Origin of the sequence: Micromonospora sp. NPDC049891 (genome assembly GCF_040660295.1) — a bacterium.
Lineage (GTDB): Bacteria > Actinomycetota > Actinomycetes > Mycobacteriales > Micromonosporaceae > Micromonospora.
Genome location: NZ_JBFAML010000021.1, coordinates 57,672 through 115,342, shown reverse-complemented (window position 1 = coordinate 115,342; position 57,671 = coordinate 57,672). Strand labels below are relative to the sequence as shown.

The 57,671-nt window shown below is 70.0% G+C and carries 43 protein-coding genes and 1 pseudogene; 32 read left to right on the top strand and 12 right to left on the bottom strand.

Annotated elements, in window-relative coordinates; genetic code table 11:
- Positions 1-188: 188 nt before the first annotated feature.
- Both AB0I71_RS23755 and AB0I71_RS23750 read right to left on the bottom strand, forming a co-directional pair.
- Positions 189-752 carry a hypothetical protein gene (locus AB0I71_RS23755; RefSeq protein ID WP_357588080.1) on the bottom strand — a complete coding sequence of 188 codons (564 nt, stop codon included), beginning with the start codon at positions 750-752 and terminating at the stop codon, positions 189-191.
- 710 nt (positions 753-1,462) lie between these two features.
- Positions 1,463-2,059 carry a helix-turn-helix transcriptional regulator gene (locus AB0I71_RS23750; protein WP_357588078.1) on the bottom strand — a complete coding sequence of 199 codons (597 nt, stop codon included), beginning with the start codon at positions 2,057-2,059 and terminating at the stop codon, positions 1,463-1,465.
- A gap of 119 nt (positions 2,060-2,178) precedes the next feature.
- Here AB0I71_RS23750 and AB0I71_RS23745 point away from each other — a divergent pair, with 119 nt between their 5' ends.
- Positions 2,179-2,418, top strand: a complete 240-nt coding sequence (locus AB0I71_RS23745; RefSeq protein ID WP_357588076.1) for a hypothetical protein — start codon at positions 2,179-2,181, stop codon at positions 2,416-2,418.
- A gap of 1,125 nt (positions 2,419-3,543) precedes the next feature.
- Here AB0I71_RS23745 and AB0I71_RS23740 read toward each other — a convergent pair.
- Positions 3,544-7,323 (bottom strand): NAD-glutamate dehydrogenase domain-containing protein, encoded by a 3,780-nt coding sequence (locus tag AB0I71_RS23740; protein ID WP_357588074.1) that lies wholly within the window; start codon positions 7,321-7,323, stop codon positions 3,544-3,546.
- A 675-nt stretch (positions 7,324-7,998) separates the two neighbouring features.
- On the opposite strand from AB0I71_RS23740, the gene AB0I71_RS23735 reads away from it, so the two are divergent.
- Positions 7,999-8,487, top strand: a complete 489-nt coding sequence (locus AB0I71_RS23735) for an endonuclease/exonuclease/phosphatase family protein (protein ID WP_357588072.1) — start codon at positions 7,999-8,001, stop codon at positions 8,485-8,487.
- Between the two features lie 492 nt (positions 8,488-8,979).
- On the opposite strand, the gene AB0I71_RS23730 is transcribed toward AB0I71_RS23735, so the two are convergent.
- Complete coding sequence (locus AB0I71_RS23730) at positions 8,980-10,116, bottom strand: tyrosine-type recombinase/integrase (protein ID WP_357588070.1); 1,137 nt, start codon at positions 10,114-10,116, stop codon at positions 8,980-8,982.
- Positions 10,117-10,181: 65 nt separating this feature from the next.
- Positions 10,182-11,282, bottom strand: a complete 1,101-nt coding sequence (locus tag AB0I71_RS23725) for a helix-turn-helix domain-containing protein (protein WP_357588068.1) — start codon at positions 11,280-11,282, stop codon at positions 10,182-10,184.
- A gap of 79 nt (positions 11,283-11,361) precedes the next feature.
- Between AB0I71_RS23725 and AB0I71_RS23720 the strand changes: the two genes are divergently transcribed.
- The 3 genes from AB0I71_RS23720 (at position 11,362) to AB0I71_RS23710 (ending at position 15,429) form a co-directional block, all read left to right on the top strand.
- Complete coding sequence (locus AB0I71_RS23720; protein ID WP_357588090.1) at positions 11,362-12,027, top strand: site-specific integrase; 666 nt, start codon at positions 11,362-11,364, stop codon at positions 12,025-12,027.
- Between the two features lie 296 nt (positions 12,028-12,323).
- Positions 12,324-12,650, top strand: a complete 327-nt coding sequence (locus tag AB0I71_RS23715) for a trypco2 family protein (protein WP_357588066.1) — start codon at positions 12,324-12,326, stop codon at positions 12,648-12,650.
- A 7-nt stretch (positions 12,651-12,657) separates the two neighbouring features.
- The gene (locus AB0I71_RS23710; protein WP_357588064.1) at positions 12,658-15,429 is read left to right on the top strand and encodes a hypothetical protein; all 2,772 of its coding nucleotides are present in this window, start codon (positions 12,658-12,660) and stop codon (positions 15,427-15,429) included.
- A 343-nt stretch (positions 15,430-15,772) separates the two neighbouring features.
- Here AB0I71_RS23710 and AB0I71_RS23705 read toward each other — a convergent pair.
- The 3 genes and pseudogenes from AB0I71_RS23705 to AB0I71_RS23695 form a co-directional block, all read right to left on the bottom strand.
- A pseudogene (locus tag AB0I71_RS23705) lies at positions 15,773-16,255 on the bottom strand (DNA cytosine methyltransferase); the annotation flags it as partial.
- The gene (locus tag AB0I71_RS23700; protein WP_357588062.1) at positions 16,252-17,253 is read right to left on the bottom strand and encodes a DNA methyltransferase; all 1,002 of its coding nucleotides are present in this window, start codon (positions 17,251-17,253) and stop codon (positions 16,252-16,254) included. The pseudogene AB0I71_RS23705 and the gene AB0I71_RS23700, both read right to left, overlap by 4 nt.
- Positions 17,246-18,181 (bottom strand): hypothetical protein, encoded by a 936-nt coding sequence (locus tag AB0I71_RS23695; RefSeq protein WP_357588060.1) that lies wholly within the window; start codon positions 18,179-18,181, stop codon positions 17,246-17,248. Before AB0I71_RS23695 ends, AB0I71_RS23700 begins: the two co-directional genes overlap by 8 nt.
- A gap of 790 nt (positions 18,182-18,971) precedes the next feature.
- Between AB0I71_RS23695 and AB0I71_RS23690 the strand changes: the two genes are divergently transcribed.
- The 8 genes from AB0I71_RS23690 to AB0I71_RS23655 all read left to right on the top strand — a co-directional run bounded on the left by AB0I71_RS23690 (position 18,972) and on the right by AB0I71_RS23655 (position 30,304).
- A complete protein-coding gene (locus AB0I71_RS23690; RefSeq protein ID WP_357588058.1) occupies positions 18,972-19,856 on the top strand; it encodes a hypothetical protein in 885 nt (294 codons plus the stop codon).
- A 559-nt stretch (positions 19,857-20,415) separates the two neighbouring features.
- Positions 20,416-20,796 (top strand): pilin, encoded by a 381-nt coding sequence (locus AB0I71_RS23685; RefSeq protein ID WP_357588056.1) that lies wholly within the window; start codon positions 20,416-20,418, stop codon positions 20,794-20,796.
- A 3-nt stretch (positions 20,797-20,799) separates the two neighbouring features.
- Complete coding sequence (locus AB0I71_RS23680; RefSeq protein ID WP_357588054.1) at positions 20,800-21,714, top strand: conjugal transfer protein TrbL family protein; 915 nt, start codon at positions 20,800-20,802, stop codon at positions 21,712-21,714.
- The gene (locus AB0I71_RS23675) at positions 21,711-22,688 is read left to right on the top strand and encodes a PrgI family protein (RefSeq protein WP_357588052.1); all 978 of its coding nucleotides are present in this window, start codon (positions 21,711-21,713) and stop codon (positions 22,686-22,688) included. Before AB0I71_RS23680 ends, AB0I71_RS23675 begins: the two co-directional genes overlap by 4 nt.
- The gene (locus AB0I71_RS23670; RefSeq protein WP_357588050.1) at positions 22,685-24,460 is read left to right on the top strand and encodes a DUF87 domain-containing protein; all 1,776 of its coding nucleotides are present in this window, start codon (positions 22,685-22,687) and stop codon (positions 24,458-24,460) included. Before AB0I71_RS23675 ends, AB0I71_RS23670 begins: the two co-directional genes overlap by 4 nt.
- A 383-nt stretch (positions 24,461-24,843) precedes the next feature.
- Positions 24,844-26,034, top strand: a complete 1,191-nt coding sequence (locus AB0I71_RS23665; RefSeq protein ID WP_357588048.1) for a hypothetical protein — start codon at positions 24,844-24,846, stop codon at positions 26,032-26,034.
- A 732-nt stretch (positions 26,035-26,766) separates the two neighbouring features.
- Positions 26,767-29,199: an ATP-binding protein gene (locus AB0I71_RS23660; protein WP_357588088.1), complete on the top strand. Its 2,433-nt coding sequence runs from the start codon at positions 26,767-26,769 to the stop codon at positions 29,197-29,199.
- Positions 29,200-29,410: 211 nt separating this feature from the next.
- Positions 29,411-30,304, top strand: a complete 894-nt coding sequence (locus AB0I71_RS23655; protein WP_357588046.1) for a replication-relaxation family protein — start codon at positions 29,411-29,413, stop codon at positions 30,302-30,304.
- Positions 30,305-30,311: 7 nt separating this feature from the next.
- Here AB0I71_RS23655 and AB0I71_RS23650 read toward each other — a convergent pair whose 3' ends face one another.
- Together AB0I71_RS23650 and AB0I71_RS23645 are read right to left on the bottom strand one after the other, a co-directional pair.
- Complete coding sequence (locus AB0I71_RS23650; protein WP_357588044.1) at positions 30,312-30,677, bottom strand: hypothetical protein; 366 nt, start codon at positions 30,675-30,677, stop codon at positions 30,312-30,314.
- Positions 30,678-30,745: 68 nt separating this feature from the next.
- On the bottom strand, positions 30,746-30,955 hold the full coding sequence (locus AB0I71_RS23645; protein ID WP_357588042.1) for a hypothetical protein: 210 nt from the start codon (positions 30,953-30,955) through the stop codon (positions 30,746-30,748).
- Positions 30,956-31,644: 689 nt separating this feature from the next.
- Between AB0I71_RS23645 and AB0I71_RS23640 the strand changes: the two genes are divergently transcribed.
- The 18 genes from AB0I71_RS23640 (at position 31,645) to AB0I71_RS23555 (ending at position 51,393) form a co-directional block, all read left to right on the top strand.
- Positions 31,645-32,457, top strand: a complete 813-nt coding sequence (locus AB0I71_RS23640; protein ID WP_357588040.1) for a hypothetical protein — start codon at positions 31,645-31,647, stop codon at positions 32,455-32,457.
- A 304-nt stretch (positions 32,458-32,761) separates the two neighbouring features.
- Positions 32,762-33,595, top strand: a complete 834-nt coding sequence (locus AB0I71_RS23635; RefSeq protein WP_357588038.1) for a hypothetical protein — start codon at positions 32,762-32,764, stop codon at positions 33,593-33,595.
- A 552-nt stretch (positions 33,596-34,147) separates the two neighbouring features.
- A complete protein-coding gene (locus AB0I71_RS23630) occupies positions 34,148-35,302 on the top strand; it encodes an FAD-dependent monooxygenase (protein ID WP_357588037.1) in 1,155 nt (384 codons plus the stop codon).
- 32 nt (positions 35,303-35,334) lie between these two features.
- Positions 35,335-35,679, top strand: coding sequence for an Lsr2 family protein (locus AB0I71_RS23625; protein ID WP_357588035.1), 345 nt, complete (start codon positions 35,335-35,337; stop codon positions 35,677-35,679).
- Positions 35,680-35,857: 178 nt separating this feature from the next.
- Entirely contained in the window at positions 35,858-36,838 is a 981-nt protein-coding gene (locus AB0I71_RS23620) for a MarR family transcriptional regulator (RefSeq protein ID WP_357588033.1), read from the top strand.
- Between the two features lie 96 nt (positions 36,839-36,934).
- Positions 36,935-37,582: a GGDEF domain-containing protein gene (locus tag AB0I71_RS23615; RefSeq protein WP_357588031.1), complete on the top strand. Its 648-nt coding sequence runs from the start codon at positions 36,935-36,937 to the stop codon at positions 37,580-37,582.
- A gap of 312 nt (positions 37,583-37,894) precedes the next feature.
- Complete coding sequence (locus AB0I71_RS23610; RefSeq protein WP_357588029.1) at positions 37,895-38,308, top strand: hypothetical protein; 414 nt, start codon at positions 37,895-37,897, stop codon at positions 38,306-38,308.
- Positions 38,309-38,331: 23 nt separating this feature from the next.
- Positions 38,332-39,378: a hypothetical protein gene (locus tag AB0I71_RS23605; RefSeq protein WP_357588027.1), complete on the top strand. Its 1,047-nt coding sequence runs from the start codon at positions 38,332-38,334 to the stop codon at positions 39,376-39,378.
- Between the two features lie 182 nt (positions 39,379-39,560).
- Complete coding sequence (locus AB0I71_RS23600) at positions 39,561-40,229, top strand: hypothetical protein (protein WP_357588025.1); 669 nt, start codon at positions 39,561-39,563, stop codon at positions 40,227-40,229.
- 68 nt (positions 40,230-40,297) lie between these two features.
- A complete protein-coding gene (locus AB0I71_RS23595; protein ID WP_357588023.1) occupies positions 40,298-41,386 on the top strand; it encodes a DUF4314 domain-containing protein in 1,089 nt (362 codons plus the stop codon).
- A gap of 207 nt (positions 41,387-41,593) precedes the next feature.
- The gene (locus AB0I71_RS23590) at positions 41,594-42,751 is read left to right on the top strand and encodes an AAA family ATPase (RefSeq protein WP_357588021.1); all 1,158 of its coding nucleotides are present in this window, start codon (positions 41,594-41,596) and stop codon (positions 42,749-42,751) included.
- Positions 42,752-42,789: 38 nt separating this feature from the next.
- Positions 42,790-44,427 (top strand): VWA domain-containing protein, encoded by a 1,638-nt coding sequence (locus AB0I71_RS23585; protein WP_357588019.1) that lies wholly within the window; start codon positions 42,790-42,792, stop codon positions 44,425-44,427.
- Between the two features lie 60 nt (positions 44,428-44,487).
- Positions 44,488-44,616 (top strand): hypothetical protein, encoded by a 129-nt coding sequence (locus AB0I71_RS23580; RefSeq protein ID WP_357588017.1) that lies wholly within the window; start codon positions 44,488-44,490, stop codon positions 44,614-44,616.
- Positions 44,617-44,829: 213 nt separating this feature from the next.
- Entirely contained in the window at positions 44,830-45,996 is a 1,167-nt protein-coding gene (locus tag AB0I71_RS23575; RefSeq protein ID WP_357588015.1) for a hypothetical protein, read from the top strand.
- Positions 45,993-46,541, top strand: coding sequence for a hypothetical protein (locus AB0I71_RS23570; RefSeq protein WP_357588013.1), 549 nt, complete (start codon positions 45,993-45,995; stop codon positions 46,539-46,541). Before AB0I71_RS23575 ends, AB0I71_RS23570 begins: the two co-directional genes overlap by 4 nt.
- A complete protein-coding gene (locus AB0I71_RS23565; protein WP_357588011.1) occupies positions 46,538-50,554 on the top strand; it encodes a hypothetical protein in 4,017 nt (1,338 codons plus the stop codon). The genes AB0I71_RS23570 and AB0I71_RS23565 overlap by 4 nt, the downstream gene beginning before the upstream one ends.
- 110 nt (positions 50,555-50,664) lie before the next feature.
- Positions 50,665-50,916 carry a hypothetical protein gene (locus tag AB0I71_RS23560; RefSeq protein WP_357588009.1) on the top strand — a complete coding sequence of 84 codons (252 nt, stop codon included), beginning with the start codon at positions 50,665-50,667 and terminating at the stop codon, positions 50,914-50,916.
- A 15-nt stretch (positions 50,917-50,931) separates the two neighbouring features.
- On the top strand, positions 50,932-51,393 hold the full coding sequence (locus tag AB0I71_RS23555; RefSeq protein WP_357588007.1) for a DUF4262 domain-containing protein: 462 nt from the start codon (positions 50,932-50,934) through the stop codon (positions 51,391-51,393).
- 167 nt (positions 51,394-51,560) lie between these two features.
- On the opposite strand, the gene AB0I71_RS23550 is transcribed toward AB0I71_RS23555, so the two are convergent.
- A complete protein-coding gene (locus AB0I71_RS23550; RefSeq protein WP_357588005.1) occupies positions 51,561-53,048 on the bottom strand; it encodes a hypothetical protein in 1,488 nt (495 codons plus the stop codon).
- Positions 53,045-56,095 (bottom strand): BTAD domain-containing putative transcriptional regulator, encoded by a 3,051-nt coding sequence (locus AB0I71_RS23545; RefSeq protein ID WP_357588003.1) that lies wholly within the window; start codon positions 56,093-56,095, stop codon positions 53,045-53,047. Before AB0I71_RS23545 ends, AB0I71_RS23550 begins: the two co-directional genes overlap by 4 nt.
- Before the next feature lie 355 nt (positions 56,096-56,450).
- Between AB0I71_RS23545 and AB0I71_RS23540 the strand changes: the two genes are divergently transcribed.
- The gene (locus AB0I71_RS23540) at positions 56,451-57,245 is read left to right on the top strand and encodes a hypothetical protein (protein ID WP_357588001.1); all 795 of its coding nucleotides are present in this window, start codon (positions 56,451-56,453) and stop codon (positions 57,243-57,245) included.
- Positions 57,246-57,671: the final 426 nt, after the last annotated feature.

Below are 57,671 nucleotides of genomic sequence, written 5' to 3'. Positions count from 1 at the left end.
GGTCCGCCGTCTCCTGGCACACCTGATCACCACCATCCGACCCTTCGACCACATCCATCGATGGTCACAATGGCGACGCCGACACCAATACCGCGCCAGAACAGCCCACTACCAGCGAAGACTCCAACTTCATCAGGTGCGGCTGGAGTACTAGATCGTTTGCCAGCATCGACCCGGGGACGCCCGACTCACCCGCCCTCGCCGCAGTCCTCGGCTTCGCTCCGTTGCTTGACGTCCTCCTGAAGCGGTAGCGTCGGGTCCAGGGCCGGCTCGGTTGGCTCGAGGGCCCGGATGCCCGTCGTGTTGCGCATCCATCGGCCGACGCTGTCGGTGAACTCCAACTGCTCCTCGTACGGGAGAATGACCACCGAGGCCGCGACGTCCGTGAACTTCGGCTCCGTCAGTCGGTAGGTGCGCACCGCGCACGGCGGAAGATCACCTGGTGCCGCAGTCACAGACACGGTCTCGACGGCTTGCAGGTTGTCCCGGAAACTGGCCTTGAAGGCGAACCTGACAAACCTGATCGGAACGGGCGACCGATTCTGAATTACTAGAGCCGACAGGGCCTTGCCCACCGCTGGATTGCCGTCCCACCAGTAGACGACCCGGCTGGCGTAACGCTGCTGCTGACGCTGTTCAGCCAGTTCGTTGAGCCAAAGCTGACTGCGGTTGATCTGTTGCTGATCGCGCAGCGTCCCCAGCGCGACGATTCCCGCCCACGCCGCCAACGCTGTGGCGGCGATCGCCGCCACAGCCTGGATCCAGTCTGTCGCCGAAGGACCGTCCAGAGTCGTCCGCCGGTCAGCGCCGGTGGTCGCGTTGGACGGCCGTCGGTTCGCGAGCTTCTTGCGCCTCGGCCACCTAGCCATCGGTGCTGTAGTTTACGTCCACGCCGTCCGGCTCCTCCACTCCGCGGGAAGCATCAAAAGACGGTGCCGACCGCGCGCTTCCTCGTCAACGAGTTGGCCGCGCACGTCGCCGGGCAGTGCCGCGACGAGCTGGTGTTCATCGCACCCAACCCGGGGGGCCACTGCGCAACACGAACTCCCGGACGCGGGTTTTTGGGCCGGCGGCGGCATCGGTCGGGCTTGCCGGGCTCACGCCTCAAGACCTGCGGCACACGGCGGCGAGTCCGGCCGTGGCGGGCGGCGCGAACGTCAAGGCGTGCAGCGGATGCTCGGGCACGCCTCGACGTCGATGATGGTGGACGTGTACGCGGGCCTCTTCGGTCACGACCTGGACGCCGTTGCCATTCGGCTGGACGAAGGCGGTCGCCACACGCAACAAGGACCACTCAAGGACTCGACCGACCGACGGCGACGTGATCGACCTCGGAAAACAGCGAAGCCCGGCCTGTGGCCCCGGCTTTCTCACCGAGCCCATGCTACCGGGCTTGGATGCTCTCTTGGTGCCGGTCAGGCGGTTTGATGCGCCGGCGCCGGCGCTGGCGGGAACACAACGCTCACGTTCCATTGCTTGCTCGACCCGGGTAGCCGAGTTCCTCCTCAAGCGTCTCGCGGATCTTGCGGAGCGCGCTGTCGTCAGCTTGCGTAAGCAGAGAGATCACCACACCGAGCTCGACTGCGCGACGAACGGATGGCCGGTCATGGGCCCGCCGCTTCGGTTGGTCCGGGTCTACCTGCCTATCCACCTCGCCCGGAGGGCCGCCGAGCGCGATGCGCCGCGCCTCGCGGATCCGGCTTATGAACTGGACGAGGACCGGATCATCATTCATCGGGTCGATGACGATCAGGTGCGGCCGGTAGCCACCAGGCTGGACCTTCTCGACCGCACCGTCCGCACCGTACGCATCCAGGAACTTCGACACTTGCCCGAGGGCAGGAGTGCGCTTGCCAACTTCGATCAGGCGCAGGTACTCGGAGGAGAACCCGAGTTTGGCCGCCGCATCTGCGCGGGACATGCCAGCCTTCCATCGCAGACGTTCTAGCAGCTCCCCGAATCTGCGGTTGTCTGATTCCCGCCCCGGCCCGACGGTTAGGTCGTAGGGAGGCGTGAAAGCCTGCCGGTGGGCGTCCAACTGCCTGTCGCCATCGTCCACACCTTCACCGTACACCAACAACTAGATTCTTTGTTGCGAGTAGTTGCGAGACTCCGCTCCCCCGCCTACGCTCCAACTACTGGCAACACGGCCAGCCACCTTTGTTGGAGAGGTTCGAGATGGGGACTGACATGTGCCACTTCGGGAACGACGACGCCGTGCCCGCCGAGCGCCCCAAGCCGACGGGCGGGATCTACTCGCTGCCGGTCGTCGGGAATGCCGCCGCAGGAGTTCGCCAGTTCTACGACGACATGGCCCCGTCGGACACCGACCGGACCGAGCAACGAGTCGCCAAGGAGCTGCTTCGCTGGTCCTCGGCGGTCGCCGGGGCGGCGGCTGTTGCGGTGATGGTGCTGTGAGCCGGCCAGGTCGGCATGGACGGGGTACCGACGAAACGGCGCTGCCCATCGGCCGAACTCATAGCTGTTCGAGGTCGACATGGCGGGCCAAACCCTGGGCTGGTCGGCGAGGCGCTGGCGACGGATGGTACCACTTGGCCGTCCGAGCCGAGTTTGCAACCGCATGACACACCGCGCTACCAAGGCAAAGGGCACCTGGCCATCGGCCAGGTGCCCTTCGGCAACCTACATCCGGATGCCACGAATTCGGGAACATTTTGGCCGTTTCGGGAACGTCCCTACGTGGCCGCCAGGGACTCGGACCCTGAATCCCCCCGGCCGTCGGTGAATCAGCTCAAACCGGAACGATCGACGTCTTGACCTCGGCGAGGTTTCTCGTTGCCTTCCAGTGGTTGCCAGCCCTTGTCGGCGTCAGTGGTGCGCGGCCTGTGCCCGATGATCACGCCAGTCCATCGCTAGCCCCCAGGTTGCGGCCCGGGCATTACGAGTCGGTTCCCGACTTCGGGTTGCCTTGGTGATCGACGGACGGTTGCTGCTAATCACGCCCGCGGCTGTCCGCCAGTGGTCGTTGATTGGCTGCTTGGTCGGCTGCTCGTTGGCCGGCTACGGCCTCAATGCCGCCGGCGCTTGCTATCAGGGAGCCCGCTAGGGATTTCCCGACGACGACCGTCCGGCCCAACCGGATACTCGCGCCCGACGTTCCTCTGAGGTAAACCGCACCGGATCTTGTAGAGCCTCCGCAGAACCCGGGGCGGTTCACTGCTGCCAACACCTTGACACAGAGAGGTGCCGTTAGATCCACACGTCCCCACCGAGTTGGTGAAGTGCAAGGCCGACCTGGCATGCACACCGCTGGTGCCCTTAGTCGGTCGTTGCCGACGGCGTGATGAGTTCTCCGGACTACCGTAATGCTCCGCCGGGTGAGAGTCGTTGGTTCCCGCATGCTGGGCGGGTAGATCCATGCCTCGTCGCGTCTTGACCGTGTCCGGGCGGTCGGGGCCGAGCGCCTCGGCTTGGGTAGGCAACACCGACCGGTACTCCTCGGCCGCCTCGTCGTGGCGACCCTGGTCGGACAGCACCGCGGCCCAGGTTAGGGGCTTGAACCCTAACCTTCCGATCCGTAGGTCACGACGCGCTTATGCGTACGAGGGTGCGAATCTGTCGGAGCAGGATCGACAGGGCCGCCAGATCCGCTTTAGAGGCGAGAAGTTCTCCGATTGCTATTCTCACTCTAGCGATTGCGTTGGCATTGTTCTGTTCCCAGGTAACGACGCGGACGTCCGCGCCGTCACTGCGGCGAGTGCCCTCGAGCACCTCGATGGTGAGTGCGGCGAGGGCAGCGTATAGATCGAAACGTAGCGCCATGCGCGCCAGCGTCTGCCATCGGTCTTCACGGGGCAGCGCGGCAATCCTCGCCAGAATCTCGTCAACGTCGAGGCGATCAGACACGATGTAATAGACGGCTGCCGTCTCGGCGACATCAACACCGGTCGCATGGGCGATCTCGATGACATCGAGGAGCCCGAAACCATTCGTCGTGTGGGTAAGGGCTCCTGCCAGCGGCGCCGGAACACCGAGCTGCACCAGGTTCTCGGTCTTTGCGCGCAGCACGTTGCGCTCTCTTTCCCCCCGAAAAGTGTCTAGCTTGAGCGTCAGCTCACGTATGGGTTCTAGTCTCCTGACTTCGCTAGCCACCTCGAGTGGTGCGCGTCGGTTGGTGACTAGCCAGCGCACCGCTCGGTCAAGAAGTCGTCGCAGCTCCAAGTGCAGCGCCGTCCGGACCTGCACCGGCAGGTGGTCCGACGCCTCGATATCGTGGAGCAGCTTGTCCAGTCCGTACGTTTTATTGACGATAACAACGGCTCGCAGTACGTCGTCCAGGTTGGCAGCCGTCTCTTCTACAACCCGATAGACGAAGGTTATGCCACCGAGATTGACTGTGGCATCGACCAAGACGGCGGCGATGATCTCCCGCCGCTGTGGGTGTCCCTTTAGATCCGAGGAATAACGACTACGGACCGAGGACGGGAAGAAATTCCGGAGCACCTCGGTTGCCCAGTCATCGTCCGGCAACTGGCTCTGGTTGAGCACTTCTGCCTTCAACTGGGCCTTCACGTTCGCCATAAGCACGGCGAGTTCTGGGGAGGTGAGGCCCGAGCGCACTACGAGCGCATCATCGGTTGGCAACCGTTGCAGGGCTCGGTCGAGGTGCCCGTATTGCTCAAGATGGGCTATCAAGCGGCGGTGCACTGGCAGTAATGACGGCGCCTGGGCTCGCGCGGCCGCCATGGCGATGTCCTGCCAGAGGCCGCCACGCAGTGACGACTCGCCGATCTCCTCCATGATTCGGGCCGAATGCTCATTGGACTTTACACCGAAGAGATGGTCGCGGGAGGCACCGAGCCGGTCTAGGAGAATTTGGGTGTTCGCCTGCCGGCTCAATGCCTGATCCCAGGCCGACTGATCCAGAAAATCAGTGTTAACAAGGCCCCCGGACAGAGAGAATTCCACCCTGCCACTCTGCGTGATGCCGTTAACGCTACCCTCCGCGACGGTGCGGGCCCGGAGGTCGCGCCCGTCGACCCTGATTGTCCGGTTCGCCGGATCCCCGACCTCAGCATCGTGCTCGTGGCTCGACTTGATGAATGTGCCGTTGCGGGCGACGAAAATCGCGTCGGCTGGTGCGGTGAGAATCGCCCGAATCAGCTGGTCGGGCTCTAGGGTTACAATCTCACTAGGAATGCCGAGAACTTCGCGCATCTCGGCGGAGACGAGAATGACTGGTACCGTCCGCTGCCAGATTCCGCCTCCCGAAGAGATTGCCGAACGAGAGTAATCGTGCCACGACGACCTTGGCAGCTTCACGAAGCGCTGCCGCTCTTGGTAGGACACGTCGGGATCAGGGTCGGGATCTACAAATATGTGGCGATGATCGAAGGCGGCGATCAGCCGAATTTTGCGGGAGGTCTGCATAGCGGGGCCAAGCGCGTCCTCCGACAGGTCGCCAATGCCGATTACGTCGATGGAGCCGGCTGGGTCGATGCCCAATTCGGCGAGGTGACGAATGGCGATTGCCCACACGCCTTGTACGGCGAGGTGTCTCCGGTTCAGCAATTCGCTGTCGGAGCCGGCGGCCAAGTGATCTGTGTTCGGCCAGAAGCAGTGTGCGTGGGCAGTCGCGCCCACCTCGCCGGTATTGGTTATCAACGACTCAGGTCCCTCGGGCGCGAGTGAGCCGCCCAAAACGGATGCGTGCCGTTGTGTTTTCCCGTCGTTGATCATGGATATGGCGTCGATCCAAGCTGACCGGTACAGCCGGGGGTTGAGCCGCTGCAGGCGTTGGATGACGGCCTGCGCCTTGTCGGCGACATCGTGTGGCGCTGACAAAGGATCGGCAGCATATCCGGCGATGCGGCAAAGAACCGTCATGGCATGAGTGGCGCTGGCGACGTCTATATCCCCGTGTATGCGGACTAGTTCGTCCGCCATCCGCTCGGCGCTGGGTGCGGCACGCACGACATCGGCAACCAACCGTTCCCCTAACCGGTCCGGCACCAGTGCGCTCCAGTAGTGCCCCTCGGTCCCCGGGTACAGGTCAGCTAGGGTGCCCGCCAGGTATTCGGCGGCACAAGGAAGATCCTCGCCTGGATCGGGAAGGCAAGATACCGCTCGCTCCGCGGTGTGCGCGTCGGCCGAAGGGTAAAGCGTCGGAAGCGCGAGCAGGCGATCCCGTAGCCTGCTGCCATCCGCGAACGTTGCTCTCGCTACGGTGGCGGCCGCCCGCGCCCAGTAGAACCGTTCGTGATGCAGTGCTGCCTCAAGCGGATCTGTGTCCGGCACGCCATCGCTGCGGTCACCATCCAACACGTGGACAAGGGCAGCGGCATGCAAGTCCAGCGTCCTCGAGTGACGGTTCGCGACCGACGAGAGCTGCTCTGGAAGAGCCTGACTGTCTGCACCCGCATCGCCCAGGATCCGGCGACGATAGTCGCGGTACGCAATACCCATCGCGCCAACTGGATCGTCCTGTCCGATGCTGGTCAACTCGATCGGCTCGCGGTGTACAAGGTCGACGGCGTTGGTGTTCCGCTCCAGGTTCTCCCACCAGCGCCCCGGTGTCCGCGCCAGCAGGAGGATGCGAACCTGGTCCGGTCGAGTATGTGCGAGCGCGTCGAGTAAGAGTCGCACGTGGTGCAGCTGCGCTTCAGCGTAGTCGACAGCAATGAACGCACGGTGGCCAGCTCCTACGATACGTGGTATCGCCGGCGCGATGCGTTCTGCGAGATGTTCTGGAGGAAACAGCCCGGAGATCTGGCCCTCTTGGTCGAGCACGGCGGCCAACTGCATCGCCAAGCGGGTCTTGCCGACGCCTCCGGGAGCGTGAACCAAGCACACGCATGGCCCGTCCGTTCCTCTGGCCCAGCGGAGCAGTGTCTCGTACTCACGTGGTGGCGAGAACGTGACCACGTGGTTTCGCGGGTTGAGCCACCAGGACGGCGGCGGCACGGGCGGTGGGGGGACGGCGACAAGAGGCCCCTCCACACCAAAAATTTCCCGCGCGAACTGCCGGTGCCGAATGGCAGGTTTGTCGGCGGCTCGCCCTCCGTCCACGCGTGCATACTCACGTGCACGCTCGACCAATCCATGTTCGTACTTCCAGTAGTCGGTCTCAGTACTGACACCCGGCAGACGGCCGCGCGCGGCGGCGTTGTTCGCGCATACGTCAACGAACGCCAAAACCAGATCGAGCGAGGGCAGCTGGGTCTTGCCGTTGAGCATGTCGCCCAGCTGGGTGTCGCTGCGGTGCAGCTTCTTCGACAATGCCTGGAGGGTTAAGTTGCCTGCCTCCATACGCAGCTGTCTCAGTCGTCCGATGAACTCGCCTTGCAGCCGCTGCGCCAACAACGCCCAGTCATATGAAGAAGGTGTCCCCCTCGGTGGGATTGTCCCGTCGCCCACGCGCCGCCCCCCGGCTTATCCGGTCCCGTCCGGTCGGCGCGGCCCACTGGCCCCGCCGTGCGCTGCTGAAAGGCAACCACTTCTCCGGGGCTGCCCTACTAACCCACACTACGGCTCCGGGGCAACGGACCATGGCGTCAGTCGGCGCCGCACGGCGCCGGCTGGTCCCCTGCCCCCACCAAGGGAGTCATCATGGAACTCCGGCTCGCCCTACTCGTACTTGCGCTCGCTGTGGCGCTGGCACTTTCCGCCATTGTGGGTACCATCGCCAGCCTCCTTGCTTGGATGGGAGGGACGGCGCCAGCGAAGGCAGCGCTGCAAGGGGGAGGGGCTATGGGCGGTACCTTCGCGTTGGCCGTCGCCGTGGTTGGCCTCCTGCTGACCCTCCTTAACTGACCTGCCCCGCACTGACGACTTGCATGACGATCAAGGTGGCTACGGTCCTGGGCAGCAACGTCGGCCTGGCGTGCATCCTCGCCGGTTGCCCATGTGGACTTCATCTGCGGCTTCGTCTGGGACGGCAACGACCTAAAGAAGTCACCTCGACGACGACGGAGCCAGCGGGGCACCAGCAGGCTGCGCAGCGACCACCAGGCGCGGATTACGTTCCGGCCGACGTCAGTGCCACAACCCGGCGAGGAGGTCACCGAGACGTTCCTTGTGCCCGAGGGTCAAGATGGCCAGGTCGAACTGGTCGCTGCATGCAGGGAGCCGCCGGCTGGCAGGGCGGCCAGCGCGATCAGGCAGATCCTGCGTCGGCAGCGGCTGACCCGCCGGGTCGTGGTCACCGGAAACCTCAACGACGCGCCCGACGCCGAGGCCCTCGCCGACCTGCGGAGTGCGAACCTCGCCGAGCAGATCCAGCGAGGTTCCACCGTTGCCGGCCCTAACCGCGGCGGCGCTCTGATCGACGATAAGTTCGCCGACCTGTCCCCCACCATCTGGACGCACCGGCACCGGGCGAAGGGTGTCACCACATTCGCCCTCTACGACCAGATCTGGACCACCCCGGATCTGACGGTCACGGCGGCGCATGTCATGCGCCGCACCCAGATCAGCGGCGACGGGTCCGACCACGACCCCGCCTACGTCGACCTCGACCTTGACTGACCGCCGAGCAGGTCGGGGAGGCCGAGCTAGAGGGTCGTCGGGCCGCCAAAAGGGGTCGAGGCTCTTGCTGTGGCCGCGTGGGCAGGTGCCGTATGCGCTGCTAGGGACGTTCCAGTGGTGGTGGCGGTACGGGGCATCGCAGGGGCCGCAGAACCCGGCGTCGTCGTAGAACTCGGCTGCTCTCACCGGGGTGTAGTGGTACGGCTCGGCGAGAGCGTCGGCGATCCTCTTTGCTTCCGCCGGGTCGACAGGGTGGCCGTATCCGTTGCCGGCCTCGATGCCGGAGAGCAGCAGCGACCCTTGCTGGTCGTCGTGGCGCTGACGGGCGGTGTCGAAGGCGTCGCGCTGCTGCGGTGGCTAGGGCTGCCAGGCGGCGGGGTTCGCGCCGGGCGCGACGAGTTCCACGTGCGATGCGGGTCGCCCACACACCGTGTAGCGCGGGTCGGCTACGAACCGCCTGCAGCAGGTCCTCATCATCCCTGACGGCAGATGTCAGGCGGCGGGGCGCAGGCGTCGCACGGTGCCGTCTGGGCGGTCGGGCTGGGTGGTTTCCCAGCGTCGTTGCAGGGCGTCGACGAGGTTGGTGATCATCGGTTCGGTGACGTGGCTGTAGATGCCTCTTACGCCGGGGAGGCGGTGGCCGAGGCGACGGGCTTGGGCGATCTCGGGGATGCCGTCTTCGATGAGCCAGGTCTTGTGGGTATGGCGCAGATCGTGAAAGTGCATGCCGGGCAGGATCGGTGGGATGCCTCGTTTCGGGTCGCCAGCGACGGCCGGGGTCCAGGCGCGGCGGTTGAAGTTGGATCGGCGTTGGTGGTGGCCGCGGGCGCCGGGGAAGACGGTGCCGTGGGGGTGTTCGGCGAGGTGGGTGGCGAGGAGGTTGGTGGCGAAGCGGGGTAGGCGGATGTGGCGGACGGAGTCGTTGGTTTTGGGTGGGCCGAGGTACAGCTTGCCTTCGACTTCGTGTAGCGCGCCGACGTCGGGGTGGACGTAGATGCTGCCGGTGCTGAGATCGAGGTTGTCTCGGTGCAGGCCGGCGAGTTCTCCCCATCGCATGCCGGTGTAGGCGGCGGTGAGGATCATCAGCCCGTCGGATGGGCGGGCCTGGCGGGCGACGATGACGGCGACCTGGTCGGCGGTGGCGTGGGGTCGTTCGGCGCGGATGCCCTTGGGGATCCGGATGCCGCGGCAGGGGTTGAAGGGGATCCGGCGGTCTTCGACCGCTTCTTGAAGGATCATCGACAGGACCATGATCACGTCGGCGACGGATCGGGGTGAGAGTCGCTTGCCGAGCGCGAGGCTGAGGGCCTTGGCGTGTTGGCGGCGGATGTCGACCAGGAGCAGCGAGCCGAGGGTGGGCAGGATGTGCAGCCGCAGGTGGCTGCGGTAGGCGGCCCAGGTGGCGGGCGATGCCTGGTGGGTCGACTCCCAGATCGGCACCCATTCGCTGAGGGGGATGCGTCCGCCGCGGGGGTCGATGAAGGTATCGCGGGCGACTTCCACGTCGATTTCCTTGGCGCGCAGGACAGCGTCGGCGCGCAGTTCGTGGGTGGAGTCGGTGGTGACGGTGCCATCTGGCATACGGAGGCGGACGCGGTATCTCGTGCCGCGCTTTTCCACCCAGGCCATGGTTATGTCTCCGATCGGTTCGTGTCCGTTGCGTCGGTGATGGACGCGTGACTTTCGGGGTTTGGTCAAGTCGCTGGGGTAGGTGGGGATCGGCGTCGGCGGTGGGGCCGTCGTCCGGTGGCGGGTTCTGCGGCGGCGGTGATGATGGCGGCGAGGTCGGCGGTGGAGAAGCGCAGGTGTTTGCCGAGGAAGGTGCAGGGGATCTGGCGGCGTCCAGCGCGGCGGCGTAGCCAGGACTCCGCCACGCGCAGTAGCACCGCGGCCTCGGCTGGGGTGTAGAGGCGCGGCTCCTCGTCGTCGCTGCCACCGGTGCGGCGGGTGGGTGGGGGTGCGGCTGGCGGTGGCCGCCGTCGGGATCGGGGCGGGTTGGAGTGCATGGACGGCTCCTCGTTCGAGGTGAGGCCGGGGTGGTGGCTCTTCGCGGATAGGCGTGTGGACTTGCGAAGAGCCACCAGTGCCTGGCGGGTTCGGTGGTGGTGGCTCAGCAGGAGACGGAGAGCGGTCGCGGCTTGGGCGGGGACGACCCCGTTGCCGAGGACGCGCAGGGCGCCCGTGCGTGGTAGATCGAGGGTGGGGTCGGTGACCCAGTGGGCGGGTAGGCCCATGAGCCATTCCACGAGCGGCGGTGCGAGAACCGGTTTGCCGTGCTGGCCGGGTTGGGTGGGCGCGGGGACCGGTCGGCCAATCAGGAGTTCCCAGCGGGCGATGGCGGATGCGTAGATGCCCCAGGTGGCCTCGTCGGGTGTTCCGAGGCTGCTGTTGGCCAGGTGGGTGACGGTGGTGCGTAGGTCGAGGCCGCCGTCGCCGTGGTGGCTGGGGCCTCGCGCGTCGGAGGCGCGTGGCGTGGGCAGGCGGCGTGGTGGGATGCGTACGGCGGCGGAGGGCAGGGTGAGGTCGCCGTGGGAGCCTCGTTGTCCGGGGCAGCCTTTCTCCCCGTCGGTGGCCCGCGGGGTGGGCAGGAGTATTTGCGACAGTGGTGGCCGGAAACCGGTGCCGGCGCGGTGGCCTGGGGTGCCGGTGTCGCTGGCGCGTGGCGTCGGCAGCAGGTCGTGTCGGGTGCCGTGGGGTTCGATGACGTCGGGCAGTCCGTGCTGGTGTCCGGGTCCCTTGCCGTCACGGGCGCAGGGCGTGGGTAGGGTCGCCAGCCGCGTCCCTACCTCAGGCACGGGTGGCGACCTTCTTATCTGGACAGTTGTGGAGTCGTGGGTTCGTGAGCTGGGGCGTTGATCCTTTACGTTGGCCGGCGTGAAGGTTCGCGAGATCGTTGACGCGAGTCCGGGGCAGCCGAGTGTCGAACTGGTAGACGCAGCCGGCGTGCCGGTGACCGAGGTGACCGGATTCCTACGGCTGTTGATGGTGCGGGACTACTCGCCAAACACGGTGCGGGCCTACGCGCACGATCTGCAAAAGCTGTTCGTGTTCTTGAAGAGCCGCGGTCTGACGGTGCAGCAGTTCACGCCGGCGCGGGCGGTCGATTTCATCGTGTGGCTGCGGACGCGGTCGTCGGCGCGCAAGGTCCAGCGGCTGGAGCTGGCGTTGACGGACGGCGCGGGTCGGCTGTTGGCGGCCAAGACGTGCAACCGGGTGCTGGCCGCGGTGTCGTCGTTCTACGAGTACCTGATCAGCGTGGAGCGATACGGCGGCTCGGACAACCCGATCGTCACCATTGCCGACCATGCGGCTGCCCGGGTGCCGGGCCGCCCGCGTGCGCCGCTGGTGATCTCGCGTCCGCGGCGGGCGTTGCGGATCGAGACCGTCGAGACACTGCCCAGGCCGATGGCAGACGAGACGTACGTGGCGCTGCTGCGCGTGTTGCGCAGCCGCCGGGACCGGGCGTTGCTGGAGCTCATGTGGGAGGGCGGGCTGCGTCCCGGCGAGGCGCTGGGACTGCGGCTGGAGGACATCTCCTAGGGCCGCCGCCGGATCGTGGTCCGCCACCGCACCGATCACCCGGCCGCAGAGGACTCGAGGTTGTCGGCGACATGGCAGCCGTCTGATCTAGGTGAAACAGTCGCTTCTTCCGGCAGCGGCGCCTCTCGCAGCAGCAGCGCCTGAGAGGGATAGGTCTCAGTCGGATACTCGATTGCGCCGGTCAACGCAAGGCTACAAGGTGACATCTAGTTGTGCTTCCCGGCGACGGGTCGCTTTGGCCAGGCGAAGGCCTAATACATCAAACGCTTCGGTTTCATGGACGGAGGGTGACGCGGGTGGATATTGACCTAGCCACGGCGGTCGCTACGGTACGCGATGAACTGCTGTACGCAGCAGCCACCGGCGCGTCGGAGGATTTGAGGTTCGCGGTTGGTCCTATCGAGATGGAGTTTGCCGTCGAACTCAAGGAGGATTCGATCGCCAAGGCCGGCTTCAAAGCCTGGGTGGTGTCGGCCGAAGCTCAGGCTGGTACGTCGGATATCCAGACCCATCGGGTCAAGTTTACATTGACGCCGAAGCTGCCGACCGGCCAGGATTTGCTGATATCCGCCGATGAGGGGGCGGTCCTTAGGGACGGCGGCGCGCCTCGAATAGGACGATAGGCTCGAGATGAGCGCCGGGCGAGTCGTGATGGTTGGCGGCGCCGGTCGCGGCTCGGGATACGTGGTTGCACCGCGATTGGTGTTGACCGGCGCGCACGTCGTCAATGATGTCGGATCGGCAGTCAGTGTGAAGACGCTAACCAAGGGAATCACCTGCCATGGTCGTGTCGCGTGGCGTGGCGTGGTAGGGAGCACCGACGGCGCGCTGGTCGAGATCTTAGACCCGAAGTGGGTCGATCCACCGGGACGGGCACCCGAGTGGGGTCGGATAGTCACCAACCAGCCCGGCATCTCAGCTTCGGCTTGGGGTTATCCGAACTGGCCCCAGACGGATCGGGATAGTCCGGACGCATGGCAGCCCAGTGGAGTCATCAACCCAGGCAGCCGCTACGGCGCGGACCGTTACGTTTTCAGCGTCGTGCCAACAGCACCGGCGAAGTCGGCCGACCCCAATAAATCACCGTGGGAGGGGTTATCCGGTGCCGCATTGTTTTGCGATGCCCTCTTGGTGGGTGTCGTCACCACCGACGTCGCGAGAGGCGAGCACTGGCACCTGGACGTGACGCCAGCGTACGCGTTGACGAATGAGGCCACGTTCGTCGAGACGGTAGAGCAGCATCTGGGCTATGCACTTCACCTGCAACCAGTCGAGGTGCGGCGGCTGATCCAGGCCGAGCCGGTCCGAATCGGTTCGATCAGCGACTTGCTCCGGGCGCGTCGGGAAGTTGTGCGCTTCCGGACGACAGGCGGGCGAGCCGAACTCATTGGGGCGCTCCGCGAGTGGTGCCGTGGAGACGATTTCGACGCCTGGCTCCTTCATGGGCCGGGCGGTCAGGGCAAGACCCGCGTGGCGGCCCAACTCTCCGACGAACTGCGCCAGGACCCGGAGCGTTGGACGACGATCTGGCTCAGCACCACTGCGACCGACCTTCAGAACTTACGGCATTTGGCGACGCCTACGTTGCTGATCGTCGACGAGGCGGAAGGGCGACTACCCCAGCTCCGCCGCTTGCTGGACATATGCGCCGACCATCCCGGCGACGTGCCCCTCCGATTGCTCATACTTGCCCGCACGGCAGGCTCGTGGTGGAAGGAGTTACGGCACCACCAGCTACTGGATGGAACCACAGTTCAACGGTTGGGCGAACTCGAGACCGAGCCGGCCGGTTGCGCCAACGCGTATCGCGAGGCGGTCTACGATTTCGCGCGCACACTTCCCTCCATCCGTGAACTTGCGACGCACCCATGGTCAAATATCTCGAAGCGGCTCGTGGCGGACCCGCCGTCGTCGTTGAACACCAAGACGTCGGTCCTAACGCTGCACATGACGGCGTTAGCTGACCTGCTCGACGCAGCCGAACCGCCCGCCGCAACACGAACAATTGGTGCGGTCGAGCAACGCCTGCTGGACCACGAGCATAAGTACTGGAGCGAAACCGCGCGGGCTCACGGTCTGACGAATGCCCAAATTCTGGATCCGTGGCTCCTCGAAGCACTGAAGATCGCCATGTTCTTCGGAGCGGACAATCAGGTGGAAGAGCACAGGATCCTCGACCAAATGCCCGCGCTCAAGCAGCATCCGGACCGGATCATGTCTGTCGCCCAGTGGCTCGCCGCGCTCTATCCGTTGCCCGGCGCCGAAGTGTCGGGATGGAACGCCATCCAGCCCGACCGGCTTCAGGAGTGGCTCATCGGCAGTTACCTTACCTCACGTGCCGGAACTGATTTGGTCGAAACGTTGATACAGTCGGCTGCCGAGCCGCAGCGAGCACGTGCGATCGCGAACTATGTCAGGGCAGCGGCGCATCCAAGCTTCGCGGGCACCTTGGACCAGCAGTTAACCGCATTCTGCATACGTCACCGGGAGCTCGTCGGTGACGCGGCTCTGCAGAGCGCAACTCAGGTCGATCGGCCAGGCCCTCTCGTCGACGCGCTGTGCGCCGTCGCCGAGCTACACGGCACGGACCTCGACAAGCTCCAGGACCTATTCCGACGGGCTGTGACAACTCCTCATCCGGGGGACGACATCTCGCCCGAACTGGAGCCTTTTTTATTGCGACTGTACGAACCGATCGTAACCGAGCTTACGAGACAGTATGGCGGATCTGGATCACCACTCGATGGCACTCTAACGATTCCGGAGAACTTTTTGTTCGAGGCGATTGAAATCGCCGAGTACCTCAAGCGTTGGGCCATGTCATTGTGTGCGGTAGGCAAGTACGACACCGCGAAGACCGTTATGTCGCAAGCTATCGAGATGGTTCCAGATGCACCCGGGCAGCGATATCTCGACATGTACCTTGTCAGCTACGCAACTATCCTTCGTGCCGCTGGCGAGAAGGGCGGCGCGCTGGCCGTATTGCGCGATAGCTATTCCCGCGCGCAACACGCGATGGAAACAGATCCCTCGCTGGGCCTTGGAGGCTATGGAATACTTAGCGCCAGATACGGGCATACGATGATTCACTTAGTGAGCGCACTTGAGGCGCAAGAGCAGTGGGACGAAGCGATCGAGATCGCGGATGAGAACATCTCTATACGGCAGTGGCTGAGGAACGAGGAGGTTCCGTCGACCGTGGCGAATCTCGCCGTGGCGTTCTTCTTGAAGGCCCGACTCCTCAACAAGCGTGGACACGCGGGTGATATCGAGTCGGTGTCTGCAATGTGTGAAACCGCAAGTCAGCTACTGCGTGACCGGATTGCGGTCCTGCCGATCCGGAAGACCAAACGCCTGCTACGTGACATCCAAGAGGTCGTTGCCGCCGTTGGTAGCCACTAGCCCCAAAGACTAGTTCAATCAGTCGGCATGCCTGATTGCGTGAGCGGCAAAGGCCGTCGCCGCCCGCGCGGCCCGACGCGCTCACAGATGAGCTATGGATGCGGCTGGGGCCGCTGATCCCGGTCTGTGCGCGGCGTTTCCGTTCCACGTTCGGCCGCCGCTGATGGACGGTGCCGTGTTGGAAGAGCCTGCTCGCGGCCTCGATCGGGATCTCGTGGAACGCGTCGCCGACCACAGCGGCGGGCGTGTCCGGCGCCCACTTGCGCCTGCTCTCACTGCTCTCGCCGATGCTCCGATTGTGTGATCTCCACCACGACGATTTGAAAGTGTCCAGATAAAGCAGGAACAGCCGGTCTCGTCGATGTGGGGCGCCGATGTCGGATGCGCGTAGGCATAGCCAGCTCGTGTCGTACCGGAGCGCGGCCAGGTCGGCGTGGACGACGTCGAGTCCGCGTCGGCGGAGGGCGGCCACGTTCTCCACGAATACGAGCGGTGGTCGAAGAAGGCGAAGGGCGTTGGTGATGTGGTGCCAGAGGCTGGAGTGGGGGCCGGTGATGCCGGCGCGTTTGCCGGCGTCGGAGATGTCCTGGCAGGGGAAGCCGGCGGTAACGATGTCGACGGGCGCGACGCGGGTCCAGTCGACGGTACGGATGTCGCCGAGGTTGGGCACGCCGGGCCAGCGGTGGGTGAGGACGGTGCGAGCGTGTCGGTCGACCTCGGCGTACCAGGTGAGCCGGCCGCCGAGCACCAGTTCGACGGCCATGTCGAGGCCGCCGTAGCCGGTGCACAGCGAGCCGATGCGCGGTTCGGGTTGGCGGTCAATCACTCGCCTCCCGGCCCGGTTCGGTCTGCGCTGCCCCCGCCTCGCCCCAGTCGCGGCAGCGCAAAGACCAGGACGTCCTCGTGGGTGATGAGGTGCATCGGCACGCCGCCGGCTCTGGCTTTGCGGACCTGCTGGAGTTGGAAGAACGACGGTCGGGCGACGAGGTGCCCGTCGCGGACGGCGGCGAGCAGGGCGACGCACCGTTCGATGGGGATGAGGCCGGCGCGCTGGCCGGCGGCGATGACGGCGCTGGGCAGGTCGACGAGTTCGCCGCGTTTGCGCCACGGGCGGGCGGTGACCACGACGACGCCGCCGGGGCGCAGCAGGGTGGCGCAGCCGGCCAGGATCTGGGTGAACCCATCGGCGAGGCCGGTCAGGTCGCGGTAGGCGAGGTTGCCCCGGTCCTCGCCGTCGTTGTACCGGTCGTCGTACTTGACCACCCCGTCCGCCCCGGGGCGGACGAGGCCGTGCACGGTGGGCCCGTAGGGCGGGGAGGTGACCACGAGCGCCACCTGCCCGGTGAGTGCGGAGGGGACCAGGGTGGACAGGCGGGTGGCGTCGCCGCGGATGACCGACGCGCGTCCGGTGGCGCCCTGGTCGTGGGCGTGGCGGATGTTGGCGTCGGCGATGTTCGACCAGCGCGGCTCGTACTCGATGCCGAAGGCGTCACGGCTGGCGTGGACCGCCTCGACCAGGGTGGTGCCGATGCCGCACATCGGGTCGAGGACCAGGTCACCGGGCTGGGTGTAGGCGTCGATGGCGTGGGCGGCGATCGCCGGCAGCATCCGGGCCGGGTGTTTGACCGACTCGGGCACGTACCGGCCGCGTCGCTGGATCGGGCCGGTGGACTGGGCGGTGGCCCAGACGGACAGGTCGTCGGCCTTGGCGCGGTGTCCGCCCTCGTACGGGCGATGCCGGCCCTGGTAGTCCTTCCCGGCGGCGGTGCTGTGGGTGTCGGGGTCGTGTGGGTCGCGGTGTCCCGCGGTGGTGGGGTCAGGCACGACGGTCACCGCCGTCCCGAGGGCGGCGCCGTCCGTGTGCGGGCGGCGCAGGTGACTGACGTTGGGTGAAGATCATCAGGTCGGCGTGGACCCGACGGTGGGCGACCCGCCACTGCTCGGGGTTGGCGTGCACGAGAGCGAGCAGTTCCTCGTCGGTGACGTGGTAGATGAACTGGTCGCCGTCGGTGTCAGCCGCGACGGCGACGATGTGTTGCAGGTAGCCCAGCCCCGCGCGAGAGGTGGCGGCCACGAGCGGGCCGAAGTCCTCCGGGGTGGGCTGGGTGCCGGCGGGTACGCCGACGACGAGGACGAGGCAGCCGCCGGGCCGTAGCAGCCGCGCGCAGGCGGCGAGCAGCCAGGCGAGCCGCACCCGGGCGGTGGTGTCCGTCTCGTGCAGCGGCCAGCAGGCGACCACGAGGCTGGTGGCCGTGTCCAGCGGAGCGTCGTCGGGCGGCCGGGCGATCGCGGGGTGGTCGGTGTCGGATGGGTCGGGGTCGGTGAGGTCGTCGCCGAACCAGTCGGTCAGCTCGGGCGGGTCCTGGCCGTCACTGGTGTCCGGCTTGCGGGACGAGGTGACCGGGTCGTTCTCGGGTGTCGGTGGGAGGGCGGTGGTGGCGGGTCCGACGATCAGGCTGGAGCTGTCGGTGAACCAGGCACGGTGGTGCCGCCGCCCGCCCCGGGCGCAGGCCGTGGTCAGGGCGTGGTCGGGGGTGAGGTCGATGACCGCCTCCCCGGGCCGGCTGTAGGCGGCCACGAGGCGGTAGGCGAGACGGGTGGGCAGGCTGGCGTGGGTTTCGGCGCCGGTACGGGCCGTGCGCCAGACCGTGATCGGGACCGGCGGGTCTCCGGCGACCAGGTCGATGAGTACGGGGCCGGCCGGCTCGTTGCGGTCGGCCTGCTGGGTGCGGTGCGGCGGGTGCTCGCTCATCTGGATGTCGGCTCCGCGCCGCGCCGTGACGCGCTGACATCCCCAAACCGGGGCTTGTGAGCCGTGGCGAACACTCGCCGCGCCCACAACCGCTCACACCGCCGTCCGGGGTGCCGGCCCGTCCTGGTTCGTGTCGCTTTCTCGATCGGATGCGACGGTGGTCAGCCACGGCAGCCGGTGGGCCCTCACTGGCAAGGGCGGGTCCGTCCCCACTCCTGTCAGTGACGCCGGGTCACTGACAGGAGGCGCTGTCAGACGCTGACGCCGGTGGCGGGCAACGCCCGGGTGTCGACGTGGGATGAGAGCGTCTGACCAGCGCTGTGAGACCCGCCCGGGCTGTCACCGCTCCGGCCCGACGACCGGCAGGAGCCGCCGCCAGGCGTCGGGCTGTCACAGGTTCGTGGCGGGGTGGCGCGGCCAACAGGCGGTGAGCGGTGACAGTGGCGCGGTGAACCGACCGGGCTTGTCACCGGTGCGGGGACATTTCTGCGGTGAGGACGTCGGCACCGTGTCACCGGTTGCCGTGCGAGCCCGCGCCACCGTCGCCGGTTCTCCTCGTCGCGGGCCTCTGCCGGGGTGTCACAGGGCAGATCAGACCGCCTTTGTCAGACCCGCCACCGACAAGAGAGGTCGATGGCATTGCCGGGCGGATGACGACGACACCCGGGGTCCTGAGCGGCGTTGTCAGAGGCTCGTGAGGTCCCTGTGGCGGAATCGATGGCACCGGTCGCCGGTGACGTAACCGGCGACCGGTGCCATCGAGTCTCTTCGTTGTCATAGGAGTTCTGTCATGAGTGTGTCCGACGCTTCGGACTGGCCCACCTCCGCCCTTGACGCGGCGGCGACCGCCTTCGCCGCGCTGACGTGCGAGCCCGATCCGCCGTTGGTCCTCGACTGCGCCGGGTTCGGCGCCGACACCGGCCTGCCGCGGCGGGTGATGCCGCTGTCCGTGTTACGGGACTGGTTGTTGCGGCATCCCCGCGCCTATGAGGCGCGTGACGAGGTGTGGCGGGAGCTGATCCGCCGCGCCCGGCTCGACGGCCCGCACTGGGTGGTGGGGGCGGTGGGGATGGCGTTGCCGGCGCTGCGGCAGTACGCGGCCCGACTGTGCGAGGGCTACGACAGCGATCCCGGCGACGTGGACGCCGAGATCCTGACCGGTTTCCTGACCGCGCTTCGCGACCGGACGGACCTGGCCAGACCGGCGCCGTACGCGAGCCTGTGCCGGGCGGCGTGGCGGGCCGGCCGGGACCTGCGGCTGCGGCAGCGGGAGTACCGGCCGGTGGCGGATATCGAGCACATGGCGGCCGGCTCCCGCACTCCGGGGGTGCCGTATGGGCATCCGGACCTGTTGGTCCGCCGTGCGGTGGTCCTCGGCATCCTCGACGCGCAGGACGAGCAGGCCTACATCGACGTGCGGCTCGGCTGCCGGTCGATCGAGCCGATCGCCGCCGCGCTCGGCGTCAGTGTCGACGCCCTGCGCATGCGGCTGTCGCGCATCGACCGCCGCCTCGCCGACGCCCTGGCGGAGGGCCTGTTGTCCGGGGTCGCGTCGCCGCAGACCGTGGCGCGGCTGCGGACACGGGCGCGGCACCGCGCCCAGCGGCGGGCCGGTCGCGCCGCCGCGACGGCCGGCGTCGACGCCACTGTGGAGCGCGCTACCGCGGCTGCCTGACGAGCCTTCCAGCCGAGACAGCGGTGGCCCGACGTCTTGTGACGTCGGGCCACCGCCCTTTCTGTCGGTTCCGTCGGACCTTGCCGTGTCAAGGGCGGTGAGCCCGGGCGGCACTCACACGGTCTGACCGGCAGCCGTCCCCGCCGCTGTGTGCGGGTTCTCGTCCCGACCACACCCCGGTCCGCGACAAGCGCCGTGACCTGTCCTGTGAGCCCGTGGGGGTCGGTTGTCAGCGAGGCAAGTGTTCGTCAGGGATCACACGGCCCGGTTTGGGGGTGCGGGACCGTCACCGAGCCGTACCGGCCGACGGTCCTGTCCGCCGCCGGGCGACACGGGGAAGCGACGCGAACGCGCGTGCCTCGGGTGCCGCGCCAGTTGATGCGCTGACACCACATCGATGACCGCAACCCACCCACGAGGGAGGACGCGCTCCTCCCGGGCCCACGCGGTTCGCCCGCCCCCGCGCCCGGCGGCGGCCTTACCTGACCGCTTCGAGTAATCGTCACACCCCGACGGAACACCACTCGTGCCCGAGGGGTGTGGCGGGAGGTGAATCGCCATGTCCCCCACTCCCCACCCCACGTCTCGCACCCGACGCGCCGGCCGGCTTGCTCTTCGCGTGGCCGTGCCCCTGGCCGGCGTCGTCCTCACCCTCGCGCTTCCCCGCGCCGCGCTCGCCGATCCTGGCGAGATGACGTACCTGGCGGCGAACTCGCTGCCGGTGGTGATCGCCAACCTGCGGGCCTGGATCATGGGCATCCTCGCCGCGATCGCCAGCCTCTTCCTCGTCCTTGCCGGCGTGTACTGGGCCACCGCCGGTGGTGACCCGTCGCAGGTGGAGAAGGCCAAGCTCGCCCTGCGTAACGCGCTGGTCGGCTACGGTCTGGCCGTCCTCGCGCCGGTCCTGCTGCAGGTCGTCCAGGGCATCGTCGGGGGCTGAGCCGTGCCGGCATGGTTCCTCGACCAGGCTCTGGGCTGGCTGACCGAGGCGCTGCTGGCCTGCCTCACCGCGATCTTCGACCTGATCACCGGCGTCCTGCTGACCACCCCGAAGGTCACCGGCATGCCGCAGGTGCAGTCGCTCACCGGCCGGTCGGTGTGGATCGTGGACACCGTCTTCGTCCTGGCGTTCGTCGCCGCCGGCGTCCTGGTCATGGTCGCCAGCGGCGACGAGCGGTCCCGGTACACGGTCAAGGACCTGCTGCCCCGGCTGGTCGTCGGGTTCATCGCCGCGCACTTCTCCCACCTGCTCTGCGCCCAGCTGATCGACCTCGCCAACGGCCTCACCGGGGCGGTCGGCGACGGCGGATACGACGGCGACGGGGCACTGGACGCGATCCACAGCCATGTGCGGGCGGCGCAGGACCACACGGTGCCGCTGCTGTTCCTGGTGCTCGTTCTGATCATCACCGTGCTGGTCGTGACGACCGCGTTCCAGATGATCGGCCGGTTCGTGACGCTGCTGGTGATGACGGCCATCGCGCCGCTGGCGCTGGCCTGCCACGCGTTACCGGCCACCGACGGCGTCGCCCGACTGTGGTGGCGCGCCTACACCGGATGCCTGGCGATCCCTGTCGCGCAGGCGTTCCTGCTCACCGCGGGCGAGCAGATGCTGCTCGACCCGGCGGCCCTGCTGCCCGTGTTCGGCCTGCCCGTCGACCCCGGCGGCACGCTGAACCTTTTGGTCGTCGTGGTCCTGCTCTGGACCACCGTCAAGATCCCCGCCCTGATGGCCCGCTGGGCGGGCCAGACCCCAGGTGGCACTCATGTCCTCGGCGCGGCCGTGCGCGTGGTCGTGGTGCAGCACCTCGCCCGCACCGTTCCCGGCCTCCACAGCATCCGAAGGAGCATCAGATGAGCCGAACAGAGCTCGACGAGCCGTCGACCAGGGCACGGATGCCCGCCGACGTCGACGCCCCCGACAAGGTCGCCTACGGGCTGACGTTCCACCAACTGGCGATCGTCGCCGTCGGCGCGCTCGTCGTCTACGGCCTGTGGCAGGCGCTGCACGACGTCGTGGCGATGCCGGTCCTGGCCGGCGTCGCGGTGGTGATCGGTGGGCTGGCCTGCGGGGTGGCGCTCGGCCGCCGTGACGGCCTGGCGTTGGATGTGTGGCTGCTGCACGCGGTACGCCACACCCGCGCCCCCAGGTCGCTGACCACCACCTCCAGCGCCGATGGCGACGGCGGTGTGCCGGACTGGGTCGCGGCCCCCAAGACCGGCCGGCAGGCGTTGCCCGCACCGTTGACGTTGCCGGCCGACGCCATCGACGACGACGGGCAGATCAGCCTCGGCGGCGGGCGGGCGGCGATCGTCGGCACCACCACCGTGAACCTGGCGCTGCGCACACCGGCGGAGCAGGCGGCGTTGATCGACGGCTGGGGACGCTGGCTCAACAGCCTGTCGACCCCGGTCCAGATCGTCGTGTCCGCGCAGCCGGTCGACCTGGCCTCCCACAGCCGGACCCTCGCCGCCGCCGCGGCCGCCCAGCCGCATCCGAGGCTGGGCGCGGCGTGCGCCGACCACGCCGACTTCCTCGCCGACCTCGCCGAGCGCCGGGACCCGCTGCGCCGGCAGGTCCTCATCGCCACCCGCACCCCCGCCGGTGAACGCGGTCCGCACGCCGCGCGTCGGCGCGCCGAGGACACCGTCCGCGCGTTATCCGGCCTCGGCGTCACCCCCCGCGTCCTGGACGGCCCGGCGGTCACCGCCGCCCTCACCTGCGCCGCCGACCCGTACCGGCCGCCACGCCCCGGGGGGCTGGCCGCCCCCGACGCCGTCATCACCACGACCACCCCACCCCGCGACCGCGAGAAAGGACAGAGGACATGATCAGAAGAATGCGGTCCGGCGACGTCGGGCAGCCGCGGCCGGCGTCGGTGGCGTCGACGGTCGCGCCCGCGTCGGTCGAGGTCACACCCCGATGGCTGCGCGTCGGCGACGGGTACACCGCGACCCTGGTGGTGACCGGCTACCCGGCCGAGGTCGGTCCGGCATGGCTGGAACCGCTGCTGTCCTGGCCCGGCCGCCTCGACCTCACACTGCACATCGAACCGCTGCCCGCGCCGGTCGCCGCCGACCGGCTACGCAAGCAGCAGGCCCGCCTGGAGTCGTCCAGACGCGCCGACGCCGACCGCGGCAGGCTGGCCGACCCCTACGTCGACGCCGCCGCCCACGACGCCGCGGACCTCGCCGAACGACTCGCCCGCGGTGCGGCGAAGCTGTTCCGCGTCGGCCTGTACCTGACCGTGCACGCCCGCACCGAAACCGAACTCGTCGAGGCGTGCACCCAGGTGAGGGCCGCCGCCGCGTCCACCCTCCTCGACGTCCAACCGGCGACCTGGCGGCACCTGGCCGGCTGGACCACCACCCTGCCCCTCGCCACCGACGGGCTGCGGATGCTCCGCACCATGGACACCCAGGCCCTCGCCGCCGCGTTCCCGCTGTCCAGCCCGGACCTGCCTGCCCCGCTGCCCGGCGACCCGCCGGCCACCGGTGGTGTCCTCTACGGCGTCAACCCCGCCAGCGGCGGCGTCGTGTGGTGGGACCGGTGGGCGCAGGAGAACCACAACTCCATCGTCCTGGCCCGCTCCGGGGCCGGGAAATCGTACTTCGTGAAACTGGAGATCCTGCGCAACCTCTACCAGGGCGTGCGGGTCGCGGTCGTGGACCCCGAGGACGAGTACCCGCGCCTGGCCGACGCGGTCGGCGGCAGCATCGTCCGACTCGGCGTGCCCGGCGTGACGATCAACCCCCTCGACCTGCCCGCCGGCGACCGGCGCCCGGACACGCTGACCCGCCGCGGGCTGTTCCTGCACACCCTCATCGCCGTGCTGCTCGGGCAGCAGCCGCCACCGGCCGAACGCGCGGCGCTGGACCGGGCCATCCTCGCCGTCTACCGGGCCGCGGGCATCACCGCCGACCCGGGCACACACCACCGGCCCGCGCCGCTGCTCCGCGACCTGGTCGACACCCTTCGCGGCGACGACGACCCGGCGGCGGCGACGTTGGCCGCCCGGCTGTCACCGTGGGTGTGGGGCAGCTTCTCCGATTTGTTCAACGGCCCCACCACCCACCCGCCGGCCGGACACCTCGTCGTCTGGTCCCTGCGGCACCTGCCCGACGAGCTCCGCACCGTCGGCACCCTGCTCGCCCTCGACTCGATCTGGCGTACCGTTGACGCCCCCACCCGCCCGTCGCGACGGCGGCTCGTGGTGGTCGACGAGGCATGGCTGTTGATGCGCGACGGCGAAGGTGCCGGCTTCCTGTTCCGCATGTCGAAGGCGGCCCGCAAACGCAACGCCGGGCTGACCGTCATCACCCAGGACGCCGCGGACGTACTCGGTACCGACCTCGGCCAGGCGGTGGTGTCCAACGCCGCCACCCAGGTGCTGCTGCGCCAGGCCCCGCAGGCCATCGACGCCGTCGGGAACGCGTTCGGGCTCACCGGCGGCGAACGGCGACTACTGCTGTCCGCCCGCCGCGGCCACGGCCTGTTGATCTCAGGGACGAACCGGACCAGCTTCGAGTCGATCTCCTCCGACACCGAGCACGCGCTGTGCACCGAACCTTTGGAGTTCGAATCAACTTTCGGCAATTCCTGAGGGAACTCCGGACCAGGGATCCCGGGACGGTCCACCAGGCGCTCGCCCTCGACGGTGAATCCGGCGGCGGTGTGTGGGGTCTGAGGTTGACGGAACTGGAGTCGTCGCTTGGAGCTAACGACGCCCACGCTGGGCGGTCGAGCGCAGCATGTTCGATCAGCCAGGGGCCTGTCGATGATGGCGCGCGCGTGCAGGAGCGTGTCGAGTTCCGGCACGCCCGGACGGGCCCCTATGGGGTTTGTCAAGCCGTGAGGCGGGGTTCTTCGGAAGGTTTCGGCTGGCCAACGACGCATGTCAGCACCGGTATTGGGTAACCGCGCCGCGCGCATGCTGACGTGGTGAAACCCCGGGCGCTCAGCTAAGGACCGCACTGGAGGTGACGGGTGAGGCTGGTGGAGCGACGGCACGAACAGCTGATCTATCTCTTCGCAGCTACGGTGCTGACCGTCGTCACCGCGTTGGCCTTCTGGCTCGGCGGATTGAACCTGGTCGGCGCCCTAACCTTCTCGGGACAAGTGACGGGTGTCGCGTTACTCGTCGCCGGTGCCGTGACGCTTGCCGGCGCTGTCTCCGCCGGAATTCTCGCCTTCGCACGGGGCAGCCGGCAGGCCGGGGCCACGCGGCGCCGGAAGGACCGGCTTCTCCTGGTCATCCTGCTCGCGCTGCTGGCGGCTCTCCTGACGAACGTGATGCTCCTGGTCACCCAACTGACCACCGGGGACATCACATGGTTGCTCGCCGGTTGGGTGGCCCTGTGCGTCCTGTCCGTGCTCCTCTTCGGCTACGTGTTCTTCGCCAGGGGCGCGTCCTTTCCGCTCCCGCGCAAGATCGCGCTGGGGGCGGCCGTGACGGCGCTGCTGGCCCTGGCCAACTTCGCGTACTCACAGCTCTACCTACCGTCGAAGCAGGAAGCCGCCATCATCGCCGTCCCCGCATTCGGGACTCCGACCAACGATGACGACAGCGCCGGGGTTACGGTGCCGTTTGAGGTCGACTTCAAGGTTGCCGGGCAGCCCGTGTACATCCTCGCCGCCACCTATAGCGTGGCGGGACGGATGGCGGCCGTTACGAAGGCGCCGGCCGGGGGTGCGGAAGGCGACGACGACATCGCGAGAAAATGGAACTCCCCGACCACCAGGGTGGACGGCTACGAGCCCGTCGACACGGGGCAGTTGATCAATCCCGGCTCCGAGTACGTCGCCAACCAGGAGATGAAGTCGGTCAGTTTTGTCCGGGTGCCGAAGCCACTGAGGTACGACGCGTTGATGCTGCGCGTGGACGTGGTGTTCATCAAAGCGGACCGGGCCCGACTCGGTGAAGGTCAATCCGGCGGTCAAGAAGCAGACTACGTCTGGAATATCCATGAGGCCAGCGAGTTGAACCATCGCGTCAGGCGTCCCGTCGCGGTTTCTAGCGTCTGGAACTACCAGCCCGACGCGGCAAGGTTTCCCGTCCCCACTGCGAGATATACCTACCGCGACGATGACAAGATTCTCAGCGACGCCGCTGCCCGCAGGTACGGCGGCTGGGAACTGTCGAGTCAGGCGCTTCTGCCGCTGACGAAGCTCAGTTAGCGGGCTGCCGGTCGTTCCGCTGCACATCCATTACCTCACGCGGCGAAGTGGACACTCTGCCAGTCGCGGATTTTGGAGTCGCTGTCTTCAGCACGGCTGGCATGCGCTGCCGTCTGCAGCCGGATGACCGAACTCCCCGCCGCCGCTGGCGCTTCGACGCTCACCTATACCCTCACACAGGAGGCATAACCGACTCTCAAGAACTCTAATCTTGGAGTTCAGAGAGACATGGCGCGAGCGTCCAAGCCGTTCGCTTACAGCGGCGGCGCGCAGAAATGCCGCAGCATATGGCGGCGTCAGCCGACTGTTCCAGGCGGGCAGCCACCGGTCGACCACCTGCGCCAGCCCGTCGCGCAGGGTCTGCGTCCACACTGGTCGGCCCAGGAGCCGGATGAACTCGAACAACGCCGACCGGTCCGTTACCACCGTGCTGTCCGCGCAGCCCGCGCCCACGGCCGCGAGCAGGTGCTGGTCCACCAGCGCCTTCGAAGTCCTCACGTTACTGCTCGGCCGTCAGACGTCGAGGGGCGTCCAGCAACGGAACCAGCCAGCCCCACGCCCTCTCCAGATCGTCGCACTCCGACAGCCAGTCGGCAATATCGACAACCTTCAACAATTCTGGCCGCACGACGAGGAGGAACACTTGTGAACCCATCAGTCGAGGCGCTGATCCGCGCGCTCGTGTCGTCGCCTTCGGCGCCCAGCCCCACGGTCGGGCCGGGCGTCGACATCATTACGCCGCCTACCGGAGCAGGCGATGCCCTGGTCGACGTCGCCGTGTGGGCCGCACAGCGGCCGTGGCTGGCCGCTGTCGCCGCCGGCCTGCTCGCCGTCGGGATCGCAGCCCGCAACCTGGTCGAGACCTGGCGGCACCACCAGCACGCCCACGGCGCCCGCCTCGTGACGATCGCGCCGCCGCCCGAGGTGGACCCGCACAGCGCCGCCGCCCTGTGGGCGAACCTGGCCGGCGTGCTGACCCCGTCACGGCGGCGGCGCCTGCTCGTCGGCGCCCCGCACGTGGTGTGGCAGTACACCTGGTCCGGCCGGCAGCTGCTCATCTCGATCTGGGTGCCCGGCACCGTCCCACCCGGCGCGGTCGAGGCGGCGGTACGGGCCGCGTGGCCCGGCTCGGCCACCACCACCGACCCCGACCCGCCACCGCCCATCCCCCGGCACGCGCGTCCCGCCGCTGGAGGGCACCTGCTGCCCGTGCACCCCGAGTGGCTGCCGCTGTCCACCGACCACGACACCGACCCGCTGCGCCCGCTGATGTCCGCCGGGGCCCAGCTGAAACCCGGCGAGTACGCCTGCGTGCAGGTCCTCGCCCGCCCGGCCACCCCACGGCGGGCGGCACGCGCCCGCCGGGCGGCCGGGCGGCTGCGGGCCGGCACAACCGCCGTCCCGGCGGTCAACCCCGCCGCGCCGCTGCTGTGGCTGCTGGAGGCGTTCCTGCCCGGCAGCGGCGGCACCAGCCGCACCACCACGCCCGTCGCCCGGCGGGATCCCACCGTCGACCGGGACGTGCGGGCGATCCTCGACAAGACCGCACACCCGCTGTGGCAGACCGGGATCCGGTACGCGGTCGCCACCACCAGCCGCCGGACCGGCGCCGACCCGCGCGGCCGGCTGCGGGGCATCGCCGACACCCTCGCCTCGGCCTTCGCCATCCACACCGGACGTAACCGGCTCACCCACCGCACCCGTATGCGAACGCCGGTGGCCGTCCTCGCCGGCCGGCGGCTCGGGCCGGGGTTCCTAACCAGCACCCCGGAACTCGCGGCCCTCGCGGGGCTGCCGCGTGACCTGGCCGTGCCTGGCCTGGACCGGGCGCGGGCCGCCTCCATGCCGGCGCCGGTCGCCGTCCCCACCGGCGGGCGCGGGGTGAAAGTGCTCGGCGACGCCGAGATCGGCGGCCACGGCGTCGGGCTGTCGGTGCCGGACGCGAGGTATCACCTGCATGTGATCGGCTCCACCGGCTCGGGCAAGACCACCCTGCTGGTCAACATGGCCCTCGACGACATCAAGGCCGGCCGGGGCACTGTCGTTATCGACCCGCACGGCGATCTCGTCCTGGACATCCTCGACCGGCTCCCCGCCACCGTCGCCGACCGCGTCGTCCTGTTCGACCCCGACCAGGAGAACCCGCCAACGTTGAACCCGCTCGAGGGCGACGATCCTGACCTGGTCGTCGACAACCTGGTGTCGATCTTCGGGAACATCTTCGCCAAAGCGTGGGGGCCGAGGATGGACGACGTCATGCGGGTGGCCTGCCTGACCCTGCTGCGCCACCACAACGTGACCCTGCAGCACATTCCCCCACTGCTCAACAGCCCGCAGTTCCGGTCCGCGATGACCGTGGACCTCGACGACCCGGCCGGGCTCAGCGGCTTCTGGCAGTGGTACGACAGCCTCAACGACAGCCTCCGGTCCCAGGTCATCGGCCCGGTCCTCGCCCGCCTGCGGGCCTTCCTGCTGCGGGACTTCGTCAAACGCACCATGCGGTACCCGAAGTCGAGCTTCGACATGGGGCGCGTGCTCGACGGTGGGGTGCTGCTCGTCCGCATCCCGAAGGGGGTGCTCGGGGAGGACACCAGCCGGCTGCTCGGCTCCCTCGTCCTCGCGCAGGTGTGGCAGGCCGCCACCGCCCGCGCTGGCATCGCACCGGACCGGCGCCGCGACGCCAGCCTCATCATCGACGAGGCGCAGAACTTCCTCACCCTGGCCAACTCGCTGGACACGATGCTCGCCGAAGCCCGCAAGTACCGGCTGTCCCTCGTGCTCGCCCACCAGGACCTCGCCCAGTTTCCCCGTGACCTGCTCGCCGCCGCGTCGGCGAACGCCCGCAACAAGGTGTACTTCACGGTCGCGCCGGAGGACGCCCGGCAGCTCGCCCGGCACACCCTGCCCGAACTGGGCGAGCACGACCTCGCCCACCTCGACGCGTACACCGCCGTCGCGCGCCTGCTCGTCGACGGCCGCCAAACCCCGGCGTTCACCATGCGGACCCGGCCGCCGAGGCCGGTCGTCGGTGAGGCGACCGCGATCCGGCAGGCCGCCGCCGCGGCGGTGCCCGCCCAGGACACCAGCGCCGTCGACGAACTCGTCGAGCGACTCAGCCGAACACCCGACCAGCGGCGTGCCCGCCCGAAGTCCGGCCGCCCCTGACTGTCTCCGCCAGCGTGGTGGCGTCGTCAGGGTCGCGCACCGGCTCGCCGCCGGGCTCGTCGTCCATCACAGGCGAGCACCCCGCCACGGTGCTGACCTGGGCTGTCAGTGCCGCACACGCCCCCTGACAGTCCCTCCGCACCGGCCTCTCCCTCGCCAGACACCCCTCCCGATCGGGAGGGGAACCTCATCCTGCCTAGGAGCAAACGTCGTGTACTCCCGTGTTCCCTCCGCCTCCAGCAAACCGGACCCGCTCGCGGTCTTCGGTCGCATCGTCCCCCGCGACCACGCCCTGCTGGCCCTGCTGGCCGAGCACTACCTGCTGTCCACCGACCAGATCACCAACGCCTTCTTCGACAACCGCCGCACCGCCCAACGCCGGCTCACGATCCTGCACCGCCTCGACGTGCTGCACCGCTTCGGCCGCAGCGGCCACACCGGCCGCTACGGTCCGCTGCTCTACACCCTCGGCCCTGTCGGGCTGCAACTCCACCCCACCGCCTACCACGATCCGACCGGCAGCGGCGGCGGTAGGCCGCCGCGCAGTTCCCTGGAGCGCGCCAAGCGGATCGCCGCCAGCGGCCAGGTCAACCACCTGCTCGGCGTCAACCAGTTCTTCACCGACCTGATCGCCACCGCCCGCCGCACCGGCGGTGCCCGGTTGTCGCGCTGGTGGTCCGAACAGCACGCCACCACCGTCTACGCCCAGGCCGGCATTCGGCCCGACGGGCACGGCGTGTGGACCGTCGGCGATACCTCCACCGGGTTCTTCCTGGAGCACGACAACGACACCGAGAACCTGGCCCGGGTCGTGGCCAAGCTGCGCGGCTACGAACGCCTCACCACGTTCGGCCCCCGCTACCCCGTGCTGTTCTGGGTGCCTAGCCGACGCCGCGAGGCCAGCCTCCTCGGCGTGCTCGCCGGACTGCGAACCGCCAGCCCGATCGCCACCGCCGTCCACGGCCCCGACCCCGCCGGCCGAGTGTGGACCCTTGTCTCCGAACCCGGCTACCGGCGCTACCTGCACGAGTTGCCGTGCGACCACGGACCCGACACGGTCACCAACCCACAGCGCTTCGATGACCCCGTTTCCGATACCGAGTGAACCTGCCTCACGGCGCCTCGTCATACTTCTTCCAGAACTGTGCCCGAAGCTTGTGCCGCACGTTTTTGCTCAGGTCGAGTTCACCACGGAGATCAGATAAATCGGTCCGCAACGCCTTGTCGATGTCGTGTGGAATCGATGGCTTCCCATCTTCAAGTTCAGCCAGGGCCTCCGCAGTGGCAGACTTGCCGAATGCTGTCAGAACATTCACGACCACGGAGTCGATCTGTTCGGCAAGTTCGACGGGGTCCTCATATCCCGGTGTGACCTGTGGCTCGCGGCCGGTGGCCGCGCTGTAGACGATCACAGGCGACGGCCGGACCGCAGCTGAACTCCCCAGTTCGGCGAGGTCGGTGAACGGGAGGCTTCGCACGGAGGCTGAGACGGGATACCTATCCTGGCCGGCACTTTGGCTGGCTGCGGCACAGCCCTCTGTTCGCCCTACTTCCTTTTCCAGACCGCATTCTGATCGGTGCTCGGGTCCTTCATGGTGAGGTTCGTGCCGTCGGCGCTCAGCGTTCCGTCCAACGAGTACTTAGTAATGCCGCAGTCGAACTCGAACCGGTACGCCCGATCGCCCTGACTCTTCGTGGCGCCGGTGCATGATATGCCCACGTTGGCCGACAGCGAACCATCGTCCCGTACTGTCATCGTCCGCGAGCTGTTCTCCGCCATGACCCAGGTACCGGCGATCGGCGGTCTGTCATCACTTCCGCAGCCAGTCGCGAATAGGGCCACGCCGGATACCAGCCCAGCCAGCCTCCAGCGAAGATGCACGCTATCCCTCCCCTGTCGCGAGCCTAACGTCTGCAGGTAATAAGAACCAGACAGGGTAGCGGCAAGGCAAGCAGTTGCCCGCAGGTGGCCGCACACCCGGCAAGATGAGGATTCCCGATCACCTCCCGAACCTTCCTCAGCGGCCATCACGCGTCTGTCGGCCCGTAAGTTCATCTGTGAGAGGCAAGTGAGTCTGACAGCGTCCGGGCGATAACGGCCCCGGGCGAGCCGAGATGTCTCACAGCGCAGGTCAACCGCACTACTGATGATCGTCGGCGCGGGCGGCGTTGACAGATCCGGCCGCTACCGTCATCGGCACCACCTTCACCCACATATCGCTCCACCGGTCCGGTCCCGCCTCGGGAACCACCGCCGCACCCGTCGGTGCGCGCCGCCCACCCGCCTTTAGGCCGGTCGGCGCCCGCGCCGCGCGGCGACTCCCAGGTCGCACTGCACCACCGGCACCGATCCCGCCGCACCCCTGTGAGCCGCCCATGTACCCGGTGGGCCGGCCGCTTCCCCGTGCCCACAGCACGCCCCCGCCCCAAAGGAGGAACCCGCCGATGACCGCACCCAACGGTGCCGCGACTCCCCTGAGCCGCTACGGCACCCGCGTGCCGACGGTGTCGCCCCGCAAGGGGCGCACGAGCGTTCCGACGCCCACCCCCACCGCCGGTACCACGGCCGCCAGGCCGGTGGTCACGCCGACCGCGACGATCAGCACCATGATTGTCTGCCTGCCCGACGGTCTGCCGTCGCAGGCGCTCACTGCCACCCAGCTCGACCGGCACTTCGGTGTGTCCGGTGCCCTGCAGCCGCGTTTCTGGGCCAGCCCGAGCATGTGGCTGTGGCAGCGCCGCCACCTGGTCGCGCCCCGCAAGGGACGTCCGGTGTACTGCGCCGGCGGACCGGTCAAGCTGCTCGACCTCGCCGCCATGCGTCACGCCGCCGGCGTCGGCGCGGGCATCCGCCACCAACTGTGGCAGCGGGTCGTGCACGGCACCCGGCCGGCGACCCCGTGGTCGACCCTGCTGGCCCGCCACCTGGCGGATCCCGCCCGGTACCCGCGTGAGCGGGCCGTGGCGGACTTCCACCACCAACCGCGCGTCAACGCGATGCGGATGCACAACGCGGCCAGCCACGGCGGCGGCTACCTCAGCGTGGGAGAGCTGGAGATGTTCCAGGCGGGCCCGATGGCTTACCAGCATTACAGCGCCAGCACGGCAGTGTGCGGCGACGCCCTGCTCACCCCGGACGGGCACAAGCTGGCGCCAGCGAGCGACGCCCTTACCCATTGGGTGACCTACCTCGAGCAGGCCAACCGGTACCTCGACACCGTCGAGGCCGACCAGCGGCTGATCGCCGTCGCCCTGTAGCACCACCGGGACCGGGGCCGGGCGTCGCACGACCCTGAGCAACGGACGCAGGCCCCGGCCTACGGTGCCGTGACGTACACCCTGCCCGGCTAGCCGTCCAGACCGCCACCGCAGGTAGCCGCCCTCGGCACGGCCCTCGTACCCAGCTCCGCAGAGCCCGTGCGCCAGGACTTGAGCGGCCGTGGTGGCCGCATGCCGCCTATCGGCGCGGCCTGGGGTGCCCCGGGTTGGGGCGACGCACAAACCCGGCCAGCACGACGGCCGACCTTTCCCTCTTCCCACCATCCAGCGGAGGTGTCCCGCCATGTCCCACCGACTGTGGTTCCGCATCGACGACGTCCTGCCCCTCGCCGAGCACGCCGCCGCCACCCGCGCGCACCGCCCGACCCGCCAGCAGTACCGGGCCGGCCTGCCGGAGCAGGCCGCACTCATCTGGTCCCACGACACCGACGGCGACTGGCTGTCCTCCAACGGTGTCCCCCACTGGTACGACGCCGACGGCGCCCACCACCGCGCCCACGCCGAGACCTGGACCCACACCGCCACCGGCGCCACCGGCAACCCGGTTCCCGCCGACGACGGCCACGGCTTCCTGCCCCTGCGAACCGCGCACCGCGACGGCCGCCGTGACCTGCTCGACCTGCTCCGCTACGCCCGCCAGCAGGAGCTGCCCTGGCTCGGACTGCACCCGGACCCGGCCCGCGACGACACCAACGACCGCTACCGCATCTCCCGCAGCCGCGGCGACATCACCCCGCCGCTCGCCACCTGGACCCCGGCGACGGTGACCTGCGACGTCGTCGGCGGCGGCACCTTCCGCGCCATGGTCGCCACCGGCTACACCACCCTGAGCCGCACCGGCGTGCTGTGCCGTTTCCCTCGGTACGCGGTGCGGCGCATGGCCGCCCGCCTCGACGCCCTGCACCCCGGTGACATGCCTGGTGAACATCCCCGCCTGCGGTTCGACGGCGACGAGGTCACCGTCGAGTGGGAACACGACCACGGCCTGGGCAGCCGCTGGATCGAGCACGACCGGGTCTCGCCGGACGCCAACGGCTGCTACGCCGTCGGCGCCTACCAGTGGCCCTGGACCCTCACCACAGCGACCGCCCCAGCCACCAGCCCGCGAGACCGGTGATCGTCGACGAGGTGCACCGCCAAGGCGGCCACGACAGCCACGAGCTGACCAGGAACCCCCTAGCGGCAGGTAGATCCTGCGGGTCCGGGTCACCGCCGACAGCCACGCCACCCGGACCACAGTGGTCGCCGAGGTCTCACCCGACTGCCCACCTGAACGGTCATCGCCGCCAACAAGGCGACGGCGGGCACCACACCACGCCGACCTCACCGGACGCGACCGCCCCTGACCCCGGTCTCCACTGAGGCGCTGCGGCGTGCGCGGCGGACCCTTCCGCGCGGCCGCTGTCCACCACGCCTGGCCGTTAAACGACCGGATTGGCGAACTCCCGCGCCCGACCCGCTGCCCGCACGACGCCGTCGCGCTGCCGACGTCACCTGGCGGCCTCCATCGCACCGCCGCACCGTCTTCGCCGAACCGCAACCGGCGGCCCACCGCCGCTGACACGGTTCATCACCGCACGACCCGGCCGTGCCCGGCCACCGCGCACTCGCGCACACCCGGGCACGGCCGTGCCCGGGTTCCCGCCCGCCCTACCGAAGGGAACCCCTCATGACACCACCTGTCAGGCCGGCCTCCGGCCGCCAGCCCACCATCGCCGTCGTCGGCGGCAGCCTCACCGGCCCGATCACCGCGCTGCTGTTGCTTCAGGCCGGATTCGACGACGTCACCGTCTTCGAGGCCGCGCCGGCGTCCACGCCCCTGGGCGGCGGCCTCATCGGCCTGGAACATCCCGCCCTCGACGTGCTCGACCGCCTCGGCATCGACCAGCACGAGTTCGTCGCCCACGACTCCGAGGCCATCGTCGAGATGAGCATCCGCGACCGCCACCCGGCCGAGACCATCCGACGCACCTACCCGGGCCGCAACACCACCTGGACGCTGCTGCACCAGGCGCTGACCCGCCGCCTACCCGCCGGCGTCCTGCACACCGGCATGCAGGTCACCGCCCTGACCGAGCGGGCCGGCCAGCCGGTGCTGCGGTTCCGCGACGGCCACACCGCGGCCGCCGACCTGGTCGTGTTCGCCGACGGCCGCTCCTCCACCGGACGCCGGCTGCTGGATCCACACCGGAAACTGCGGTACGCCGGCTACGTCGCCCACCGCGGCATCGCCGAGATCACCCCCCAGCCCGGCCTGCGGGACTTCCTGCGGCTGCATCCCTGCCCCGGCGTCCAGTTCAACCTCGCCCCGGTACCCGGCGGCTGCGACTGGACCTTCTACCTCGACTGCACCAGCGCCGAGTACGCGCGGCGGTTCGGCGCCGACCCCACCCGCCGGATCTTCGCCCTGCCCCGGCACGTCAGCCCCGCCGCCCGCGCCCACGTCGACACCCACGCCGAACTGCTCCTCCCGGCCGAACACGCCGCGATCGTGCGGGCCACCAGCACCCGGATGGCGGTACCGGTCCTCGACATCACCCCACCGGAGCGCATGGTGTGGCCCGTCGGCGCCGGGCATGCCGTCCTGCTCGGCGACGCCCTCGCCCCGGTCCGCCCCCACACCGCCCGAGGCGCCAACAACGGCATCGAACAGGCCGCCGGACTCGTCGCCGCCCTCACCCAGCACCGCAAGTACGCCGCCGACCTACCCGCCGCCCTGCACGGATGGCAACGCCGGCACCTGCCCGCCGCCGTCACCGCCGTGCACCGCGGGCCCGTCATCGGCCACCGGCTCGGCCTCGGCACCCACCAACCCACCCCGTAAACCGCACCCCCTACACGAGAGGAGGTGGCCTCGTGGCCACCAAGACCACCGCGATCCTCGTCGACGACCTCGACGGCTCCACCGACGACGTCGGCACCTACCAGTTCGCCTTCAACGGCGTCACCTACGAGATCGACCTGTCCTCCGGCAACTTCGACCGGATGGCCGCGGCCTTCGGCCCGTTCATCACCGCCGGACGCCGCCTGCCGAAACAGCCCAGCACGCCTGGACGGCCCGCCGCCTCCGGCCGTGGCCGTACCCGGGAGATCCGCACCTGGTGGTGGACCACGAACTGGCAGGAGCGCAACCTGCCCCAACCACGGACCGGCGGCGCCATCCCCGCCGCGGTGCGCGACGCCTACCACGCCGCCCACTGACACCCCACCCACCGGCGCCGCCGGACGAACCATCGCCCGGCGGCACACCCGTGCGCGTCGCCGCGATCCCGCACTCCGGGCAGACGACTTGATCAATGCCGGATTCGAAGCGTGCATCAGTGCCCACGCCTCACTCACCAACCCCTGCCGACAGCAGGAGAAAGGGGACCACGCGCCCATGACCAACACCCCCAACACGACCACCGATACGGCCGCACCAGCGCCACTGGCACCCAGCGTCGCGAAGGTCCTCGCCGCGCTGCACCGCCTCGGCGAGGCCACCGCCGCCGCCATCGCCACCGAAGCCGGCCTCGGCTACTCGACCACCACCCCGAAACTGCGCACCCTGGAAACCGCGGGACTGGCCGAGCCCACCCGAAACGACACCGGACCCAGCCTGTGGCGGCTGACCGACACCGGCCTCGCGCAGACCGAACAGGGGCATCACGGCCAACCCGCACCGGAGCCCACCACTCGCGAAGCCGACACACCCGGCACCACCGCGGAACACGGGCCGCGCGACGACAAGCAGGAAACCGGAGATGCTGCCGGAAGCGACCACGACCAGCGGCCGGCCGCCGACGGGCAGCCGCAGGCCGCCCAGGAGTCGGCACCGCCCGCTCCTAAGTATCCCGAGCCGGCACCCGACGAGGACGCTGAAGCCAAGGACACCGAACCCGACGACGGCGACGGCAGCGACCGCTCAACCGCCGAACCCGAGGTGCCGTTAGCGACCGACGACGTCGACGCCGCCACCGGAACGCCGCCCGCAGCGAACGACGCGGACCCCGGACCAGCCACACCCGACGGTCCCCCTGCCGGCACGACCACCGACAGCACCACCGGTGAACCCGCTGCGGAAGCACCCGCCGCACAGCCGGCCACGGAGGCGGCAGAGGGGGCGGCACGGGCCTCTGCCCGGCGGGCGTCGGGCACCCTGCGCGGCGCGATCCTCGACATCCTCGAGGCCAACCCTGGCCAGCAGTACAAGGTCAGCGAGCTGTGCAAGCTGGTCGACCGGGCCAACGAGGGCACCGACGCGAAGAAGGCCAGCGCGGGCGCGGTCCACAACGCCGCCGTGAAGCTCGTCGCGACCGGCCGGGCGATCCTGGCCGCCGAGAAACCCGCCACGTTCGCCCTCGCCGACCGAGCCGCCTGAACGACCCCGCCAGCCGATAGCCCGGAGGCGGGCGTCGAACTTTCCCGGATCCACGCCCGCCCCCGGTGCTCCTTCACAGACAAGGAGCTACCCGAAGTGTCTCCCATCCTGACCTCGATCGTCACCGCCGTCGGCGGACTCCTCGCCGGTCTCGCCCTCGCCGGAGCCCTTCTGTGGCGCCAGCAGCAGGCGCTGACCCGCGCCCGCCACGCCGCTGACCACGACGACACCACCGGTCTGCCCAACCGGCGGGCCCTGCTCGCCGCCCTCACCCGCGCCACACACGCCGATGCCCCGTTCGGGCTCGTCCTGCTCGACCTCGACGGCTTCAAAGCCGTCAACGACACCTTCGGCCACCAGGCCGGCAACGACGTGCTCACCGAGGTCGGCCAGCGGCTGGCCGCCCTGGCGGGGCCGGTGCGGCTGGCCGCGCGGCTGTCCGGCGACGAGTTCGCCCTGCTGGTCGACGGTGGCCCTGACGACGTGGTCGCCGCCGCCCGCGCCGCGTGGCGGACGGTCGGACGCCACCCCGTCGACCTCGGCGCGCACACGGTGGCCGTGCGGGCCAGCGTCGGGTACACCACCGCCGCCCTCGGCGTCGGCCCGCGCGCCCTGCTGCACCAGGCCGACGTGGCCATGTACCAGGCCAAGCAGGCCGGGGCGGGTGTCTACGGAGCCACGGCCACCAGCGGCCACACCAGGTTGCCGGCGGGTACCCGCCTGCGGGACCTGCGCCACCACTGACCGCCCACGGGCTTAGCCGGAGGACCTCGCGTCCAGCGGGCCGGCGCGAGGTCCCCACCGTGCCCGGATCCCTGCATGCCCGAGCCGTTGTCCACGTCCACGCGGCGGTCGCCCGAGACCCCACCACCGTCGTGGTGGGCGGGCACGTCCTGCCCGCCCACCACGACTTGACCTTCATCGAGAGATGGGCGTCGATCACCGCTGGTCGTCGTCCGGTGCGCGGTCAGGACACCAGCATCCCCGGGGCCCGGGGCGCGAGTCGGACGGCCGACCGCGCACGCCCGCGCACGCCGACCCGAAGGAGCCCGCCGCATGACAGGCCACCCACGCTCCAACCGCACCGCACCGCCGGACGACGTCACCGACCGGCTCCTGTGGGCCCTCGCGATCGACGTCGCCGCCGCCCACCAACCCGGACCCGACGGCACCTGCACCAACCTGCAATGCCGCGGCCAGCAACCCGGACCCTGCTGGGCGCTGCGCGCCGCACAGCGCGCCGAGCGCCACGCCCGCCGCTCCCGCCCGACCCGCGACACGCCCCTGCCACACCCGGTCGGGGCCGCACGCGGGCGCGCCCGCGTGTCCTCACCGGCACACCGCTTCACGGGCTGGTTCACCCCCACCCCGCCGCAGGCACCCCTGACGGGACCGGCGCCCACAGCGGACGCGCCGCGACCGGGCCCCCGGATCCACCGGCGTCCACCCGTGGCGGCCCTGGCCGCCTGAGCACGAACCCTGGAGGCAAATCAGTGAACTTCCTACCGCACGACAGCCTCGCCGGTTACGCCCGCACCGCCGTCGACCTGCGCACCCGTATGGTCGACTACCACCGCGGCCCGCTCGCGACGCAGTACCTGGAGGCGTTTTTCGCCAGCCGGCTCACCAGCCCCGCCCCCGGCGCGGGCCCGGGCCCGGAGGGTATGGCGAAGGTCCTCGACGCGGCCCGCGCCATCACCGCCAACCCGTGGCGATTCGGCGAGCCGTACGTCATCGCTCCCGCGATGACCGCGATCATCGCCGCCGCCGCGGCAGCTCTCGACCTGACCGGCGAGGTGCTCCCGGCCGACATCGCCCCCGACGACGGCGGGGTGCTGTTCCTGCCCGAACCGATCTACCACCGCGGCCACAACGGTGAGGTGTCCTCGATCGGCGCGATCACCTGGGCCCGCACCACCAACACCGGCAGCGGCCGCTCGTTCTGGGCCATCGCCGGCTGGGCCGACCACCACGACCCGCACGACCCCTCCGCCGCCCGCCGCCGGGCGCACCTCACCGACCGACCTGACCTCGCCCGACAGTTCGGCCCCTACCTGCTGACCGACTTCACCCAGATCCCGATCGGCCAACCCGTCGACCCCCGCCCCGACCTGCCGGTCCTCGACAGGGACGACCGCGACTGGGATCCGGCACCCGACGGCCGGTTCTGCATCGACGAGACCACCACCCCGATGCGCGCCTGCGCCGCCGTCGCCTACGCCTTCTGGCGCATCCAGGCCCAACCCCTCGCCACCGTCGCCGCCGCCCCGGTGGACCGCGCCGCGCGCCGCCGCGCCGTCCGCGCCGGCATCCGCCACGACACCCGCGTGGTCATGCTGCGACGCACCAGCCCTCTGGCCGAACCCGGTGTCGGGGAACCGAAGTGGCACTACCGGGTGCGGTTCGTCGTGCGTGGCCACTGGCGGCGGTTGATCGGCCGTGACGGCGACCCGTACCGGATCTGGATCAACGCCCACATCAAGGGCCCCGACGGGGCGCCCCTGCTGCACGGCGAGAAGGTGGCCGTCCTCGCCCGCTGAACCCCGCCCCTCGAAGGCCGCGGCGACACCTCCCCCGGCGCGGGCGCGCCTCTGGACCGGTAGTGCCGGTCGCGGATGCCGGCGGCTGCTCCGTGATCCACGCCAGCTCGGCGGTCGTCCCGGCCCGGGACGGCCGCCGCCGTCATCCCCATCCACACACCCCCTTTGAGGAGGAAAGGCACGTGAGCACACCCACGCTGATCGGTGTCGCCGCGTTTCGCGGCGGCTACACCGCCCGCTTGATCCAGTTCGGCGAGGATCCACAGGTTCTGGTGCCGCTGCTGCGCCGGATCTGGACCGACACGTTCGGCCGCGACACCGACGCCATGGCCGCCGCGCTGCTGGCCCGCGACTGGTGGTCCCTCGCCGTCAACCCCAAGCCCCGCCCGTGGGACCAGCAGCCGCCCGTACCGGGACTGGGCCACCCGACCGCGGGCAACGGCCCGGTCCGGCAGGGCTCGCTGCGCGAGCCCGTGGACGGGTTTCTCGAGTGGCTGTACCTGCTGCACCTCGACCAGCGGCGGCTGGTGGTGTACGAGGCGACGGTCCACGGCCGCTGGCTGCGCCACAGCGCGCACCATCTCGACCCGGTCGAGGAGTTGTTCGTCACCGCACCCGCCGTCGACGAGGGCGGCCCGGAGATGACGGTGTGCACCGTCTGCGGCGCGGTCGACGAGATCGACTACGTCGAGGTGCCGTCCATGGCGGGCTACGGCTACGACACCGCCACCAGCTGCACCCGCTGCGGCTCCTGCGTCGTCTCCGACCCGATGTTCGGCGACCACCTCGTTCGCAAGCCCTTGCCCCCTCCCGCCCCCACGCCGGGCGACGCGACGGGCGAGGCCCGGTGAGCACACCCGCCCCGATGCCGTCCCCGCCCACCCGTCCACGACGGCCTTCTCACTGATCGGAGAACACCGTGATCTACCAACCCGGCCAGCGGGTCGCCTTGGTCCACACCAGCGACCCGCACACCCTGCTGCGGCCCGGCGACACCGGCACCGTCCGACGCCACGACCAGCGGCACCACATCGTCGATGTCCTGTGGGACAGCGGCTCGACGCTGTCGATGTGCCTCGACGACGGCGACCGCATCGCACCCGCAACCACCCCACCGCCCGCAGCCGAACAGGTGGTGGGCGACGCCGAGGAGTGGGCCACCGCGCTGCGGCGGATGCGCGCCGCCGGCACCACGGCCGGCCACACCGCGGCCGAGTGGTGGGCCCAGGACACCATCGGCGCCCGCGCTCCCGGTGACACGCGCCGGACCGTGCGCCGGATCCTGACCGGCATCACCGACGGCGATCCCGCCATCCTCGACGCCCTGCCCCACCTCACCACGGCCGAAGCCTCTGTCGACACCAGCGGCTGGGAGCTGTTCGCCGACGCCACCGGCGACGTCTCCGGCTGGTTCGGGCTGCGCATCCAGCGGCGCGACGAGGCGATGGCCGTCTACCGCGACGCCTTCGACACCGCCGCCGCCGACCGGATCGCCGACCTGTGCCGCCTCGCAGCCAGCCCCACCGGCCGCGACGTGTCCCACCTGCACCCGAACAGGATCCGCGTCGGCGACGTCGGCGTGTTCTCCGGCGAGTGGGCGCGCACCACCGGCCCCGACGGCGACGACCGCATCACGGTCGGGTTCGTCGGCACCCTGGTCGACCACTGGAACGGGTGGGCGGTGTTTGCCTGCACCCGCGACGTGGCCGAGGCCATCGTCGCCGACCAGCAGCACCACCGCGACCAGTACCGCCACCACCTTCGCGACACCGGCGTGCCGGACGACGACCTGGACCGGCAGGTCGACACGGCGCTGGCCGACCTGTCCTTCGACGGCGACGTCATCGTCGCCGACCAACGCGCCCTGTCCGACGACCCGCAGGCCATCGACCGCATCACCCCGGACGGCGACGGCCGATACGTGGTGATGGGCCGCAGCTGGTGCTGGGAGGCCGTCGACCCGTACGCCTGCGACCGGATCGTCGGCGACCTGCCCGACCCGACGTAGGGCCGCCCGCGCGACACCGACCGGCAGGCACCAGCGGCGACCCGACCCGTCGCCGTACCCCTTCTCCGCACCACCAGGGTGTCGCCACCTGCCCGGCCCGACGCGGGCCGGCAGGGGTTTGGCCCCACCCGTCTCCGCTGTGCGGTACCCACCGCCCGCGCACCCGGAGACGGGTGCGCGGGCCCTACCCCGAATCGAGGCAACCCCATGACCACACCACACCCGCCGGTCCCCCCGGCCGCTTCACCGCGCACCGACCCGGACCCTGCCGGCACCCCACCCGCCTCCGGCCGGTCCGGCTACCTCTACCGCAAGGTCGCCCTGCACCTGGCCGACCACCCCGACCAGATTCTCAAGGTCGGCGAGATCACCCGAGCGATCGGCGCACCATCCTCCGGGGCGGTGTTCGAGGCGCTGAGGAAGATGGCCGCAGCCGGGCACGCCACCCACCACCGCGACCCGCACCACCGCTTCCAGATCACCCAGGACGGCATCGACGCCGCCGGCACCCTGCCCGCCACCACACCCCGCACCCGCGCCAGCGGCGGTGCTGGTGGTGGCCGGCGGTCCCGGCCCGTGCCGGTGCGGCGACGGAACGGGACGCTGTACCACCCGCGGCGGCTCGGCCAGGGCTGGGACGTCGAGGAACTGCGACGGCTACGCACCCAGCGGGTGCCGGTGCTGCTGTACGGGCCGCCCGGCACCGGCAAGACCGCCATGGTCGAGGCCGCGTTCCCCGACCTGCTCACCATCGCCGGCACCGGCGACACCGTCGTCGACGACTTCCTCGGCTCCTACACCCCGATCCCCGGCGGCGGCTACGAGTTCGTCCACGGACCCCTGGTCACCGCGATGCGCGACGGGCGGGTGCTGCTGGTCGACGACGCCACCCTCATCCCGCCCCGCGTCCTGGCCGTGCTGTACCCGGCCATGGACGGCCGCGGGGTCATCACCATCCCCGCCCACGGCAACGAGACCGTGCAAGCCGCCGACGGGTTCTACATCGTCGCCGGCCACAACCCGGGCGTACACGGCGCGGTGCTCACCGAGGCCCTGGCCTCCCGGTTCACCGTCCACCTGCACGTCACCACCGACTGGGACCTCGCCCGCCAACTCGGCGTCCCCAAACCCGTCGTGGCCGCCGCGATCGACCTCAACGCCGACCTGACCGCCGGCAAGACGGTGTGGGCGCCGCAGCTACGCGAACTGCTCGGCTTCGTCACCGTCCGCGGCCAACTGGGCATGGCCGCCGCCCTGGCCAACCTGGCCGGCATCGCCCCCGACGACGCCCGCGACGACGTCACCGCCGCCCTGTCCCGACACACCGGCACCCCCATCACCGCGCTCGCCCTCGGCAAGCGCTGACCGCCGCCCACCTCAGATTCCTGGAAGGAGCCAATTCTGTGTCACACCCCCACACCCATCTCCAACACGGCACGCCGCCGATGCCGGCCGGCGCCAGCGAATGGCAGGCCTGGTCGCAGGCGTGGACCCGGCACGTTCCGCTGCTGACCGGCCGTACCGACCTCACCGTCCTCGTCGCCCCCGGCGCCGCCGGAGACGCACCCGAGTGCTTCTACCCCGACCTGCGCCGCATCGAGGTCGACGCCACCTACATCGCCGACCGGCCCGACGTCACCGACCCGGCCAAGGCCCGGCACAAGCGGATCGTGCCCACCGGCTACGGGCTGCTCGTGCACGGCGCCGCGCACGCCGCGCACAGCCACTGGGCCACCCCGCCCGGCACCCCGCCGATCCTCGCCGCCGTCGCCGACCTGCTGGAGGAATCCCGGGCCGAAGGCCGCCAACGTGCCCGCCGCCGGGGCGACCGTCGCTGGCTGCGCCACGTCGTGAAGACCCTCCTCGACCCCGACGCGGCGGCCGTCGACGACGCGTGGCACGCCGGACAGCTCGCCGCCCTGCTCCTGGCCCGCGTCGACGCCCGCATCGTCACCAGCAAGGACGTCCGCCCGGTCCGGGCCGCCGTCACCGGCGTCCTCGGACGCACACGCCTGCGGCAACTGCGCGACATCTGGCGGCAGGCCCACGGCTGCGACGACACCGATGCCGACACCATGATCAGCCTGGCCCGGCGGTGGTGCCGGGTCCTCGGCGTCGATCCCGACCAGCAGGACCACACGCCCGTGCCGGACGCCGGCCTGTTCCCCGGCCGCCTCGCCGCGGCCCTCGTCGACTACCTCGCCGCCGCCTACGGCCTCACCCCGACCGAGTACGCCGCGGCGGTCCTGGCACGGCGGCACAGCCCACCATCGGAATGGGACCGCCGGGACCCGACCGAGCAGGAACACCGCGCCGCCCGCGACCTCGCCAACCGGCTGCGCCAGGCCCGCACCCACCACCCCGAGCCCGGCCGGCGACCGTCGGCGATCCCACCCGGTCGGCTGCGCACCCGCCACGCCATCACCGCCGACGCGCAAACCGCCGCCGGGCAACTCCCCACCGCCGCCCCCTGGCAGCAACGCACGCAACTGCCACCCGAGAAACCCCGCCTGCACCTGGCCGTCCTGGTCGACCTGTCCGGGTCGATGGACCGCTACACGCAGGCGATGTCCTCCGCCGCGTGGATCTTCGCCAACGCCGCCCGCCGCGCCCACGCGACGACCACCACCATCGGCTTCGGCGACCGCACCACCGTCCTGGTCCCCCCACGCACCTCCCCGACGCAGGTACTGGAGATGCGCACCAGCTTCGCCACCGCCACCTTCCCGGAAGCGGTCAAGGTCGCCGACCAACTGCTCGACCTGCGCCACGGCCGCACCCTGCGGATGCTCGCCGTCGTCTCCGACGGCTACCTCGACGACATCCCCGCCGGACAACAACTCGTCACCACCCTGCACCGCGCCGGCTGCGCCGTGCTGTGGCTACAACCCGCCGACCCACCCACCCCCGGCGATCCGACCGACCCGGACCAGATCTGGGGGCACACCTTCACGCACGCCACCACCCTGACCGTCACCAACCCTGTCGAGGCCATCACCGTGATCGCCGACGCCGCCGTCACCGCCCTCGCCCAGGCCTAGACCCCGGCCGAGCAGCACCCGGCGGCCGACCAGTCCTCGCGCCGCGACGGCATCGACACGGTGCTGACTGGGCGAGGTCAGCGGTGGCTGACCACCCCGAGCCTGCTGACATACCCGTTCTGTCTGATCCACGAGACCATCGACCGGCTCGTCATCCACCAGATCCGCGACCGGCGCCGCACCGGGTGATCCTCGCGTCGGTCCTGCTACGGATGCTGGCGCGCCGTGGTTGCTGCGCTGAATTCTGGAGCGGCCGATCGCACGTTTCCTGCGCCGCCGGCTGATGCCGACGCCGGAGTCGCCAGAACGAACGACCCACATTGTCGCGCTTCCGACATACGAGATGGCGTCCGAAAGCGTACGGGCAACGTAGTCACTCAAAGCCGAACTCTGGAGGTGCGTGTGCCCGAGTCGCCAGGTCTCGCTCGCCGGACCCAGGTCCTGATCGACGACGCCACCGCCGGCTTCGTCGGGCGTACGTACGTGTTCGACCGGATCGAGTTGTTCCTCGCTGAGAACCGGTCCGGCTTCTTCCGCCTGACCGCCGACCCGGGCGAGGGTAAGACGGCGATCATGGCGGAGTACGTGCGGCGCACGGGATGCATGGCCCACTTCAACGTGCTCAGCGAGACGTACAACAAGACCGCGCAGTTCACCCAGCACGTCGCGGCCCAGATGCTCGCGCGGGGGCTGATCGCCGATGCCGGACCACCGGCCGACGGCGACCCGGGCGTGGCCGACCTGCTGATCGAGGCGCGGGCGGCGCTACCGGCCCCGGAGCGGCTGGTGCTGGTCGTCGACGCGCTCGACGAGGCCGACCGGCGCGACCTACCGCCCACCGCGAACGTGCTCCTGCTGCCGCGCACCCTGCCCGCCGGCGTTCACGTGCTGGTCAGCAGCCGGCGCCAACAGGATGTGCCGCTGCGGGTCAGTACCGTGCTCGTCGACATGGACCTGGCCGACTACGCCGACGCCTCGCTCGACGACGTCCGGGACCTGCTGACTCGGCGCAGCGCTGACGGCGCCATGCGCGCCTGGATTGCAGATCGCGGCATTACGCCCGATGCCTTCATCAAGACCCTGACCGAAAAGAGCGAGGGCAACTTCATGTATCTCCGGCACGTGCTGCCGGAGCTCGTCTCCGGCTCGTACCGGGACCTGCGGCACCTCGACGACCTCGGCCGCCGGCTTCCAGCCGGCCTCGAGAACTTCTACCAGGACCACTGGCGGCTGATGGGCATGACCGATCCGGCGTCCGCCACCCCGGCCTGGGTGCTCTACCTGCTGTGCGAGCTGGCCCGGCCGGTGTCGGTGGACCTGCTTGCGCTGATCATGCAGCGGGTCCGTCCCGAGATCAACTCGTACGAAATACAGCGGGTGCTCGACGAGTGGGCGGCCTTCCTGCGGCCCACCGACGACGGCCGGCGCAGCATCTACCACGACACCTTCCGCGGTTTCCTGCGCCGTCAGGACGTCGTCGAGAGCGTGGGCCTGTCACTTCCCCGCGTTAACGACCTCATCAGCGACGTCCTCTGGGAGTACGAAAACCTCCCGGGAGACCGGTCATGAGGCTGGCCGCGGTCAACTGGGGGTCAGTGCCGGACTGGATCGCCGGCATCGGTTCGGTCATCGCCACGTTGCTCGCGGTCAGCGGATTGCTCTACGAGATGCACAAGCGCCGGCTCGCGGAGGCGGAGGCTGCCGCCGAGCGCCGGGCAGCCGAGGCGAACCAAGCCCGGCTGGTGAGCGTCGAGGTTCGCGCGCGCGGCGACGGCCACCGGGCCGAGCTCACGTTGCGCAACGACAGCGCGGCCCCGATTCGTACCGTGACGCCGGTCCTGTACTGGGCCGACGCCGGCGGCACATGGAAGATTCCGCGGCTCTCGAACGGGACTCCGCAAGCCGTGCTGGGTCCACACGAGTCGGCCACCTCGCTCGCCGAAGTCGCCACAGGCGAGCCCGGACCGCCCGGGCCGGCCGCTGTCCGGGCCGCGGTCGCATTCACCGACGCCGAGGGCCGCCGCTGGCTCTGTATCACCGACGCTGCGTCGCCCGTACCAGTACTCGACCGCACCGACGGCCGCGCCCTGCTGTCCGCAGTGGACGCCGCGTGACCCGCGACGGTGTTGCCGCCGAGATCGGCGAGCTGGCCGGAGATCTCGCGACCTATTTGAGCCGCGCCGGAAACGTCGAGCGGCTGCTGCGGCTGTTCGCCGACGACCACTGGCTACAGCGCAGGGTCTCGCCCGAGACGCGACAGTGGGAGGCCTACGCCCGCGACCTCGCGCTAGCCTGGGAAGCGCTCGAGGAGAACCTAACCGATCGCCCGGGAGCGATCGTCGACTGCGTACGGCTGGCCGTCATCCGCAGCACGCTCACCACAGTCGAAGACTTTCCCGCGGCGGTCGTGGCCGCGGCGGTCCGCACCGGGTACTGGACGCCGGAGCGGAGCTTGTCGACGATCGACCGGCTGAGCCGCGCGGCCGAGCGTGCCGTCTGCTGCCACGGTCTTCTCGCCACCGCCGACCTGGACGTGCGCGGCCGCCGGCCGGTCGAGTCGAGGCTGATCCAGCTGGCCGGCCTGCCCGCCAATGAGCTGCCGGCTCGCACGTTGCTCTCCGGGCTGCGCCTGATGTCGTCGGCTGGCCGCGAGGCAGTGGCGATCGCGATCCAGGAGACGGCCCGGGTGGTCGAGTGGCAGATACCGGCAGGCGTAGCAGGGCCGGAGCTACGGCACGAGGACGTGGTGGCCGCCGACGCGGTCGAGATCCTCATCGAGGTCCCGGAGGCCCGCACCCCACGCCTCGTCGAGCGGATCGGCGACGCACTGCTGGAGGCCCTGACCGAGCTCGCTGCCGAACGGGACGACGACGCAGCCGTGCCCGAGCTCGGCAATCTAGCGATCGAAATGCGTAAGTATGTGACGCGGCGGCTGCTCGACCGAGGACCGCGGCTGGCTCGTACGCGCCAGGCCCTGACCGCCTTCGCCGAACTGATCCCCAGCCACCCGGATCCCGCCGGCTTCCGTCGGCGGCTCGAAGCGGCGCTGGCCTCGGCACCGGAGTCGACACCGTCGCCGGCCGCCTGGGAGACGCCCACGCTGGCCTCGCTCATGCCATCGCCGCCCTCCTTCTTCCCGACGGCCGTCGCCGAGGCCACCTCTAACGACAAGCAGGTGTTCGAAGAGTTCACCCGCCGTGCGGGAGGACCGGCGGTACTCGCCGCGCTACTCACCGCCCAGGAGCTGTCGCCCGAGGACATCGGCGCGATCATTGAGGTAATGTTCCGGCCCGGAGACGTCGTCGGTCAGTTCGTCCTCCTGCAGACCCTCGCCCAGAGCGTGAACCAGCCGAACATCGCAGCCGCCGTGCACACCGTCAAGGCGCAACTGCTCTGTCAAGCGATCAGCCACGCGTTCCGCACCGGCACCCTGCCCGTGCTGTGGGAGAGCATCCCGTCCGACCTCTACGCGGACGCGGACCTCCAACGCGTCCTGGATCTGGCCCTGACACTGCCGGCCGAGGAACAGCGATCGGCCTTCTGGCACACAGTCAACCAGCGGGGCCTGCCACCGCTGGCCTCCAACATCCCCCGGCTGGCCGCGCTGCAAGGGCTCCTGCAGGTGCTGACCGCCGCCCAACGCCGGCAAGCTTTCGACAATCTCCGCGGCATTCCCGACACGGCCGTCCGGCGGCTGGCGATGGCGATGCTCGGACCCTATCTTTCGCGGGAACAGGCGCGGGCGGCCATCGCGGACCTCGGCACGATCGACGACGCCCGCGAGCTGGCCTGGGCGTACTCCGTGCTCGGTGCCCCTGCCGCGTGGGCGGCCGCCGCCTGCGCGGAGATCACCGACGGGACCTCGCTGGCCGAGATCGTCAAGCTCCGCCCGGACCTCAACGTCGTCGCGCCGCTGCGCCGGATGGACCACAACAACCGGCTCGACGCGCTGTGGGCGATCGCTGGCGACGGCAACGATCCGCTGCCACCCGAGCTCACCGCCGAAATCCTCGATCTTCCGGCCGACAACGAGCGCGGCTCCTACAGCTGGCGAGCCATGGCGCTGGGCGCCGCGGCCCACCGGGTCAGCGACGACTGGCTCCCGGCTGCCTGGGTCGCCGCGTCGAACCTGCCGCGCCGACTGAGGATCGGCGACGCGGCGCTGATGGGCTACCACTGGAGTTACGAGTATCCACAAGCCGCAGTGGTGCAGGAGCTAGCGCCGCGGCTGACCGGTCCCCTCGCACGACGAGCCTTCGAGGCGGTACGGGACCTGCCGTGGCTGCCTCGCGAGGACACCTTCGCCACGCTTGCGAAAACCGTCGACGCCAACTTGGCCGGAGACATCGCCGACGCAGCACTGGCCGGCTACCACCGGCTGCGCGAGTTGCCCGACGGCAACGAGGTCGCATGGGACGGCACGGTGATCCCCCGCCTGAACGAGCGGTTCCGGGGCGAGCGGGAGGCCCGGCTCGCCGAGCTCATTGCGGCGCTGGCGGACCGGCTCGACCCGGAACGGCTGCGGGCGGCAAGCCGACTGGCGCTGGACTTCCGCAACGTCGGCCCGCGGGCGTGGCTGCCGGCGCGGCTGATGCCGCACCTCGACCCCGCCGATCGGCGGGATCTGCTTGCCTCCGCGCTGGTCGGGGCGCTCGCGTTCGTCGGCGGCGAGCTCGACCGGCTTGACCTGGTCGCCGACCTCATGCCGTTCGTGCGGGAGGAACTGGCGCGCTCGGCGCGCGAGGTCATCGAGTTCGTGCACAGTCGGTTCCCCGAGCACGGTCCCGGGTTCGTGCTCGACGAGGCGGAGCTGGCCGCGCTCGACCGCGCCGACCACGCCGAGTATGTGCGACTGCTCGGCCTCCCCCCGACGGCGGCGGAGGTCCGGGCAGCGCTGACCGGCCCCGACGCCGAACCGTTCCTGACCGAGGTGATCCTCCGGCCGTTCTACAGCGGCAACTTGGCAAAGCTCCTGGCCCGGTTCATCGCGGACTCGCCAGCGGCGAGCCGGCCCGCAGTCCTCGTGGGCGCCGCCGAGATCCTCCCCGCCGACGTCTACCGGGCGCTCGTGGACGACACGCTGGACGAGCTGACCGGCGGGTCCGAGGTGGACGACGAGGCGCTCGCCGCCCTGATCCCTCTGCTCGACGACGACGGCCTCTTCCGCATCATCGACGTCGCGGCCCAGTTGGACGGCCCAGCGCTGCCGCCGGAGCCCGAACTGGCCTGCGACATCTTCCGCTACTTCCTCGACGGACTGCGACGGCTTTCCGGCGACCAGGAGCTCTTCGACACGGCGCGGCGCAACCTGTGGATCTACGCCGCGGAGTACGAGCGGCAGAACGAGCGCATGGAGAAGATCATCGGCACGCTGCGGGGCGACCGGGTGGACGTCCTTCTCACGCTGGCCGAGCATCTGCCGCCGAGCGGCCGCCGCCTGCTGCTCGACCGGGTCGGCACACTGCCCGACCTCGAGCAGGCCGACGCCATCATGGCGCTGCTCCCCCGGCTCGAGGACGCTGAGTCGCGCGCCGCCCTTCGCGAGGCCACGATGCGCCTGCGGTCACCGCTGGCCAGGTTCTGGGCGCTGTTCGGCGGCCAGAACGAGCTCGAAGAGAGCCCGGAGTGGACCGGTTTCGCGAGCGTGACGGCGGAGCGGTTCGCCAACCCGCTAAGCCGTGCCGGCGCCCGGTGCCTGCTCTCCCACTTCATGCCGGACGAGCAGGTGGACCGGGCCGGCCGCACGCTGGACGAATTCGGCGAGGCCGCCGACGAGGTCGACCGGCTGCGCATGCTGGCCGCCGCAGCGCACGGCGGCCGGGACGACTCGGCAATTGCGACACGGTTGGCGGCAACCGTCGCCGCCCTGCGGGAGTCGGAGCGAATCCCGGCGGCGCTGTTGCTGGCGCGTCGCGACGTCGACCTCGGCCAGGCCGAACCGGCCGACCGGACCGTCATCGTGCGGGCCCTCTCGGCCCACCTGCGCCGCCGCGCGGGCGGCGGCCGGGCCGCCCTGCTGGCGGAGGTGGCGACGCTGGCCCCACTGCTGCGCGCCCTAAACGACGACGACCAACACGCCCGCACGGTTGCCGCGATCAGCGCCGTGACCACAGACTGGCACTGGTGACGACGCAGGCCCGCATCAACGGCTGAATCGGCGTTTTGAACAGTCCGCTTGCCGGACCACGAGCGTGCGTCTCACAAGGTTGAGCCGGGTCAGTAGGGCTGCCTGCTTGCATGGTGCAGAGAAGACCCGGCAACCCGATGCACCTCGAGCCCGGCCGGCTGCGGCAGATGGTGACCGCGGCGCGCGGCGACGCGGGCTACATCATCTGCCACTCGACCCTGCCGTACGCCGGCAGCCCGGTCCCGCCCGCGATCTGCCGCGGCTTCGCCGACCGCTACCGCACCTGGCAACTCCAGCTTATGGAACACCTCTGGGGCTTCGTCGACGTCGAGCCACCCGACCCGGCCCCCATCCCTGAATGACCAGGAGACACGACCGTGACTGACTTCGACGACGTCCTGCGACGCCAGGACCACATCATCGACCGCGTCGGCTGGGCCGTCACGCACGTCCTGCCCACCGACGACGACCCCGACACCACCGCCCCGTTCGCCTACACCGTCGGGCTCACCGCCCACGACCGCCCGGAGCTGATCGTCGCCGGGCTGCCGCCCGAGGTCGCCCACATCCTGCTCAACGACCTTGCCCGCCGGGTCTATGACACGGCCGAACGGTTCACCCACGGCCAGCGCCTCGGCGACCTCCTCGTCGGCTACGACGCGGTCATCATCGACGGGGCACCCGCCGATGACCTGCATCCCGGGCTGGCGATCGTCCGCTACGGCCGCGACCGGATCCGCCTGCGGCAGCTGGTGTGGCCCGACCAGTGGGGCCGGTTCCCCTGGGACAGCGGGTACGCCTACCCCACGCACGTCCAACCCCTGCTCGCCCACCTGTAACCGTTGCCCGGCACGGTTCACCGTCCACGCGCGCCTGTCCCGGCCGGCAACCCCGTGCTGCGAGTCCGCCGTCGGCATGGCGCACCACGCGCTCTCTCCGGACAGGGTTGATTGAGGAACAAGGGCCCTACGGTTGCCGGCCGTCTCGCCCACGTCGGCGGGTGTCGTCACTCGCTCTGGCCCGCGTGGTGTCCGGCCGCCGGCTGCCGTAGTGTCCGTTGCCGCGCGATTCCCGGCCGGCGGGGGTAGTCCGGTGGCAGGTAGCGGTAGACCGAACGCAGCGACCTGCCGATTCTCTCCGCAAGCAGTTCAGGGTCGAGGTTCGGTTCCCGGCGCAGCCAGTAGGCCACCGCCTCCGCCGTCGTCCTGGGCGCCTCCGCACACCCGCCGTCCCCATCGTCACCGGCAGTGCCCTGTCCGCCGTCGGCTTCGTCCACGTCGGTGATGTCGCCGGTCCTGCCCACCAGGTGCGGTGTGGCCGAGGACGATCCGGCGCGTACCGGAGCCGCGGCGTGGCTGCCGGCGCGCCGCTGCCGGTCGTCGCCGCGCCGATTGGCCTCGGGATCGTGGGTCGGCTCCGGCTCCTGCCGGCCAGCGTCAGGCGCGGCCGGCGCATGTGGACAGGCCGGCGGCGGGCTGGGTTCAGGCGTCCGCGACACCTCGGCGGAACGGGGGCGCCTGAACCAGCGACGTCGGTTGCCGGCCCGCGGAGCCGCCACGACGCGTTCCGGGGCGAGATCCGCAGCGAGCAGGGTGGTCAGCCCGTGGTAGTCGGCGGACGCGGCGAGGCGGGCGGCGATCTCGTCGAGGTCGTACACCCGCACCGCGATGTCAGCGGTGGACGGGTCCACGGCGGCGCGGATTTTGCGGTGCAGCACCTTCCCGATCGCGGTGTCGCGGCGGTGGCGGGCGGTCACCGCGCGGGCCGCTTTCAGGGATTCGTACAGGTCCAGTCCGTCGGCCTTGGCGATTGCCCGCGCCAGGCCGGTGATGACGGGGTGGCGGATCCAGTGGGCGAACACCTCGTACGCGGGCGGGGTGGGTGGCAGGTCCCCGGTGGCGCGGAGCCGGTCGCGGCGCTGGTTGCCGGCGTGCATCAGCCACACCAGGTAGCCGAGGGCGGACATGCCGGCGTAGAAGCCGCCGACGAGGTGGTCGTGGTGGGCGACCCAGTTGAAGGTCACGGCCCCGGCGGCGATGGCGGCGGACAGTAGGCGGGAGGCGATGGCCCGCTCGCCGAGGCGGCGTCGCACGTCGGCGTTGGCCATCACCACCACCCCGCCGAGTTCCAGCGCCGCGACAGCCGGGACCACGACGAGCACCGGAACGTCGAGGGCCTGGACGGCGCCGGTGACCTGCCCGGCGAGGGCGACCAGCAACACCAGCAGGTAGAAGGCCTGCCGCATGCGCGCGGTGTGTCGCACGGCCCTGGCCAGGTCGGCGTCGAGGGCGTCACGGCTCAACAGACCACCATCGTCACCCGCCGCGCGGCGGCCGGTTTCCGGCCCGGTACGGCTGCCGGCCGGGTGTGTCGTCGCCGGCCGCGCGCCGCTCCGGCCGTCCGCCGCCATGCGCTCGGCGCCGCTGCTGGGCGCGGTCCGGTCGGACGGCCCGCCGTGGGTGACGACGGCGGTCGGCGGGGTGGGCGGGGTCATCGGTGCCCTCCACGGTGGTCGGGTCGCGCGGCGAGGGGGCGTCGTGGGTTGGCGGTGAGCCGGTCGGCGAGGTCGATCGTGTCCCTGCTCGGCTCGGCGTCGAGCTCGGCCAACTGTCGGGCGAGGGCCTGGCGCAGGGCGTGGACCTGGTCGTGGTGTCCCAGTGCGGCGTGGGCGCGCATGGCCCGCTGGTATGCGGGCTCGGCGTAGGGGTCGTGGCGAATCGCGGCGTCGCAGACCGCCACGACCTCTGCCGGATCGGGGGTCGCGTCGGCGAGGGCGAGGTGGGCGTCAAGGGCCTGGCGGCGAATGCCCTCGCGGTGGGCCTCGATCCACTCGTAGTCGAAACCGTCGGCGAGAGCGCCGCGGTAGGCGGCGACCGCGGCGCGGAGCGCGACCAGTCGGGTCGTGGCGTCGGTGGCTCGGTCGGCGTCGCGGAGCGCGTCGCGCATCCGCCACAGGTCGACATCAAGCGCCTCACGGTTCAGGGCGTAGCGGCGGCCGGGATGGGTGAGATAGCTGCCCGGTTCGCCGGTGCGGGCGAGGGTCTTCCGCAGCGCGGACACGTAGGTGTGCAGGCGGTGCGGTGCCTTCGACCGTGGGGCGTCAGGAAGCAGGTCGTCGAGGATCGCGTCCAGGGTGGCGTCGCCGTCGTGGACCACGAGGTAGACGAGCAGTTCGAGGGACTTCGCGCGCAGCGGCACCGTGGTGTCCATGTCCACGATGCGCGCGCCGCCTAGCACCCGCACCGCGACGCCGCCCTGCGGCGGCGACAGGTCGCCGTCCGGTCCGTCCGTCGGGCGGCGAGGCGTGACCAGCGGGAGGGTGTCGGGGGCGAGGTCCGGGACATCTCCTGGAGCCGGCGGCGGCTCTTCGCCTGTGGACGTCGGGTTGTCGGAGTGGGCGTCCTGCTCGGTGTCTGTGACGGGGCTCTTTGTCGCGTCTGGCTGCGGATCATCGGTGTTCGGCGGTGTTCGGCGGTGTGCGGGGGTCGACGAGGGCTGGTCGCCGGTGTGGGCCTCGGCGAGGGTGGCTACCAGGTCGATCGTCTCCGCCGCGCTGAGCACGGCCAGACGGCCCACGTCGGCGGGATGGGTGCCGTGGCGGGTTTCCCCGCCCGGCCGGCTGGTGGTCCCATCGGTGTCGACGACGACGGTGCCGCCGTCGGGCCAGGAGCCGAGCACGATGCCGTGGATGTCCAGACGGTAGCCCTGGGCCAAGACGGCGGCGACCCTCGCGCGTTCGTGGCGGGCGCCCGCGTGGGCGATGAGCAGAATGGGCGGCTGCGGCTCCTCCTGCGGGGCGACGCCGCGCAGGTCGGCGAGAGTGTCGACCTCGTACTGGTACACCAGCCGACTACGGCGCAGAGTCCCCTGCTCAAGGAGATCCAGGGCCTCGTCCAGATTGCCGGTGACGGTGAGGCGAGGAGTCTCGGGCAGCCTGACGCCCGCGCCCAGCAGGGTGGCCACGGTCCCGGCGGGGATGATCACCCGGCCGCTGGCGTGGGCGTTATTTCCGCTACCGGCTGCCAGGGCGGCGGTCAGGAATCCGCGCCCGGCCGCGTCCGCGCCTGGCCCGGTCAACCCGAGACCGGCGGGAGGCCACACCTCACCCAGCAGCCGGTGCTGCCCCGGCAACACCGGAACCAGCGGCCCGGCATCGTGCGCCGGCTCGGAACTTTCGAGAAGCGCTTCTGCGACCAGGCTCTCGTTGATGGGCGGCAGCTCGCCGTCCGGAGCCGCCTCCTCGACGAGGTCCGCGTCGACGATGCCGCTGTTGTCGGACGTTGCCCGGCGCAGGGCCCGCCGCACGCGGGTGACAACCGCGGGCATCGGTCGAAGGTCAGGGTCACCGGACCGGCTGTGCGGGCCGGGTGGGCGCGGCTGGTAGCGCCGCCGGCGTCGGGCCCAGACCAGGCTGACGGCGGCCACGATCGCGGCGGCGAGACCGACATTCAGCCAACTCCCCGTCCCCCACGTGATCCCTTGGGGACGGCCTGACTCAGCCGACGGGCTTTCCGCCGGCGGTGACGCGTGGGTGGCCTGGCCGTTCGGCGTGTCGCCTGCGGCGGCCGGTGCGGACGTCACCGCCCCCGCGGGGTCGCCGGTCGGGCTCGACGTCGTGTCGCTGCCCTCGCCGGTCGCCGGCACGCCGGTCGACTCGGCCGGCACGGGCGGTTCCGGCGTGCGTGGTGTGTCGGGCTCAGACGGAACCGTGGGGTCCGGGTCGGCCGCGCGGGGTGGGACCGCGTCCGCTGGCAGGTCCAGAACCCAACCGGGGTAGATCAGGTCCGGGTCGGTGAACCTGCCTCCCACCGCGTCGAAGCGGGTACCGCGGTTAAGCGCCCAGATCTCAGGCCACCGGTTCGGATCACCGAGCCATTTCTCGGCGATCGCAGACAGGGTGTCCCCGTCACGCACCACGCAGGTATGAATCAGTTTGCCCGGCGCCCTGTCCGTCGACCGCGCCACCGACGGCAGTCCGTCGCTCGTGCGCGAGAGGCTGGTAGAGGCATCCGTGCCGTAGCGAGCAAGACCCGGGCCGCCGCCGCTGTCACCGGACGCATGGCCGTTCGGCGGTAATGCCCCATCCGCGCCGACGCGGTCCGCCGTAGGCAGGTCAGCGGCCGGCCTCTGTGCGCCGGTGTCCTCCCCCAGTGCCAGGTCGGGTGAGGTGTCGGTCGTGGACGTGGCATGGGCGGTGGCGGGCAGGGCGGCGGAGGTGACGGCAGTGGCGCCGAGCAATGCCGCCGCCAGGCCCTGCACCGGCCCCGGCATCCGCAGCGCGATGCGCCACCGCACCCGCGTCACCAGAAACCGGTACACGCGGTGAGCGACGGCGCTGGCGAAAACAGCCCACAGCCCCCACGCGCAGGCCTGCAACAACGCGGTCAAGAACCCGGTGGTCAGAGGTTGTTGCAGCCAGGCGCGCAGCTGAGCCTCGGACGGCACCGTGAGCACCGGCCAGCTCGCCAGGTACAGCAGCACGAACGGGACCGCCGTGAGCATGACCACGGCGACGCCCGCCGTCCAGACCGGTGACCTCACACTGCCCTCCCCTGCATCACCTCATTCGCGGCGACCGATGTGGTCGCGACACCGAACGTAAGAGGAAGACGGGCACTTGACGCCGGTCCGGGTGCTAACACCACCTCACACCACCTCACACGACCTCACAACAGCAGTTCAGACCGGGTGTGCCGTCTCGGTCGTCGCTTCGGCCATGCCACCCAAGGCCGTCATCGGGCGCCCGTCCGAGGACGCATCAGGTATGCCAGGGCGCGCAGAGCTTGGGGTGCCTCAATCCTGAAGGGTCAGGAAATCTCCGTGCCAGGGTGCGCCAGACCCGGCAACGGTGGCGGACGGGATGCGTTCTGTTGTTGGGAGGACCGACAATGTGGCTATGTCCAAGCGCAACGACATCGTCCTGTGGCTTGTTTTGGCATTGGGTCTGGTAACGACCGGGCTAGGCGTCGCGTATGGTGTCGCAACTGCAGGGTCTGGCACGGCGGACCAGTCCGTGTCAAATGGTGTTATTGCCGCAGTTGTGGGCGCATTGGGTGCTGGGATTGTCGGTGCCGCGATGAGCACCGGGATCTCGCGCCTTGCCGATCGAGACGGTCGAGACGACCTTGGCGCTATGCTGAGACGCACCTTGGACGCCCGGTTCGTGTCGCCTGAGGACGCACTCGCGCAGTTGCGGGCCACGTGGCATCACTACCACGTCACCACCCTGAACGACCGCTTGGTTTGGCGGCACATGCGTTGGAGATTCGACCGACCTCAAAGCATCGGTTCAATCACAGCCACGATCAGCGTGCCGGACGGCCTGGGTCGCAATCTCGCATACACCGTTGAGGCGGGCGTCCGCGGTGGTCATGCCGTTATGCTCATCACCGCCGACACCAGCGGGTCCAGCGCACAGGCCACCGAGATCTTCCCGGACTTTGCCACTCACGGCTATCGGGCGGTGCATGCTGGCGTTGGCGTCTTCGAGATGTGGGACGGCAGGCTGACCATTGGCCGAGTGATTCTAAGCCGCGACCCAGTTATCCGCGACATGGGAGACACCATACCGGAGAAGGACGCGTCGACACTCGATGTGCTCTGGGAACAGCACTTCGGTGGTCGTCAAGCGGTGTTGCTGCAGGCAGAAACTGCCACCCCGGGTGCTTCCGTTGAACCACAGACTCCGTGACGAGTGCGTGCCATCCATCAATCTACATCTCCCAGGATTTGGCTATTTCTGTCGGCTTCGAGATGAATACGCATTGCGATCAAGAGTGAAATACTCTCGAGGCGCGATCGGAGACCCTAGCATCATGCTGCAGTGCGCGTTTGCGTCAAAAGGAGTACAAACGTCGGGCGATCAAGTGGATTATCTCCGGCAAGGTGCCGCCCGCGTACGTTGTAGCCGTCTGCAGCGACTACCCGCGACTACGGCCCCCAGGGACCGACCTTCTAACCGACGGCTCCTGGCGCTGCGGCAGGAAGAGATCAGGCCCCTTTGGTAAGCAGACCCAGAAAGGGGCCGTGGTGAGGAATGTCGTCGGCATGGGAAGAGCTCTATGAAGCCACAGAATCCCCATTCGGATCAGACTCTGATCGCGACATATCGGACTCC

Excerpts from the sequence above, each read along its gene's own strand:
- AB0I71_RS23745 (WP_357588076.1), top strand. The coding sequence starts at position 2,179 with ATGGGGACTGACATGTGCCACTTCGGGAACGACGACGCCGTGCCCGCC.
- AB0I71_RS23730 (WP_357588070.1), bottom strand. The coding sequence starts at position 10,116 with ATGGCCTGGGTGGAAAAGCGCGGCACGAGATACCGCGTCCGCCTCCGT.
- AB0I71_RS23710 (WP_357588064.1), top strand. The coding sequence starts at position 12,658 with ATGAGCGCCGGGCGAGTCGTGATGGTTGGCGGCGCCGGTCGCGGCTCG.
- AB0I71_RS23695 (WP_357588060.1), bottom strand. The coding sequence starts at position 18,181 with ATGAGCGAGCACCCGCCGCACCGCACCCAGCAGGCCGACCGCAACGAG.
- AB0I71_RS23690 (WP_357588058.1), top strand. The coding sequence starts at position 18,972 with ATGAGTGTGTCCGACGCTTCGGACTGGCCCACCTCCGCCCTTGACGCG.
- AB0I71_RS23685 (WP_357588056.1), top strand. The coding sequence starts at position 20,416 with ATGTCCCCCACTCCCCACCCCACGTCTCGCACCCGACGCGCCGGCCGG.
- AB0I71_RS23675 (WP_357588052.1), top strand. The coding sequence starts at position 21,711 with ATGAGCCGAACAGAGCTCGACGAGCCGTCGACCAGGGCACGGATGCCC.
- AB0I71_RS23670 (WP_357588050.1), top strand. The coding sequence starts at position 22,685 with ATGATCAGAAGAATGCGGTCCGGCGACGTCGGGCAGCCGCGGCCGGCG.
- AB0I71_RS23645 (WP_357588042.1), bottom strand. The coding sequence starts at position 30,955 with ATGACAGTACGGGACGATGGTTCGCTGTCGGCCAACGTGGGCATATCA.
- AB0I71_RS23640 (WP_357588040.1), top strand. The coding sequence starts at position 31,645 with ATGACCGCACCCAACGGTGCCGCGACTCCCCTGAGCCGCTACGGCACC.
- AB0I71_RS23635 (WP_357588038.1), top strand. The coding sequence starts at position 32,762 with ATGTCCCACCGACTGTGGTTCCGCATCGACGACGTCCTGCCCCTCGCC.
- AB0I71_RS23630 (WP_357588037.1), top strand. The coding sequence starts at position 34,148 with ATGACACCACCTGTCAGGCCGGCCTCCGGCCGCCAGCCCACCATCGCC.
- AB0I71_RS23620 (WP_357588033.1), top strand. The coding sequence starts at position 35,858 with ATGACCAACACCCCCAACACGACCACCGATACGGCCGCACCAGCGCCA.
- AB0I71_RS23610 (WP_357588029.1), top strand. The coding sequence starts at position 37,895 with ATGACAGGCCACCCACGCTCCAACCGCACCGCACCGCCGGACGACGTC.
- AB0I71_RS23590 (WP_357588021.1), top strand. The coding sequence starts at position 41,594 with ATGACCACACCACACCCGCCGGTCCCCCCGGCCGCTTCACCGCGCACC.
- AB0I71_RS23570 (WP_357588013.1), top strand. The coding sequence starts at position 45,993 with ATGAGGCTGGCCGCGGTCAACTGGGGGTCAGTGCCGGACTGGATCGCC.
- AB0I71_RS23560 (WP_357588009.1), top strand. The coding sequence starts at position 50,665 with ATGGTGCAGAGAAGACCCGGCAACCCGATGCACCTCGAGCCCGGCCGG.
- AB0I71_RS23550 (WP_357588005.1), bottom strand. The coding sequence starts at position 53,048 with ATGACCCCGCCCACCCCGCCGACCGCCGTCGTCACCCACGGCGGGCCG.
- AB0I71_RS23540 (WP_357588001.1), top strand. The coding sequence starts at position 56,451 with ATGTCCAAGCGCAACGACATCGTCCTGTGGCTTGTTTTGGCATTGGGT.